General features: G+C 71.3%; 49 protein-coding genes and 1 pseudogene (2 of these 50 running past the window's edge). 30 read left to right on the forward strand and 20 right to left on the reverse strand.

Annotated elements, in window-relative coordinates:
* Together ACGFJ7_RS28215 and ACGFJ7_RS28220 are read left to right on the forward strand one after the other, a co-directional pair.
* Positions 1–29: the end of a SigB/SigF/SigG family RNA polymerase sigma factor gene (locus tag ACGFJ7_RS28215; protein WP_360255304.1), read on the forward strand. It extends 760 nt beyond the left edge of the window; only the last 29 of its 789 coding nucleotides appear in the window; the start codon falls outside the window, past its left edge; its stop codon occupies positions 27–29.
* Positions 30–43: 14 nt separating this feature from the next.
* Positions 44–283, forward strand: coding sequence for a hypothetical protein (locus ACGFJ7_RS28220; protein ID WP_392644664.1), 240 nt, complete (start codon positions 44–46; stop codon positions 281–283).
* Here the strand turns inward: ACGFJ7_RS28220 and ACGFJ7_RS28225 are convergent.
* Positions 264–1,106 (reverse strand): polysaccharide deacetylase family protein, encoded by an 843-nt coding sequence (locus tag ACGFJ7_RS28225; RefSeq protein WP_392644666.1) that lies wholly within the window; start codon positions 1,104–1,106, stop codon positions 264–266. The two genes, ACGFJ7_RS28220 and ACGFJ7_RS28225, sit on opposite strands and share 20 nt — an antisense overlap.
* Positions 1,107–1,110: 4 nt before the next feature.
* Entirely contained in the window at positions 1,111–1,842 is a 732-nt protein-coding gene (locus ACGFJ7_RS28230) for a S1 family peptidase (RefSeq protein ID WP_392644668.1), read from the reverse strand.
* Positions 1,843–2,430: 588 nt separating this feature from the next.
* On the opposite strand from ACGFJ7_RS28230, the gene ACGFJ7_RS28235 reads away from it, so the two are divergent.
* The 5 genes from ACGFJ7_RS28235 to ACGFJ7_RS28255 are packed head-to-tail and all read left to right on the forward strand — an operon-like array spanning position 2,431 to position 5,305.
* On the forward strand, positions 2,431–2,913 hold the full coding sequence (locus tag ACGFJ7_RS28235; protein ID WP_392644669.1) for a hypothetical protein: 483 nt from the start codon (positions 2,431–2,433) through the stop codon (positions 2,911–2,913).
* Between the two features lie 59 nt (positions 2,914–2,972).
* Positions 2,973–3,359, forward strand: coding sequence for a YbaB/EbfC family nucleoid-associated protein (locus ACGFJ7_RS28240; protein WP_392644670.1), 387 nt, complete (start codon positions 2,973–2,975; stop codon positions 3,357–3,359).
* Positions 3,356–3,661, forward strand: a complete 306-nt coding sequence (locus ACGFJ7_RS28245) for a type VII secretion target (protein WP_392644671.1) — start codon at positions 3,356–3,358, stop codon at positions 3,659–3,661. Before ACGFJ7_RS28240 ends, ACGFJ7_RS28245 begins: the two co-directional genes overlap by 4 nt.
* Positions 3,661–4,680 (forward strand): hypothetical protein, encoded by a 1,020-nt coding sequence (locus ACGFJ7_RS28250; RefSeq protein WP_360255286.1) that lies wholly within the window; start codon positions 3,661–3,663, stop codon positions 4,678–4,680. The genes ACGFJ7_RS28245 and ACGFJ7_RS28250 overlap by 1 nt, the downstream gene beginning before the upstream one ends.
* A 22-nt stretch (positions 4,681–4,702) precedes the next feature.
* The gene (locus tag ACGFJ7_RS28255) at positions 4,703–5,305 is read left to right on the forward strand and encodes a DUF6346 domain-containing protein (RefSeq protein WP_392644673.1); all 603 of its coding nucleotides are present in this window, start codon (positions 4,703–4,705) and stop codon (positions 5,303–5,305) included.
* Here the strand turns inward: ACGFJ7_RS28255 and ACGFJ7_RS28260 are convergent.
* The gene (locus tag ACGFJ7_RS28260) at positions 5,247–6,185 is read right to left on the reverse strand and encodes a LysR family transcriptional regulator (protein ID WP_360255281.1); all 939 of its coding nucleotides are present in this window, start codon (positions 6,183–6,185) and stop codon (positions 5,247–5,249) included. The genes ACGFJ7_RS28255 and ACGFJ7_RS28260 overlap by 59 nt on opposite strands.
* A 72-nt stretch (positions 6,186–6,257) precedes the next feature.
* On the opposite strand from ACGFJ7_RS28260, the gene ACGFJ7_RS28265 reads away from it, so the two are divergent.
* The gene (locus ACGFJ7_RS28265; protein WP_392644675.1) at positions 6,258–7,178 is read left to right on the forward strand and encodes a DMT family transporter; all 921 of its coding nucleotides are present in this window, start codon (positions 6,258–6,260) and stop codon (positions 7,176–7,178) included.
* 84 nt (positions 7,179–7,262) lie between these two features.
* Here ACGFJ7_RS28265 and ACGFJ7_RS28270 read toward each other — a convergent pair whose 3' ends face one another.
* Positions 7,263–9,245: an ABC1 kinase family protein gene (locus tag ACGFJ7_RS28270; protein ID WP_392644676.1), complete on the reverse strand. Its 1,983-nt coding sequence runs from the start codon at positions 9,243–9,245 to the stop codon at positions 7,263–7,265.
* 31 nt (positions 9,246–9,276) lie between these two features.
* Here ACGFJ7_RS28270 and ACGFJ7_RS28275 point away from each other — a divergent pair, with 31 nt between their 5' ends.
* The 5 genes from ACGFJ7_RS28275 to ACGFJ7_RS28295 all read left to right on the forward strand — a co-directional run bounded on the left by ACGFJ7_RS28275 (position 9,277) and on the right by ACGFJ7_RS28295 (position 18,053).
* A complete protein-coding gene (locus tag ACGFJ7_RS28275) occupies positions 9,277–9,735 on the forward strand; it encodes an SUKH-3 domain-containing protein (protein WP_392644678.1) in 459 nt (152 codons plus the stop codon).
* A 222-nt stretch (positions 9,736–9,957) separates the two neighbouring features.
* Positions 9,958–12,786 carry a PQQ-dependent sugar dehydrogenase gene (locus tag ACGFJ7_RS28280; protein WP_392644680.1) on the forward strand — a complete coding sequence of 943 codons (2,829 nt, stop codon included), beginning with the start codon at positions 9,958–9,960 and terminating at the stop codon, positions 12,784–12,786.
* A gap of 14 nt (positions 12,787–12,800) precedes the next feature.
* The gene (locus tag ACGFJ7_RS28285; protein ID WP_392644682.1) at positions 12,801–14,498 is read left to right on the forward strand and encodes a ThuA domain-containing protein; all 1,698 of its coding nucleotides are present in this window, start codon (positions 12,801–12,803) and stop codon (positions 14,496–14,498) included.
* Positions 14,499–14,519: 21 nt separating this feature from the next.
* Positions 14,520–17,375 carry a glycoside hydrolase N-terminal domain-containing protein gene (locus tag ACGFJ7_RS28290; protein WP_360255263.1) on the forward strand — a complete coding sequence of 952 codons (2,856 nt, stop codon included), beginning with the start codon at positions 14,520–14,522 and terminating at the stop codon, positions 17,373–17,375.
* Between the two features lie 99 nt (positions 17,376–17,474).
* Positions 17,475–18,053 carry a hypothetical protein gene (locus tag ACGFJ7_RS28295; protein WP_392644683.1) on the forward strand — a complete coding sequence of 193 codons (579 nt, stop codon included), beginning with the start codon at positions 17,475–17,477 and terminating at the stop codon, positions 18,051–18,053.
* A 61-nt stretch (positions 18,054–18,114) separates the two neighbouring features.
* On the opposite strand, the gene ACGFJ7_RS28300 is transcribed toward ACGFJ7_RS28295, so the two are convergent.
* A complete protein-coding gene (locus ACGFJ7_RS28300; protein ID WP_392644685.1) occupies positions 18,115–18,945 on the reverse strand; it encodes a hypothetical protein in 831 nt (276 codons plus the stop codon).
* 88 nt (positions 18,946–19,033) lie between these two features.
* Here ACGFJ7_RS28300 and ACGFJ7_RS28305 point away from each other — a divergent pair, with 88 nt between their 5' ends.
* Complete coding sequence (locus ACGFJ7_RS28305) at positions 19,034–22,579, forward strand: hypothetical protein (protein ID WP_392644687.1); 3,546 nt, start codon at positions 19,034–19,036, stop codon at positions 22,577–22,579.
* A 26-nt stretch (positions 22,580–22,605) separates the two neighbouring features.
* Here the strand turns inward: ACGFJ7_RS28305 and ACGFJ7_RS28310 are convergent, their stop codons facing one another.
* From ACGFJ7_RS28310 to ACGFJ7_RS28320, 3 genes are read right to left on the reverse strand one after another with little or no spacing between them, the layout of a single operon-like run.
* Complete coding sequence (locus ACGFJ7_RS28310) at positions 22,606–23,766, reverse strand: ABC transporter permease (protein WP_392644688.1); 1,161 nt, start codon at positions 23,764–23,766, stop codon at positions 22,606–22,608.
* Positions 23,763–24,434, reverse strand: coding sequence for an ABC transporter ATP-binding protein (locus tag ACGFJ7_RS28315; protein ID WP_392644690.1), 672 nt, complete (start codon positions 24,432–24,434; stop codon positions 23,763–23,765). The genes ACGFJ7_RS28310 and ACGFJ7_RS28315 overlap by 4 nt, the downstream gene beginning before the upstream one ends.
* Positions 24,431–25,504: a peptidoglycan-binding protein gene (locus ACGFJ7_RS28320; protein WP_392644692.1), complete on the reverse strand. Its 1,074-nt coding sequence runs from the start codon at positions 25,502–25,504 to the stop codon at positions 24,431–24,433. The genes ACGFJ7_RS28315 and ACGFJ7_RS28320 overlap by 4 nt, the downstream gene beginning before the upstream one ends.
* A gap of 90 nt (positions 25,505–25,594) precedes the next feature.
* On the opposite strand from ACGFJ7_RS28320, the gene ACGFJ7_RS28325 reads away from it, so the two are divergent.
* The 4 genes from ACGFJ7_RS28325 (at position 25,595) to ACGFJ7_RS28340 (ending at position 31,946) form a co-directional block, all read left to right on the forward strand.
* Positions 25,595–26,290 carry a response regulator transcription factor gene (locus ACGFJ7_RS28325; RefSeq protein ID WP_360255245.1) on the forward strand — a complete coding sequence of 232 codons (696 nt, stop codon included), beginning with the start codon at positions 25,595–25,597 and terminating at the stop codon, positions 26,288–26,290.
* Positions 26,287–28,062: a sensor histidine kinase gene (locus tag ACGFJ7_RS28330; protein WP_392644694.1), complete on the forward strand. Its 1,776-nt coding sequence runs from the start codon at positions 26,287–26,289 to the stop codon at positions 28,060–28,062. Before ACGFJ7_RS28325 ends, ACGFJ7_RS28330 begins: the two co-directional genes overlap by 4 nt.
* A gap of 2 nt (positions 28,063–28,064) precedes the next feature.
* Complete coding sequence (locus ACGFJ7_RS28335; protein ID WP_360255240.1) at positions 28,065–28,334, forward strand: hypothetical protein; 270 nt, start codon at positions 28,065–28,067, stop codon at positions 28,332–28,334.
* Between the two features lie 72 nt (positions 28,335–28,406).
* The gene (locus ACGFJ7_RS28340) at positions 28,407–31,946 is read left to right on the forward strand and encodes an NACHT domain-containing protein (RefSeq protein ID WP_392644696.1); all 3,540 of its coding nucleotides are present in this window, start codon (positions 28,407–28,409) and stop codon (positions 31,944–31,946) included.
* Positions 31,947–32,044: 98 nt separating this feature from the next.
* Here the strand turns inward: ACGFJ7_RS28340 and ACGFJ7_RS28345 are convergent, their stop codons facing one another.
* Entirely contained in the window at positions 32,045–32,632 is a 588-nt protein-coding gene (locus ACGFJ7_RS28345) for a phosphoesterase PA-phosphatase (protein ID WP_392644698.1), read from the reverse strand.
* On the reverse strand, positions 32,625–32,942 hold the full coding sequence (locus ACGFJ7_RS28350) for a hypothetical protein (RefSeq protein WP_360255233.1): 318 nt from the start codon (positions 32,940–32,942) through the stop codon (positions 32,625–32,627). Before ACGFJ7_RS28350 ends, ACGFJ7_RS28345 begins: the two co-directional genes overlap by 8 nt.
* A gap of 132 nt (positions 32,943–33,074) precedes the next feature.
* On the opposite strand from ACGFJ7_RS28350, the gene bla reads away from it, so the two are divergent.
* Positions 33,075–33,986: a class A beta-lactamase gene (bla, locus tag ACGFJ7_RS28355; protein WP_392644700.1), complete on the forward strand. Its 912-nt coding sequence runs from the start codon at positions 33,075–33,077 to the stop codon at positions 33,984–33,986.
* 17 nt (positions 33,987–34,003) lie between these two features.
* Here bla and ACGFJ7_RS28360 read toward each other — a convergent pair whose 3' ends face one another.
* Positions 34,004–34,411: a YhjD/YihY/BrkB family envelope integrity protein gene (locus ACGFJ7_RS28360; protein ID WP_392644702.1), complete on the reverse strand. Its 408-nt coding sequence runs from the start codon at positions 34,409–34,411 to the stop codon at positions 34,004–34,006.
* A gap of 639 nt (positions 34,412–35,050) precedes the next feature.
* Here ACGFJ7_RS28360 and ACGFJ7_RS28365 point away from each other — a divergent pair.
* Positions 35,051–36,385 carry an aromatic acid exporter family protein gene (locus ACGFJ7_RS28365; protein ID WP_392644704.1) on the forward strand — a complete coding sequence of 445 codons (1,335 nt, stop codon included), beginning with the start codon at positions 35,051–35,053 and terminating at the stop codon, positions 36,383–36,385.
* A gap of 25 nt (positions 36,386–36,410) precedes the next feature.
* Positions 36,411–37,214 carry an SAM-dependent methyltransferase gene (locus ACGFJ7_RS28370; RefSeq protein WP_360255223.1) on the forward strand — a complete coding sequence of 268 codons (804 nt, stop codon included), beginning with the start codon at positions 36,411–36,413 and terminating at the stop codon, positions 37,212–37,214.
* A 100-nt stretch (positions 37,215–37,314) separates the two neighbouring features.
* On the opposite strand, the gene ACGFJ7_RS28375 is transcribed toward ACGFJ7_RS28370, so the two are convergent.
* Complete coding sequence (locus ACGFJ7_RS28375; RefSeq protein WP_360255221.1) at positions 37,315–38,175, reverse strand: tetratricopeptide repeat protein; 861 nt, start codon at positions 38,173–38,175, stop codon at positions 37,315–37,317.
* A 114-nt stretch (positions 38,176–38,289) separates the two neighbouring features.
* Here ACGFJ7_RS28375 and ACGFJ7_RS28380 point away from each other — a divergent pair, with 114 nt between their 5' ends.
* The 3 genes and pseudogenes from ACGFJ7_RS28380 to ACGFJ7_RS28390 all read left to right on the forward strand — a co-directional run bounded on the left by ACGFJ7_RS28380 (position 38,290) and on the right by ACGFJ7_RS28390 (position 42,189).
* Complete coding sequence (locus tag ACGFJ7_RS28380) at positions 38,290–39,576, forward strand: serine hydrolase domain-containing protein (protein WP_392644706.1); 1,287 nt, start codon at positions 38,290–38,292, stop codon at positions 39,574–39,576.
* Between the two features lie 254 nt (positions 39,577–39,830).
* Positions 39,831–40,479 (forward strand): annotated as a pseudogene (locus ACGFJ7_RS28385) (transposase); the annotation flags it as partial.
* A gap of 108 nt (positions 40,480–40,587) precedes the next feature.
* Positions 40,588–42,189, forward strand: coding sequence for a DHA2 family efflux MFS transporter permease subunit (locus ACGFJ7_RS28390; RefSeq protein ID WP_392644708.1), 1,602 nt, complete (start codon positions 40,588–40,590; stop codon positions 42,187–42,189).
* A 37-nt stretch (positions 42,190–42,226) separates the two neighbouring features.
* Here ACGFJ7_RS28390 and ACGFJ7_RS28395 read toward each other — a convergent pair whose 3' ends face one another.
* Positions 42,227–43,423 (reverse strand): pectate lyase, encoded by a 1,197-nt coding sequence (locus ACGFJ7_RS28395; protein WP_360255214.1) that lies wholly within the window; start codon positions 43,421–43,423, stop codon positions 42,227–42,229.
* 132 nt (positions 43,424–43,555) lie between these two features.
* Between ACGFJ7_RS28395 and ACGFJ7_RS28400 the strand changes: the two genes are divergently transcribed.
* The gene (locus tag ACGFJ7_RS28400; RefSeq protein ID WP_360255211.1) at positions 43,556–44,194 is read left to right on the forward strand and encodes a tetratricopeptide repeat protein; all 639 of its coding nucleotides are present in this window, start codon (positions 43,556–43,558) and stop codon (positions 44,192–44,194) included.
* A gap of 55 nt (positions 44,195–44,249) precedes the next feature.
* Here ACGFJ7_RS28400 and ACGFJ7_RS28405 read toward each other — a convergent pair whose 3' ends face one another.
* From ACGFJ7_RS28405 to ACGFJ7_RS28435, 7 genes are all read right to left on the reverse strand, one after another.
* Positions 44,250–45,482, reverse strand: a complete 1,233-nt coding sequence (locus tag ACGFJ7_RS28405) for a ricin-type beta-trefoil lectin domain protein (RefSeq protein ID WP_360255209.1) — start codon at positions 45,480–45,482, stop codon at positions 44,250–44,252.
* Between the two features lie 63 nt (positions 45,483–45,545).
* Entirely contained in the window at positions 45,546–45,986 is a 441-nt protein-coding gene (locus ACGFJ7_RS28410; protein ID WP_360255207.1) for an SMI1/KNR4 family protein, read from the reverse strand.
* 70 nt (positions 45,987–46,056) lie between these two features.
* The gene (locus ACGFJ7_RS28415) at positions 46,057–47,271 is read right to left on the reverse strand and encodes a hypothetical protein (protein WP_392644711.1); all 1,215 of its coding nucleotides are present in this window, start codon (positions 47,269–47,271) and stop codon (positions 46,057–46,059) included.
* 90 nt (positions 47,272–47,361) lie between these two features.
* Positions 47,362–47,826, reverse strand: coding sequence for an anthrone oxygenase family protein (locus ACGFJ7_RS28420; protein ID WP_360255203.1), 465 nt, complete (start codon positions 47,824–47,826; stop codon positions 47,362–47,364).
* Between the two features lie 66 nt (positions 47,827–47,892).
* On the reverse strand, positions 47,893–48,309 hold the full coding sequence (locus ACGFJ7_RS28425; RefSeq protein WP_360255200.1) for a hypothetical protein: 417 nt from the start codon (positions 48,307–48,309) through the stop codon (positions 47,893–47,895).
* Between the two features lie 11 nt (positions 48,310–48,320).
* Entirely contained in the window at positions 48,321–50,501 is a 2,181-nt protein-coding gene (locus ACGFJ7_RS28430; protein WP_392644712.1) for a GDSL-type esterase/lipase family protein, read from the reverse strand.
* Positions 50,502–50,629: 128 nt separating this feature from the next.
* Positions 50,630–51,727 carry a hypothetical protein gene (locus tag ACGFJ7_RS28435; protein ID WP_392644714.1) on the reverse strand — a complete coding sequence of 366 codons (1,098 nt, stop codon included), beginning with the start codon at positions 51,725–51,727 and terminating at the stop codon, positions 50,630–50,632.
* Positions 51,728–51,975: 248 nt separating this feature from the next.
* On the opposite strand from ACGFJ7_RS28435, the gene ACGFJ7_RS28440 reads away from it, so the two are divergent.
* The 5 genes in view from ACGFJ7_RS28440 to ACGFJ7_RS28460 are tightly spaced (at most 54 nt apart) and all read left to right on the forward strand, a layout consistent with a single transcriptional unit that may run on beyond the window.
* Positions 51,976–53,655: an ABC transporter substrate-binding protein gene (locus tag ACGFJ7_RS28440; RefSeq protein WP_392644715.1), complete on the forward strand. Its 1,680-nt coding sequence runs from the start codon at positions 51,976–51,978 to the stop codon at positions 53,653–53,655.
* Between the two features lie 54 nt (positions 53,656–53,709).
* Complete coding sequence (locus tag ACGFJ7_RS28445; RefSeq protein ID WP_360255192.1) at positions 53,710–54,714, forward strand: ABC transporter permease; 1,005 nt, start codon at positions 53,710–53,712, stop codon at positions 54,712–54,714.
* Positions 54,714–55,655: an ABC transporter permease gene (locus ACGFJ7_RS28450; protein ID WP_392644854.1), complete on the forward strand. Its 942-nt coding sequence runs from the start codon at positions 54,714–54,716 to the stop codon at positions 55,653–55,655. Before ACGFJ7_RS28445 ends, ACGFJ7_RS28450 begins: the two co-directional genes overlap by 1 nt.
* 6 nt (positions 55,656–55,661) lie before the next feature.
* Positions 55,662–56,642, forward strand: coding sequence for an ABC transporter ATP-binding protein (locus ACGFJ7_RS28455; RefSeq protein ID WP_392644716.1), 981 nt, complete (start codon positions 55,662–55,664; stop codon positions 56,640–56,642).
* Positions 56,639–56,830, forward strand: the start of a protein-coding gene (locus ACGFJ7_RS28460) for an ABC transporter ATP-binding protein (RefSeq protein ID WP_392644717.1). It continues 912 nt past the right edge of the window; only the first 192 of its 1,104 coding nucleotides appear in the window; the start codon lies at positions 56,639–56,641; the stop codon falls past the right edge of the window. The genes ACGFJ7_RS28455 and ACGFJ7_RS28460 overlap by 4 nt, the downstream gene beginning before the upstream one ends.

The raw sequence follows: 56,830 nt of genomic DNA on the forward strand, positions 1-56,830 counted from the left end.
CCAAGCTGCGCCTGCTGCTCGACGGCTGAGCCACACTCGACCGGTGAGTGATCGTGGCTTCGCCCGGCCGCGCGAGGTGCCGGTACCCGGCCACTTCGCGGGTGCGGCTCGACCAGGCGGTGGCCGGCAACGACCTGGACGCCGACGGTCCGGCGCCGACGACCGCGACCGGTTTCCCGCGCTGTTCCTGCGGGCCGGGCGCGACCGCTCGCACGAGGCCGGCCCCGAGGCGGCCGGCCACGGCGCCAACCTCTGGCACCGCGTCACAGGGCCACGAAATTAAGCCCTCTCTTCTTCAGCGCGGGGATGATCGTGCGGTACGCCGCGATCGTGTCGGGCTGGTTGAAGTCGTGCGAGAGGACGATCGCGCCGCGGTGGGTGCGGTGGAGCACGATGTCGATCACCCGCTGCTGATGCTGCTGGTGTGTCTCGCCGCGCGGGTGGCTCCAGTCGCGGGGATCGACCTTCCAGTAGAGGGAGGTCATCCCCATCCGGGCGGCGACGCCGACCAGCCGGGGGGTGAAGTTGCCGCCCGGGGCGCGGAAATACTTCAGTTCCGCGTTCGGCGCGGCGGCGTGGATGGCGTCGGCGGTGCGCCGCAGGTCCGACTCGATCACCGCCGCCGGCTGCTTGCCGATGGTGAGGCTGTGGCTCCAGGTGTGGTCACACAGGGTGTGCCCGGCGGCGACGATCCGCCGTACCAACTCGGGATTTCGGCGTACGTTCTCGCCGATCAGGCAGAACGTCGCCTTGATGTGGTACTGGGCCAGCAGGGCGAGCATCTTCGGCGTCTGCACCGGGTCCGGCCCGTCGTCGAAGGTGAGGGCGACAGCGGCCGAGCCGGTCGTCATGAGGCTGCCGGCCGGGCCGGAGCCTCGCGCGGTCGCGCTCGGGCTCGCGCTCGCGGTCGGGCTCGCGGTCGCGCTCGGGCTCGGTGAGACCGGGGCCGACGACGGCGGCGGCGCCGGCGTGCTGGGGGCCGCCGTGGCTGAGGACGGGCTCGGCGCGGGGGTCTCGCCGGGGGCTCGCGTCTCGCCGTGCGAACAGGCGGACAGGGTGAGAGCGCTGATCAGGAGCAGGGGAACGGCTTTGCGGAGGATCGCCATCGGTCTACTTCGCGCCGATCGTCTTGGCGACCCAGGCCCGCGCCTTGGTGATGTCGGCGACGGCGACGACAGCCTCCCGGTCGGAGGCGGTGAAGACACCGGCCAAGACGGCGCGGCCCTTCTTGGTGTACGTCAGCGCGGGCGCCCCGGAGTCGCCGCCCACCGGAAGGCCGGACCGCTTCTCGGCGCAGTAGTCGGCCGTGCCGGCGAGCAGATCACAGCGCTTGTCGGTGTGCGCGATCACGCGGACGGTTGCCTGCCGAAGCAGGTTCGACTGGCACGAACTCTCGTTCGGTTCGCAGGTGGCGCCCCAGCCCTGAACGGTCAGCGGCGTCCCCCGCTTGGCCGGCGTGGCCGTCTTGGCGGGAAGGGGGATCGGGGTGACCTTGACCGGCGGGATCTCCACCAGTGCCACGTCGGCGTTCGGCGCGAACACGGTGTGCCCCGGGATCCGTTTCACCACCTGCCCCCGGCGCTGGTCGAGCCGGCCGACCCGGAAGCTGATGTCGGAGTTGTCGAACCGAACGCAGTGCCCGGCCGTGATGATCCACCGCGGCGCCACCACCGCGCCGGTGCAGATGGGCTGACCGTCCTCGTAGACCCGGACGGCCCAGGGCGCGCTCGTCGCGAGCTTGCCACCCACGATCGCCTGAGCCGGGGTGACCGGCGACACGGCCAGGGCAGCCCCACCCGCCACGGCGGCGACAAGGGCGGCGAACGATCGTCGAGAGAACATGGCACGGTTCCTTCACATCGGCGGAGCAGGCCCGCCCGACGCTAATCCGAGTTGATCAAGACGATCTCCCCGATTCGTGCCACCCCCTGACCCGCCCGGCACCGAACAAAATGGTGAGCGTTTCCCGAGCTGCTGACCGATCATGGGGTCGTGGCAGGCAGACCTGGGGAAGCGCTCGTCCTCGACATCGATCAGCCGGCTGTTCCCGCGCTGAGAGTGGAAGCCGCGGGCCGGGGGTGCCTCGCGCTTCGTCAGAACGACGCCGTCGCCCTCTTGGCCCATGTCGACCGTGACCGCTCCGGCGTGGAGTACGCGGTGACCGGTCATTTCCGGTCACCGATCCCCCCTGTCCGCGCCGCGCGAGCGGCGGCCGTCGGGTCCGAGGAGTCAAGCGTCGTCCGGCATGGCCGGTGGGCATACCATTTCGCCCGAGCGCTGGCCGCTACCGCTGGTGGACCACTGCACGCCGGCCGCTGGGCGCTGAGTCCCGAGGCCACCCACCTGCGGCCGGTCGGCCGGGCATCCACCCCGGCGGAAAGATGGCGAGAGCTCCTCGTGCCGGAAAGCCAGGGCTATATCGACTGGTTCGTGGACAACGGAGCCTGGCGGGTCCTGCCGCTGCGCCCGCTGAGCGGCCCGAACGCGGGGCGGGTCAAGTCGTACCGTAAGCAGGTCGAAGCCGGAGTCCTCGCACCGATCCTGCTCTGGTGGATCAGCGGGCTCGACTGCTACGTCATCCTGGACGGCCACGACCGGCTTGTCGCCGCGCTCGCCGAGGACACGGAACCCCCGCTGCTGGCGCTGTCGTCGGTGAACGCCGAGCAGATCGCCCGGGATACAGAAACCGCGCTGAACAACTACAGCGCGTCGGCCGAGGCCATCGAACGTCAGGTGGCCCGGCACACGCCGGGAGCAGCGGAGGCGCTGGCCGGCGTCAACCGCCGTCTCGCCGAGAACCTCCGTACCATCGAGACCCGCTACGGCGCCACGCGCGCGTGGCCGTTGCGGGGCGGCACAGCCGGTTGGAACGTTCTGGCCGCAGCTCAAGCACCGACCTGGGACTTGCCCTAGTCGTACGTCCAGTTTCGCAACCCTGCGACAGTGGTCGATGGCCGGGGGGAGACGACAGGATGACGACGCCGGATGACTGGGTACGTTCGTTCGAGCTACAGGCGGAAGCGCAGGTGGCGCGGTCGCTCGAGTTGAGCCGCCGTCTGGAGGCGAACGTCGTCTCGGCGTCCTCGCCGGACGGTGAGGTGCGGCTGACCGTGGACTCGTCCGGTGGTCTGGCCAGCCTCGCGTTCGGGGCCGCGGCTCGTGATCTTCCGCTGGACGAGCTCGCGTCGCTGGTGCTGCGGACGTCGCGCCGGGCCCAAGCCCAGCTCGCCGCGTCCATGAGCGAGGTGGCCTCGGAGATCTACGGGGGCGGCTCGGAAACCGCCTCGTTCCTGAGCAGCACGTACGCCGAGCGGTTCCCCGAGCCGGTCGAGGACGACGACGAGGGGCGCCGGACATGACTCAGCCCGACATTCAGATCAACTCCGAGGCGATGCGCCGGCACGCCGGCGTGGTCGACGAGACCGGGGCGATGATCGACAAGGGTGCGCAGGCCGGCGCGTGGGTGCGGGCCAGCAACGACGCGTACGGGGTGATGTTCGGCTGGTTCGCCGGGAAGCTGAACCCGGTCCAGGACGATCTGGTCGGCGGCATCAAAGAGGCCGCCACCGCGGCGCAGACGCTGGCCGATCTGATCCGGGCCACGGCCGACGACATGGACCTCACCGACGCCAACGCGGCCCACCGGCTCGGGGGCAAGTGATGGCCGACAACCGGCCCGAGCTGGCCGCCCCGGACGCGGACCGCAAGTGGTACGAGGGCGCCGGTCTGGTGGAGTCCTCGGTCGGCACGATCGACTCGGCCCTCGGTGGCGAGTGGGGCGGCGCCGCCGGCAACGCGGGGGCGACCGCGCTCGGGGCGCTGGGCGCGGTCATGGACCCGTTGCAGGCGATCTTCGCGGCCGGTGTCGGCTGGCTGATCGAGCACGTGGAGGTGCTGCGTAAGCCGCTGGACGACCTGTGCGGCAACCCGAAGGAGATCGAGGCGCACGCGATCACCTGGCGCAACGTCCAGACCGAGCTGTTCAAGTCGGTCGAGACCTTCGTCGACGACGTCAAGTCCAGCACCGCGGAGTGGACGGCGCAGTCGGCGGACGCCTACCGGCACCGGGCGGCCGAGCACGCGACGAACGTCGCCGCCCTGGGCGAGGCGTGCGAGGCGCTGTCCAACCGCACCATCACCGCCGGCGCGATCATCGGCGTCGTCCGCAACACCCTCCGCGACATCATCGCCGAGATCATCGGGGCCATCATCTCGAAAGCCCTGCAATCACTCCTCGTCGTGACGATCCCGAAGATCGTCGCCGAGGTCGCCGTGCTGGTGGCCGAGTGCACCTCGAAGATCGTCAGCGTGCTGCAGAAGCTGACCACGGTCATCAGGCGCCTCGCCCAGCAGGTCGGCAGGCTCGGCGGCCTGATGGAGACCCTGGCCGTGAAGATGCGGGAAGCCGCGCACGGCGCCAGTATTGTTGGCGCCTACCGACTGGAAGCCGCGGGCACCCGGATGGTAAACCCGACCAGTGGCCTGGCGGAGTGGGGAAAGGCGTACCAGACGGCGTTCTCGAAGATCAGCGATGGGCACACCGCCATCCACGGCACGGTGGGCACGGTGATCAAGGAGACCATCGTCAACTCCGCCCGGGCCAACGGGTCGCAGAACGCGGGGTCGACCCTGGACAAGATGACACCGAAGGATCCACCGGCGATCGATCTTCCGCTCTGACCGAGACAGGAGTGCCGCTTCCGTGGCTGAAGAATCCGAGCGCATGCGCGAGCTCCGCGAGCGGATGGACAGGCTCCAGCGGGCGACGGCCCCGGAGCCGCCGCCGGCGGCCGACGCCACGACGGTGTCCCCGGTCCAGCCGGGCATTTCGGGGCGGCTGAAGGCCGTACTCAAGCTCGCCGGTCTTGTCCTTTCTCTGGTGGTGATCTTCCAGACGGCGTTCACGCTGATGTCGCTGAACGGCAAGGACTTCGACGACGCCCGCCGGGTCGGCCAGGCCAAGGTCGAGTCGTGCGAGCGGCGCGGCCCGGTCGGCGTGATCTACGGATACTGGGACGAGTGCCTGGTCTCGGTCGAGTGGAACGACGGCGTCCACCAGCGCTCCTACTTCGACAAGCCCCACCTGTTCCACGCCGGTGAGGTGGGCACGACAGTCGAGCTGGGCAACAACGGCTACGGCCGCAGCGGTCCCACCTACTCCCGCCCCGACTTCGAGCCGCGGCCTCTGCTGGCCACGCTCGGCATCATCCTGTTCGTCGTGGCCGCGATCCCGGGCGTCATCACGATCATCGCCCTGTGGTCCCTGGCCCAGGGAGCCCTCCAGCGCCTGTTCCGGCGCCGGTGAGAACGGCCGCTGTCTCGCGCAACGCGCCCAGGACCGTGCGGACCGCGAGCCGGTGCAGGCTTTCGGGCCGGGTGAGCACGTCGATGTGCCGCGCGGCGGGCAGGTCGGACAGCGGGCGCAGCACCACGCCCGGCTCGGGCCGGCTGGTGTAGCCCGGCAGCAGGGCGAGCCCGCCACCCGCCGCCACGATCGCGGCCACCACAGTGAACTCGTTGACCCGGTGGACGATGTCGAGGGGACGGCCGGCGGCGGCCGCGATCGCCGTCAGGACGCCCTCCAGCGGGAAGCCCTCGCGGACGCAGATCCACGGTTCGGTGCTGACGTCGGCCGCCGTGAGCGTGGTCGTCGCCGCCAGCCGATGGTTCGCGGGCATCGCGACGTACAGCGGCTCGTGGACCAGCGGCACGACGGTGAGCCGGTCCGCCGGCCAGGGCGGGCTGTGCGCCAGCCGGTGCGCCAGCACCAGGTCGTAGTCGGCGACCAGGGCCGGGAAGCCGGCCTGGGCCACGTCCTCGTCCGAGAACCGCACCGGAGGCAGGCCGGTCCGGGCCAGCAGCGGCCCGAAGTAGGTCAGCCCGGCGCTGTGGAAGGCGGCCACCGTGACCGGCGCGGCCGGGTCGTCGAGGTAGGCGCCGACCGCCCGGCCGGCCCGGTCGAGCGCGGTGGCGACGTCGATCGCCGCGGCGGCGAGAGCCCGGCCCGCCTCGGTCAGCACCAGGCGGCGGCCGCTGCGCTCGGTGAGCGGCACCCGGGCCGAGCGTTGCAGCGACCGCAGCTGCTGGGAGACGGCCGAGGGGGTGATGTGCATCGCCCGGGCCACGGCGGCCACGCTGCCCCGGTCGCCGAGTTCCCGGAGCAGCCGCAGGTGATGCAGATCCATTAGGTCTCACTACATCGTTGGTTCAAAGGGACGCGTCTTGTCTTCACGATAACCCGGCGGCAGGCTGCGACCATGTCGATGAGCCGCACCGATCTGTTGCTGCTGGCCGTGGCGGTGGTGTGGGGCAGCAGCTACCTGGCCGCGCAGACCCTCGTCCTGGCCGGCGGGGTCCTGGCCGTGCTGGCCCTGCGCTTCGCCGCCTCGGCGCTCACGCTGGCGCCGGCCATGGCCGGGCGGCGGCCGAGTCGCCCGGAGCTGCGCGTCGGTGCGCTGCTGGGCGTCACCCAGGCGACGGTGCTGGTGCTGGAGACGTACGGGGTGTCGATGACCAGCGCCACCAACGCCGGAGTGCTGATCAGCCTGACGATCCTGCTGACCCCGGTGCTGGAGGGCGCCGTGCGCCGGCGGTGGCTGCCGCACCGGTTCTTCGCCGGCGCGGCGGTCGCGGTGGCCGGCGTGGTCCTGCTCGTGGCCGGCCCGGGTCTGCGCGCGCCGACGGCCGGCGACGCCCTGATGCTCGCCGCCGCCGTCGTGCGCGCGGCCCACGTCACGCTCTCCGGACGGCTGACGGACGGCCGGCGGTACGACACGGTGACGCTCACCTGGGTGCAGATGGTGGTCGGGGCCGTCCTGTTCACGCTGCTCGCGGCGCCCGCCCTGCCGGCGGCGGTGCGGGCCTTCGGGCCGGGGCAGTGGCTCGGCGTGCTCTATCTCGCGGTGGGGTGCAGCGTCTTCGCGTTCCTGGTGCAACTCTGGGCGATCCGCCGTACGTCGGCGGCCCGCGCCAGCCTGCTGCTGGGCACCGAGCCGGTGTGGGCGGTGCTGATCGGTGTGGGCGTCGCCGGCGAACGCCTGACCCCGGTCGCGGTCGCCGGCATCGCCCTGGTCCTCGCCGGCACCTACTACGGCCAGCGCGTCGAGGCCGACTACCGGAGCGGCGCGGTGAGCCGCCGCCGCGCCTCGGCGACGGCCGGGCGCCCGGCGGCCTCGTAGCGGAACTCGGCGGCGTCGGTCACATGGATCCGCGCGAACCCGCCAGTCGGCCCGCGTACCGGAGTGGACATCAGGGCGGCACCATCATCGATCACCCGCCCCGCGGAAGACCGTGACGAGCACGCGCAGCATGAGGACGGCCGAGACGACCAGCAGGCCGTAGCCCAGCAGGGGGAACAGGGCGACGCCGGTGCTGACCCGGGGGCCGCCGTCGGTGCCGAGCAGGAGGGCGGCCATCACGCCCGCGGTGGCGCCGATGACGGTCAGCAGCACCTGATGGAGCAGGCCGGTGACCAGGCGCCGGTCCTGGTCGTCGGCGAACAGCCGGACGTTGAGGCGCAGCCGGCCGTGTTCGATCGCGTCGCCGATCCGGTCGACGCGGCGGGGGAGTCCGCGCAGCATCGGCAGGATGGTGCTCAGCTCCTGTTCCAGGGCGTCGCGCAGGTTGTCCGGGGTGAGGGTGTCGGCGATCCGGCGGCCGGCCGACGAGCGCGCCTGTCCGACCAGATCGAATTGCGGATGTACGAGGGACAGCGTGCCCTCCAGGGTGGTGACCGCCCGGAACACGGCCGCGACCGACGGCGGCACACCGAGTCCGTGGGCGGCGAAGGTGGTCAGCAGCGCGGTGACCGCCGTGACGCCGACCGTGCTGCCCGGTGCCGCGTACCGCACGATGAGCGCGCCGACCACCCGCTGCAGTTCCCGCTCGTCGACGTCGCCGGGCCGGTCGAGCAGTTCCAGCAGCGCGTCGGTGACCGCGACCGAGTCGCCGCGGCCGACGGCCAGCAGCAGCCGGCCGATCGCGGTCCGGGTCACCGCGTCGATCCGGCCGACCGAGCCCAGGTCGAGCATGCCGAGCGCGCCGTCGGCGGTCAGCAGCAGATTTCCCGGGTGCAGGTCGACGTGGAAGATCCCGTGCACCAGGATCTGGTCGAGCATGCTGTCGAGCAGGCCGGACGCGATCTCCGCGCGCCGCCGCTCGTCGAGACGGTTCAGGTCCGGCGCGGCCGCGCCGAGCGGCGTGCCCGGCAGGCGGTCCATCACCAGGACCCTTTCGGAGCTCAATCGCGGGTACGGGGTGGGCACCCGCACGCCACGTTCGGGCGATCCGGCCAGCGCGGCGGCCATCGCCTGAAGGTTGTCGCGCTCGACGGTGAAGTCCAGCTCCTCGCGCAGGGCCGCCGCGAATCCTCGGGCCAGACCGCGTACGCCGAACGCCCGGCCCCAGGCCGTCCGTTCCTCCAGCATGTCGCCCAGCCGGAGCAGGATGTCCAGGTCGCGTTCGACGATCCGGGCGATGCCGGGCCGCCGCACTTTCACGACGGCCTCGGTGCCGTCGGCCAGCCGGGCCGTGTGCACCTGGGCCACCGACGCGGCGGCCAGCGGTTCCGGGTCGATCTCGCGGAAGACCTCGGCGGCCGGCCGGCCCAGTTCGGCGGCGAGGACCGCCTCGATCTGCGGCCAGGGGACCGGGGTGGCCCGGTCCTGCAGCGCGGTCAACTCCTCGATGAACTCGGCCGGCAGCAGGTCACGCCGGGTGGACAGCAGCTGCCCGATCTTGACGAAGGTCACGCCGCCCTCGTCGAGGGCGGCCCGCAGCGAGCGGGCCAGTCGCCGCCGCGCCGCCGCCGACGTGGGGCCCGGCTGCGGCCGCCCCCGCAGGAACCGGCCCAGGCCGTGCCGCAGCACGATCCGGACGATCGTCGAGTAGCGCCGGGTGCGTTCGATCCGGCGCCGCAGGCCCCGCGCGGCCTCGACCGGCCCCGGCAGCGACCCCGTGGGCAGCAGCACCTCGAGAACGACCAGCGCGGCCATGGCGAGCAGGGCGGCGATGATGAGCGACGCGGTGGCCAGCAGGAAAGCCTCGCCGCCGCTGACCGTCCCGGGGTCGGCCGGGGCGAAGGCGGACAGGATCGGCGCCGTCACGATCATGGCGAGCACGGCGGCCAGCAGGGCGCGGACGAAACCGACCCGGACACCGAGGAGCCGGCGAATGACCGCGGCGAACGCCAGCACGGTCACGACGACGATGGGGACGAACAACAGTATCGACAGGGCTCGTTCCACGAGGAGTGACGATAACGGCAGGATCTGCGGTATGGGTGACAGGTTTCCGCGCGGGGTCGACAGGGCTCTGCTCCGGGCCGGCTGGTTTCCCGGCCGGCGGGTCGACACCACGCCGTGGCGGGACGCCGTCGACGGCATCACCATGCATCCGGCGGCCCGGGCGTTCCTGGCCGAGTTCGGTGGTCTGGCGGTGGACGTCCACGGCTTCGGCCGGACCGCCGCCAAGGAGCCGTTCGAGGTGGATCCGGCCCTGTGCGCGGGCGAGGCGGACCGGTTCCGGGAGTGGAGCGAGATCCTCGGCCGGTCCCTCTACCCGCTGGGCGAGCTCGACCACGGCCGGTTCTTCCTCGGTATCGACGACCGGGGATCGCTCTATCTGGTCGTCGATTGGCTGGCCGTGTTCGACGGTCCGGCCGATGCCGGGCTGATCGCCCTGTGCCGCGGTGTCATGCCTCGGCCGGTACGACAGCAGCGGTGCAGTGGCTGTTAAAAATCGCAATGGTAAAAGTGTTACGCCGGTATCGCCGTAACAGTCTTTAGCGATTTCCGGAATGTGAATAGCGTGTCAAGTATTGACTCACTTCTATTCCATGCTTAGCGTTTGACGGCACAGGTTGTTAACGTTCACCATTCGCGGCCCTGAGTGTGGGTTCTTTCCTGAGGGCAGCGTTCACCGGCCACATCCGAAGCCGACGACGAAGGTGATCAGCTCATGAGAGCACGCGCTTCAGTGGCGGCAGCAACCGCCGTTCTCACCGCCGCCGGCATGGTGGCGACCGTTATCGGTACCGCGTCCCCGGCCGCCTCGCACCCGGTGAACGCGGCCGACTTCCAGCAGGTCGAACTCGCCCGCGGGGTGGGCGAACTGGGCGAGCCGATGTCGATGGCGGTGCTGCCGGACCGCTCGGTGCTGCACACGGCCCGCAACGGCGTCCTGCGCCGCACCACCGCGACCGGGGTCACCAGCACGATCGGCACCCTGCCCGTCTACACGCATGACGAGGAAGGGCTGCAGGGCGTCGGGGTGGATCCGGGCTTCTCCAGCAACCGGTTCATCTACCTCTTCTACGCGCCGCCCCTCTCCACGCCCAGTGGAGACGCCCCGGCCACCGGCACGGACTTCTCCGTGTGGAACGGCGTGAACCGGCTGTCCCGGTTCACGCTCAACGCCGACTTCACCCTGAACACCGGCAGCCAGGTGACCGTCCTGGAGGTTCCCACCAACCGGGGCATGTGCTGCCACGTCGGCGGCGACATCGACTTCGACGCCGCCGGCAACCTCTACCTGTCCACCGGCGACGACTCGAACCCGTTCGACTCCGGCGGCTACGCGCCCCTCGACGAGCGCGGCGACCGCAACCCGGTCTACGACGCGCAGCGCAGCGCCGGCAACACCAACGACCTTCGCGGCAAGGTTCTCCGGATCAAGGTGAACGCCGACGGGTCGTACTCGATCCCCTCGGGCAACCTGTTCCCGCCCGGCACCGCCCGGACCCGGCCCGAGATCTACGCGATGGGCCTGCGCAACCCGTTCCGGATCGGCGTCGACAAGGCGACCGGCGTGCTGTACGTCGGCGACTACGGACCCGACGCCGGCACGGCCAGTTCGGCGCGCGGGCCGGCGGGCCAGGTGGAGTTCAACCGCATCACCTCCGCCGGCAACTACGGCTGGCCCTACTGCACCGGCTCGAACACCACGAACGAGACCTACGTGGACTACACGTTCCCGTCGGGTCCCTCGGGAAGCCGGTTCAACTGCGCCGCACCGGTGAACAACTCGCCGCGCAACACCGGCCTGACCAACCTGCCGGCCGCCCGCGCCGCGTGGATCAAGTACGACAACTGCTCGCTGGCCGCGTTCGGCTGCGGATCGGAGTCGCCGATGGGCGGCGCCGTCTACCGGTACGACGCGTCCAACCCGTCCACGGTCAAGTTCCCGGCGACCCTGGACGGGCACTTCTTCGCGATGGAGTTCGGCCGTCGCTGGATCAAGACCATCGACGTCAACGCCGACGGGTCGGCCGGGCAGATCAGCGACTTCCCGTGGCGCGGAACGCAGGTCATGGACAGCGCCTTCGGCCCCGACGGAGCCCTGTACGTGCTGGACTACGGCACCGGCTGGGGCAACGGCGACGCCAGCTCGGCCCTGTACCGCATCGAGTACAACGGGGCCGGCAACAACCAGGCGCCGATCGCCCGCGTCGCGGCCAACCCGTCGTCCGGCGCGGCCCCGCTGACCGTCAACTTCTCCTCGAGCGGTTCGTCGGACCCCGAAGGCGGTGCGCTGACCTACGCCTGGAACTTCGGGGACGGCGGCACGTCCTCGGCGGCCAACCCCAGCCACACCTACACCACCGCCGGCGAGCGTACGGTGACCCTCACCGTGACCGATCCCGCCGGCCTCACCGCCAGCGCCTCGATGACGGTCACGGTGGGCAACACCGCGCCCACGGTCGTGCTGAACACGCCGGCCGACGGCGCCCTGTTCAGCTTCGGTGACAACGTGCCGTACACGATCACGGTGTCGGATCCCGAGGACGGCGCCGTCGACTGCAACCGGGTCAAGCTGAGTTACCTGCTCGGTCACGACGACCACGCGCACCCGATCAGCTCGGCCACCGGATGTTCGGGAACGCTGCGGATCCCGGTGGACGGCGAGCACGACACCGCGGCCAACCTGTTCGCGGTCCTCGACGCGGAATACACCGATCTGGGCGCCAACGGCCAGCCCGCGCTGACCACCCGCGCACAGAAGATCCTCCAGCCGCGGCACCGGCAGGCCGAGCACCGCGGCACCCAGTCCGGCACCTCGTTGTACAGCAAGACGACCGCCGAGGGCGGCCAAACCGTCGGTGACATCCAGAACGGCGACTGGATCGCGTTCTCGCGGTACTCCCTCGCGGGCGAGAACCGGTTCACGGCCCGGGTGTCGTCCGGCGGCGCCGGCGGCACGATCTCGGTCCGCGCCGGATCGGCCACCGGCACCGTGCTCGGCTCGGTCACCGTGCCGGTCACCGGCAGCTATGAGACCTTCACCGACGTGTCGACGACTCTGTCCAACGTCCCGTCCGGCACCACCACTCTGTATCTGACCTTCCAGGGCGGATCCGGGACGCTGTTCGACGTCGACGCCTTCACGTTCGGTGCCACCTCCACCGGTGGCGGTACGGGCCGGATCGTCGGCGCGAGCGGGTCGTGCGTCGACGTCAACGGCTCGGCGACCACCGACGGCACCAAGATCCAGCTGTGGACCTGCAACAACGGGGCCAACCAGCAGTGGACCCGCACCGGCAGCACCTGGCGCGCGCTGGGCAAGTGCATGGGCGTGGCCGGCGGCGCCACGGCCGACGGCAGCCTGGTGCAGCTGTCGGCCTGCACCGGCTCGGCCGCCCAGAACTGGACCGCCGGGACCAACGGATCCCTGGTCAACGGCCAGTCGAACAAGTGCCTCGACGCCAACGGCGGCAGCTCCGCCAACGGCACCCAGCTGATCATCTGGACCTGCCACGGCGGCACCAACCAGCGCTGGACCCTGCCATGAGAGGAATCCCGGCCATGCGCCCACTCACTTCCAAAATCCTCGGCGTGGCGGCGGCGGTGCTGCTGACCCTCGCGGGCACCGGCGGCCCGGCCCGCGCGGCCGACGCACCGTACGACGTGCTGGTGTTCTCCAAGACCGCCGCTTTCCGGCACGACGCGATCCCGGCCGGCATCCAGTTGATCCGGGAGCTGGGCGCGGCCAACAGCTTCACGGTGACCGCCACCGAGGACGCCGGCCAGTTCACCGCGGCCAACCTGGCCCAGTTCGAGGCCGTCGTCTTCCTCAACACCACCGGCGACGTGCTCAACTCCACGCAGCAGACCGCCTTCGAGAATTACATCCGGGCCGGCGGCGGATACGTCGGTGTGCACGCCGCCTCGGACACCGAATACGACTGGCCGTTCTACGGCGAGCTGGTCGGGGCGTACTTCGCCTCGCACCCGGCGATCCAGCCGGCCACCGTGCGGACGGAGAACCGGGCCCACGCCGCCACCGCCGGGCTGGCTCCGGCGGCGACCCGGACCGACGAGTGGTACAACTTCCGGACCAACCCCCGGTCGTCGGCCCGGGTGCTGTCCACACTGGACGAATCGACCTATTCGGGCGGCACGATGGGCGGCGACCACCCGCACACCTGGTGCAAGACCTACCAGGGTGGTCGCTCCTTCTACGCCGGTGGCGGGCACACGCAGGCCAGTTACAGCGAGGCCGGCTTCCGGGCGCTGATCCTCGGCGGCATCAGGTACGCGGCGAACCGCACCAAGGCCGACTGCCGGCCGGAGACCGGCTACACCACCCTCTACAACGGTTCCACCACCGGCTGGTCGCAGGCCGGGCCGGGGAGTTTCGCCAACAGCAACGCGACGCTCACCTCGTCCGGTGGGCTGGGCATGCTGTGGTACAGCGCCAAGGAGTTCCGCTCGTACTCGCTCAAGCTCGACTGGATGACGCCGGGCGATGACAACTCCGGCGTGCTGCTCGGATTCCCGGCCGGCAGCACCCCCGACTCGGCCCAGACCACCGGCTACGAGGTGCAGATCGACGCCACCGACTCGGCCGACCGGACCACCGGCTCGGTGTACGGGTCCCAGTCGGCCGACATCGCCGCCCGCGACGCGGCCCTGAACCCGCCGGGCGAGTGGAACACCTACGAGCTGCTGGTCGAGGGCGAACGTCTCCAGGTCCTGCTGAACGGCGTCCTGATCAACGACTTCACCAACACGGACCCGGCCCGGTCGCTGACCTCCGGCTACATCGGCCTCCAGAACCACGGAACCGGTGACGACGTGTCGTTCCGCAACGTCCGGATCAAGGAATTGGGCGGCACGACGCCTCGGACGGGCCCGATCACCAGCGCCGGCGGCAAGTGCGTCGACGTCAGCGGCGCCAGCTCGGCCGACGGCACGAAGATCCAGCTCTGGCGCTGCACGGGCGGCGCCAACCAGCAGTGGACGGTCAACGGAAGCACCCTGCGCTCGCTCGGCAAGTGCATGGGCGTCGCCGGCGGCAGCACCGCGAACGCCGCGCCGGTCCAGCTGTCGACGTGCAACGGCTCCGGCGGCCAGAACTGGGCCCCCGGAACCAACGGCTCGCTGGTGAACCCCCAGTCGGGCAAATGCCTGGACGCCAACGGCGCCGGCACCGCGGACGGGACCCAGCTCATCATCTGGACCTGCCACGGCGCCGCCAATCAGCGCTGGACCCTTCCGTGACGCGACGCGGGGAGACCTCACATGGGTGACGTGACACGCAGGAAGCTCCTGGCCGCGGGCGTGGCCGGGGCCGGGGCGGCGCTGATGCCGGCCGGGTGGACCGCGGCGGCCAAGGCCGGTGCGGCGCCGCCGGCGGGTGTGCTGGCCGCCGGGGATCTGGCGCTCTGGTACGACGAGCCGGCCGGAACGGACTGGCTGCGGGCCCTGCCCGTCGGCAACGGGCGCCTCGGGGCCATGGTGTTCGGCAACATCGACACCGAACGGCTCCAGCTCAACGAGGACACCGTGTGGGCGGGTGGCCCCTACGACTCGGCGAACACGCGCGGCGCGGCCAACCTGGCCGAGATCCGCCGGCGGGTGTTCGCCGACCAGTGGGTCGCGGCCCAGGATCTGATCAACCAGACGATGCTCGGCAACCCCGTCGGGCAGCTGGCCTACCAGCCCGTCGGTAACCTGCGGCTCGCCGTCGGCAGCGCCTCCGGCGCGTCGCAGTACGACCGCACGCTCGACCTGACCACGGCCACGGTGACCACCACGTACGTGCAGAACGGCGTGCGCTATCAGCGGGAGGTGTTCGCGAGCGCGCCGGACCAGGTGGTGGCGGTCCGCTTGACGGCCGACCGGGCCAACGCGATCACCTTCAGCGCCACGTTCGACAGCCCGCAACGGACGACCACGTCCAGCCCGGACTCCGCGACGATCGCCCTCGACGGCATCTCCGGCGACATGGAGGGCCTCGCCGGCTCGGTCCGGTTCCTCGCCCTGGCCGGCGCGAGCGTCACCGGGGGCACGGTCAGCAGCTCGGGCGGCACGCTCCGGGTCTCCGGCGCCACGAGCGTCACCGTGCTGGTGTCCATCGGCTCCAGCTACGTCAACTACCGCACGGTCAACGGCGACTACCAGGGCATCGCGCGGGGACACCTCGCCGCCGCCCGCACCGTCGGCTTCGACCAGCTGCGCGCCCGGCACGTGGCCGACCACCAGGCGCTGTTCAGCCGGGTGACGATCGACCTGGGCCGTACCTCGGCGGCCGACCAGACCACCGACGTGCGCATCGCCCAGCACGCGAGCGTCAACGACCCGCAGCTGTCGGCCCTGCTGTTCCAGTACGGCCGTTACCTGCTGATCGCCTCCTCCCGGCCGGGGTCCCAGCCGGCCAACCTGCAGGGCATCTGGAATCAGGAGATGGCCCCGTCCTGGGATTCCAAGTACACCGTCAACGCGAACCTGCCGATGAACTACTGGCCGGCCGACACCACGAACCTGTCCGAATGCTTCCTGCCGGTCTTCGACATGATCAAGGATCTGGCGGTGACCGGTGCCCGCACCGCACAGGTCCAGTACGGCGCGGGCGGATGGGTGACCCACCACAACACCGACGCCTGGCGCGGGTCGTCGGTCGTCGACGGCGCGTTCTGGGGCATGTGGCAGACCGGCGGCGCCTGGCTGGCCACGATGATCTGGGACCACCACCTGTTCACCGGTGACGTCGCGTTCCTCCGGGCCAACTACCCGGCGATGAAGGGCGCCGCGCAGTTCTTCCTGGACTCGCTGGTGGCCCACCCCACCCTCGGGTATCTGGTCACCAACCCCGCGAATTCCCCGGAGCTGGCCCACCACGCGAACGCCAGCGTCTGCGCGGGGCCGACGATGGACAACCAGATCCTGCGCGACCTGTTCACCGGTGTCGCCCGCGCCACCGAGGTCCTTGGCGTGGACGCGGCCTTCCGCACCCAGGTGCTGGCGGCCCGGGACCGGCTGGCGCCGACCCGGGTCGGTTCGCGCGGCAACATCCAGGAGTGGCTCGCCGACTGGGTGGAGACCGAACGCACCCACCGGCACGTCTCCCACCTGTACGGCCTGCACCCGAGCAACCAGATCACCCGGCGCGGCACACCCCAGCTCTACCAGGCCGCACGCCAGACGCTGGAACTGCGCGGCGACGACGGGACGGGCTGGTCACTGGCGTGGAAGATCAATTTCTGGGCGCGGCTGGAGGACGGGGCGCGCGCCCACAAACTCCTGCGCGATCTGGTGCGGACGGACCGGCTCGCGCCGAACATGTTCGACCTGCATCCCCCGTTCCAGATCGACGGCAACTTCGGCGCCACCTCCGGCATCGCCGAGATGCTGCTGCACAGCCACAACGGCGAGCTGCATGTGCTGCCCGCGCTGCCGTCGGCCTGGCCGGCCGGCAGCGTCAGCGGGCTGCGCGGCCGCGGCGGACACACGGTCGGCGCCACCTGGAGCACCACCCGGACCGAGTTCTCCATCACGCCCGACCGCGCCGGCCCGGTCCGGGTCCGCGGCCGGGTCTTCACCGGCACGTTCGAGATCCGCGACGAGACGAGCGGCGCGGTGGTACAGGCGACTCGGCTGGAGACCGATCTGGTCGAGTTCGCCGGCCAGGCCGGCCACACCTACCGCGCGTCGGCCACCCGGTCGGGGCCGGTGGAGACCGGCGTGTACTACCGGCTGGTGGCCCAGCACAGTCAGAAGGCGGCCGACATCAACGGCGCGTCGGCCACCGCCGGCGCGCAGCTGATCCAGTGGCAGCCCACCACCGCCCTCAACCAGCAGTTCGATTTCCTGGCCTCGGACGGCGGCTACCACCGGATCCGGGCCCGGCACAGCGGGCTGGTGCTGCAGGTCGCCGGGAACGGCACCGGCGCCGACATCACCCAGCAGCCGGACACGAACGCCACCAGCCAGCAGTGGCGGGTGGAGGACCAGGGCGGGGGAGTGGTCCGGCTGCTCAACCGCCAGAGCGGGCTGGCCATGGACGTGTGGCAGGCCGCCACCGCCGACGGCGCCCGGATCTCGCAGTGGACACCGGGCGCCGGCGCCAACCAGCGTTTCCAGCTCCAGCGCCTGTGACCCCGACGGCACGGAGAACCTGATCACTTCCTGACGTCCGCTGGTCAGGCTGGCTCCCGGCCGGGAGCCAGCCCGGCCACGGAGACAGGGAGTCAGATCATGCGGAGACTGGTGGTGGCGGTCGTGGCGCTGAGCGCGCTGACCGCCTGCGACAAGCCGGCCGAGGACACGAGCACGGCGAAGGTGGCGACCCTGGTCAGCCCGTCGGCCTCGGCCTCGGCCCCGGCGTCGGCCTCGCCGAAGGCTCAGCGGCCCCGGGAGCGGCTGGACACGACACCGGAGGAGTTCGAGGCGCTGCTCGGGCCGTACAACAAATGCCTGTCCGACCACGGCGGCATGGTCAAGGGCAGCACGATCGAGCAGGAGCGGAAGAAGGCACAGACCGGGCCGGTCGGCGTATCGGGGAAGCAGACCGAGAAGTTCGAGGCGGCCAACAAGATCTGTGAGCCGCAGTTCTACCCGCTGCCGCCGTGGGAGAAGGATCCGGCCAACCCGGAGGCCAAGGACTTCGCGCGGGAGACGGTGAAGTGCCTCAAACAGAAGGGCGTCCGGTACGTCGAGATCAGCGACGACGGGCTCAGCATCGCGCTGGGCGGTGACCAGAACGACGCGAAGTCCATTTCGATGGGCCTCGACCTGATCCCCGGTTGCGAGCGCGACATCGCCGCCCGGAAGTAGCTCAGGAGACGGCCGCCCGTGGGGTGAGGCGGGCGGCCCTCGGACAGGATGTCCACGGTGTTCAGGCGTACGGTGCGATCGCCGCCGCCGTCAGGCCGCACGACAGGTAGCCGTCGAGGGTGTGGAAGTCGACCGCGCCGAGGTGCGCTTCGTCGTGCCGGTCGACGGGGAAGCGGTCGCCGAGGCGAGCCGGAACGGCCACCAGGTCGCCCGGGTCGGCGATGTTCACCCAGCGCGCCACTCCGGCCGGGCGGGCGCCGCGGCCGTCGCGCGGTTCCGGCACCAGACCCTCGAAGACGACACCGGGCAGGGCCAGCGGGGAACCGACGGTGACGAGGAGATCGACGTCGTGGCCGGGGTTGGCGCACAGCGCCTCGTAGGTCACCACGGAGCCCAGCGAGTGGGCCACCACGATCCGGGCGCCGCTGCCCACGATCGCCTCCATGACGATGTCGCGGCAGCGCTCCCGGACTCCGGGCCGGGTCATGTACACGTAAACCTCACGCAGGAAGGCCGACATGAGACGGCCGACGATCTCGGCGCTCCGGCGGTGCCGGCGGGCCACCCAGTCGAGCCCCTGCCGCAGCGGATAGGTGACCGGCCCTTGCGCGGCCTCGTCCGGTGCGCCCAAGGCTTCGATCCACGACCAGGCCCAGCGCTGTTCGTCCGGAGTGAGCCGGTCGAGATCCGGGACGGCGCCCTGCGCCCCGTCGTTCAGCAGATGCGCGTAGTAGGTCCCGGCGACCGACGGTGGCGCCGTGGTGAGGCCCGCGGCCCGATATCCGGCGGCAAGACTCAGGCTCCACTTCGACGCCAGCGCCGCCGCCGCGGCCTCGGGCGCCGCGCGCCGGCGGTTCCAGATACCGTGGACGGCGACTACGGGCGAGCTCATGGTGGCGGGTTCCTTCCGCATCTTGACTCGATGAGGGTTTCTTCGAGACGCTAGCGAACCGGTCATACGGACTTCGGTAAGGAGTGGCGTGCCCGAGACGGCCCAGGCGCGCGAGGTGATCTGCGCGGGATTCGGGCGGTTCGGTGCCGACACGTCCCCGGCCGAGGGCCTGGCCGACCTCCCGGACGCCCCCGGCCAGATCGCCGCCCTGGCCGGTTCCTTCGCCGACCTCGGCTATGCGCGCACCACCCTCGAACCGGACAGCTCCGCCGAGGACCTGGGTCACGCCGTGCTCGAGGCCATCGACCGCCTGGGTCCCTCCGACATCCTGGTGGTGCATGTCCTCAGCCATGGGTGGATCACCCGTACCGGGGCGCTGCGTGTGGTCGCGGCCGACGGCCGGCACACCGAACTGACCGCCGTGGAGACCTGGCTGCGTGCGGTGGTGGACGCCGGCCCGTACGCGCCGCTGACGCTTTTCCTGCTCGACATCTGCTTCGCCGGGGACGCCGCCCGCCTGAGCTGGCAGCCGCAGTTCAGCGACGAGGACGCGCGGGCCTGGGTGATCGCCGCGTGCGGGCCGTCGGAACGGGCGTACGGCGGCCGGTTCACCCGCGCGGTCACCCAGGTGAACCGCGATCTGCTCGAAGGCGTCCTCGACATCGACGAGTCCCGCCGGTACGCACCGATCACCACCATCGCCCAGCGAATCCGGCGCGCGGTGACGTGGGAGGCGGATCGCCGCTCGGCGTTCTCCCAGCGGGTGACCGCGAGTCTGGTGGACATCAGCGCGATGCCGTCCGCGCTGCCGTTCTTCCCGAACCCGCGTCATGCCGGCCACGCCGGGCGCCGGGCGGCCGATCCCTACGCGCGCCTCGCACCGGTCGTCGACCAGCTGGACGACGGCCTCGATCCGGCGCACTTCATCGGCCGGGCCGCGGCGCACGGTCCCGTCGCGACCGCCACGACGACCGGTTTCTTCCGCGGCCGGGACCGGGAGCTGCGTCATCTGGCACCGTGGGCCAACCTCGAAGGTGACGTGACTCTGCGGGTGGTGACGGGCAGCCCCGGCGCCGGCAAATCGGCCCTGATCGGCATCCTGGTCTGCGCCGCCCACCCCGACCTTCACGAGCACACCCGGCCGCTGTGGGAACACCTCGACCACATCCTGCGGCCCTGCCCGCGCTTCGCCGCCGTGCACGCCCACGAACGGGGCCCCCACCAGGTGATCGAGTCGATCGAGCATCAGCTGTTCGGCACCAGGACCGCCGATCTGACAGCGCCGGAGCTGATCGACCGCATCGCCGAACTCGACCAGCCGCCCGTCGTGGTGATCGACGCGCTGGACGAGGCGGTCGACGGGGAAAAGATCATGGAGGATCTGCTCCTGCCGCTGCTCAGGACCACCTGTGCCGACGGACGCGCGGTTCGTCTCCTGGTCGGCATGCGGCCGTGGCGGCGTTTCCGCCCGCTCGTGGCCGAGGCCGAGCGGGCCGGTGGTCTGCTCGACCTCGACCGGGCCGAGCCGGCGCAACTGCGGGAGGACATCCGGCAGTACGTCCTCCAGCTCCTGCTGACCGATCGGCGCTGGAACCGGCGCGATGTGGTCGGTCCCGCCATGACCGTGGCCAACGAGGTGGCGACCCGGCTGACCGGGGACGAGGCGCACCGGGAGACGGGCGCCTTCCTGGTCGCCGGCCTGTTCGCCGGCCATGTGCTGAGCGCGTACGACGAACCGGTCGCCGACAACCGCTGGGCGCTGGACCTCGGCGCGACGGTGCCGCTGTCGCTGCCCGGCCTGCTCGAGCTCGACCTGCGGACGCGCGAGTGCGACGACCGTGTCCGCGACACGCTCACCGTGCTGGCGCACGCGCGCGGCGACGGCATGCCGGCGGAGACGTTGCGCCGGGCCCAGGACCCCTCGAGCGACGTCCGTGCCGTCCTCGGCGCGCTGGACGAGGCGCGCTTCTACCTGCGGGCCGGCCCCGACCAGCGGGACGGAACGATCCTCTATCAGCTCTACCATCAGAGCCTCGCCGACCACCTGAAGCCTTCGGCGGACCCCGGGCGCGTGCTCGACGGGCTGCTTTCCGAGGTCGCGCCGCCGGGCGAGGAGCCGGGCCGCCGCTGGGACCTGGCCTCGCCGTACACGCTCCGGCACATCGCCGAGCACGCCGACCAGGCGGGACGGCTCGGTGAGATCGTGCTGGACGAGGGATGGCTGGTGGCGGCCGACCCGGCGGTCGTGCGCGAGGCGATGGCACGCAGCGAGGACGCCCGGCACCAGGCGGTCGCCGAGGTCTACCGGTCCGCCCTGGACGGTGCCGAACCACCGCCGGCCGGCCGCCGGCTGCGGACCGCTCTCGCCCTGGCCGCCGCCCGCGCCGGCCACTCGGCGATGGTGCGGCGTCTCGTCGATCTGCCCGGTCACGAGGCGCTGTCCTGGCGGCCGCGCTGGTCGCTGTCGTTCGGAGACCGTCGCTGCACCGCCCTGGCGCTCGGCTCGACCGGCAGCGGCTCGATCGTGGCGGTCGGCGAACAGGACGGTTCGGTCTCGGCGCGGGACTTCGCGACCGGCAAGGAGCTGATGCGGGTCCCGGACCGGCACGACGGCGCGGTGACCGCGGTGGCGTTCGGCGCCGCCTTCGGGCGGACTCTGGCGGTGTCCGCGGACGCGGAAGGTGTCGTGCGGATCCTCGACGCCGAGACGGGGGAGCGCTACGGACGCACGGTCGACGTCGACCGGCCGCCCCGGCGCCTCATCGTGGAGCGGACCGCGGGCCGCCCAACCGTGCTGGTGGTGGACACCTCCGGAGCGGCGACGATCATCGACCTGCCCACCGGCCGGCTCCTGGGCTCTCTCACCGAGCCGCTCATGCCGCAGGACGCCATCTGGATCGACGAGCGGGTGGTCTGCCTGGCCCGGGCCACCACCGACGCGGTGGTGATGGTCGACGGTACGGCCGAGCGCTCCCTCACCCACGACGCACCCGTGACAGCGGTGGCTGTCGGATTCGACGAGGCGATCCCCCTGGGCCTCACCGGCGACCAGAACGGCCAGGTCCGGGTGTGGTCGCTGCTCACCGGCACCGAGCTGGACAGCATCCACGTGGGCGTGCCGGTCACCGGCCTGCGCCTGGGCGACCGCGGCCAGGTCCTGGTGGCCACGGCCGGAGAACTGATCGCCCTCGAGATCCACATCGGCCGGCCGGTACCGGCTGCCTCGGCCACCGGCACCGGCTTGCTCCCGTTCCGTCCTCACCCGGCGGGCGTGCGCACCCCGGACACCGCGGACACCACCATCGCGATACCGGACGGCACCCTGGACGACGGCCTCGTGGTCTACGAGGCGGTCCTGTCGGCCTGGTTCAGCGACCGCGGCGCCCGCTTGACGGAATTGGACTGGGCCGGTCCCAGCGACGTCAGCTGGCGCGCGGTCCGCCACGCCGAGCCGAGGATCGGCGGGTTCCTCGGTGGAAGCGGTCTTCCCCAGCGTGTGCCGATGGCTAACCTGGTCCCTCTCCCTCGGGCCGCCCCACAGCCGCCCCCGGTGCGTGATCCCGCCCGGATGGCTCGTTTCCTCACCGGATACTTCCACGGCGTTCGGCGGGTCTGGACCCTGGACGGCGACTAGCTCCCGGGACGTTCAGGGCGGGTGGTTCAGGAGATGGCGGCCCGTGGGGTGAGGCGGGCGGCCCGGACGCACGGGTAGACGCCGGCCAGGACGCCGATGACCACGGCGCCGGCCGCGCCCAGGCCGGCCGGTCCGGCCGGGATGACGAGGGGCCAGTTCTGCCAGGCGGCGTAGCCGACCGTGGCGGCCAGGCCCAGGCCGGCTCCGGCCACGCCGCCGGCGCCGGCCAGGATGACCGACTCGGTGAGGAACTGGCCGCGGATCTGGCCCCGGGTGGCGCCCAGGGCCCGGCGCAGGCCGATCTCGGAGCGGCGTTCGAGCACCGAGACGACCATCGTGTTGGCCACGCCGAGGCCGCCGATGACCAGGGCCACCCCGGCCAGGGCCAGGAACAGCACCGAGAAGCTGCTCTCGGTGGCCCGCTTGGCGGCGAGCGCGTCCGACGGGCGGGTGACGGTCACGGCGCCGGGGCGTTCCGGGGAGATGGTCTCGGCCAGCACGTCGCGTACCGCTTCCAGTTGCGCCTCCTCACCGCGTACGTAAAGAACCGTGGGGTGACCGTCGAAGCCGAGCTCGGACTTCGCGGCGGGCCAGCCGACCAGCACCGACCGGTCGATGTCGGGCGTGAGCGGCGTGGGGCCGAGGATCCCGACCACGGTGAAGCGGCGGTCGCCGATCACCACCTGCGGCGCGGCGCCCCGGGGCAGATCGGTGACGCCCAGCCGGGCCGCCGCCACCGAGCCGAGGACGACGGCCGGGAACCTCTCGGTGGCCGCGGTCAGCCAGGCCCCCGAACGGATCCGGGCCTGGATCGTGGCGGGCAGGTCGAGGCGGGCGGCCAGGGCGGTCAGGCCGCTGGACGCGGTGCGCTCGTTACGGCGTACGGCCGCGTGGGTGTTCGCCACGGCCGACGCGCCGGTCACCGGGCCGATGCGCCGGACCATCTCGACCGCCGACTCGGGCAGCGGCGCGGGCGGCTGGACGTCGGGCTGGGCCGTCGCCTGCAGGGTGTTCGTGCCGAGCGCGCTGAGCCGTTCCACCAGGGCGGCCTGACCCGACGCGGGCAGGCCGGTCACCACGATCATCGTGGCGATCCCGATGGCGATGCCGAGCCCGGACAGCGCCGCCCGGCCCGGGCGGGTGCGCACACCCAGCAGGCCGAGCCCGAGCAGGTCGACGGGGCTCATCGGCGTACGTCCGAGACGATCCGGCCGTCGCGGATCTCGACCCGCCGGGGCAGCGCGGCCGCGATGTCACGGTCGTGGGTGATCAGCACGATGGTGGTGCCCTCCTCGTTGAGCCGGCGCAGCAGGTCGAGGACCGTGCGGCCGGTGGCGGTGTCCAGGGCGCCGGTCGGCTCGTCGGCCAGCACCAGCGACGGGCCGTTGGCCAGCGCGCGGGCGATCGCCACCCGCTGCTTCTCGCCGCCGGACAGCTCACTCGGCCGGTGCCGGGCGCGGTGCGCGAGACCGACCCGCTCCAGGGCGTGCAGGGCCCGTTCGCGGCGGTGGCGGCGGGGCACGCCGGCGTAGAGCAGGCCGGTGGCGACGTTCTCGGCCGCGCTCAGCCCGTCGGTCAGGTGGAACTGCTGGAAGACGAAGCCGATCTCCCGGGCCCGCAGCGCCGACAGCCGGCGGTCACGCAGGGCCGCCACGTCCCGGTCTCCGATGCGGACGGTGCCGCTGGTCGGGCGGTCCAGAGTGCCGATGATGTTGAGCAGCGTCGACTTGCCGGAACCGGACGGGCCGACGATGGCGGCCAGCTCGCCGCGGTCGACGGCGAGGCTCACGTCGTCGAGGGCGGTCACCCCGCCGGGGTAGCGCACGCTCGCGTGGCCGACCGACACGAGCGTCACGAGGCGACCACCACGTCCATGCCCTCGGCCAGGCCGGGCCCGCTGACCTGCACCCAGCCGTCGGCGAACATGCCGGTCGTGACGCCGACCAGGCCGTCCGGGCCCTGCACGGCGTAGCCGCCCTCGGTCAGCGCCACCAGCGCCTCGACGGGCGCGGCGAGAACGTCCTCGGCCACCTTGCCGGCCACGTTGACCTGCACCCCGGCCGAGTCGAGCCGGGCCAGGTCGGCCGGCTTGTCGGCGGTGACCAGGACGGTCAGCTTGGCCGCGCCGTCGGCCACGCCGCCCTCGGGTGAGGCGAGGGCGCGGCCGACGGAGAGGATCCGGGCTTTGACCGTACGGTCGTCGGGCAGCGTGACGGTCACGTGGTCACCTCGGCCGAGCCCGGCGGCCGTGTCGAGCTCGGCCGAAACGGTGATCACCTTGCGGGTGGAGGTGACCGTCATGAGCTCCGTGTTGGCCGGGGAGCCGGGTTGGACGGTGATCGAGTCGACCCGTACGGCACCGGACTGAACCTCGACGTCGCCGACCGCGATCGTGCCGGTGGGCGGGAGCCCGTTGTCCTCCTGCCAGCGTTTGACGGCCTTGATGAGATCGGCGGTGAGCACGCCTTCCCCGTCCCGGACCGTCGAGGGCTGGTGGCCGATCCGGTAGCCCAGCGCGCGCAGGTTCTTGGCGACGATTCCCACGTCCCGGCCCACCAGGTTCGGCCCGGCGATCGGGCGGTAGAGCGGCATGCCGCCGTAGAAGAGGATCACCGGCTTGTCATCGGCCCGGAAGAGCTGCTTTCCCCGTACGATCGTCGCGCCCGCGACCGGCAACCAGGTCACGGTGGCGCCGGTGTGGCCGGAGAGCGGCCGGGCCGCGCCGAAGCCGACGCTGCCGTCGAGCTTCTTCGTCGTCGACAGGGTGCGGCGCTGAAGCTTCGCCGTCGCGACTTTCTCCTGGGGCACGGGCACGGGCACCGGCTCCGGGGCCGCCCGGTGCCGGGAGACGGCGACCACTCCGCCGGCCCCGAGCGCCCCGGCCAGCACGATCCCGCCCAGCCAGGCCACGATCTTCGGTTGCATGGCGACGAGCGTCGCCGGAGATCGTTAGAAAGCTGTCAGGTGTCCCGCGAAGATCTCCGGTCCTCGCGCCGCCGACCTACCATCGCCGCCATGTCTGCTCAGGTCCTGCTCGCCGAGGACGATCCCCGCCAGGCCGAGGTGGTACGGCGCTATCTCGTCGCCGAGGGTCACGAGGTCCGTGTCGTGCACGACGGGCGCGCGGCGCTCGAGGCGGCCCGCCGGTGGCGGCCCGGCCTGCTGGTGCTCGACGTGATGATGCCCGGCCTCGACGGCCTGCACGTGTGCCGCACGCTGCGGGCCGAGTCCGACGTGCTGGTGCTGATGCTGACCGCCCGGGCCACCGAGGAGGACATGCTGCTCGGGCTGGAGCTGGGCGCCGACGACTACCTGACGAAGCCGTACAGCCCGAGGGAACTCATGGCCCGGGTCCGGACCCTGCTGCGGCGGGCCGGCCGGGGAGCGCCGCCCGAAGCCGGCGAGCTGCGGCGCGTCGGGCGGCTCGGCATCGACCCGGTACGCCACCACGTCACCGTCGGCGACGAGCGGGTCGAGTGCACCCGCGGCGAGTTCGCCATCCTGGCCGCCCTGTCCGAGCAGCCGGGCCGCGTCCTGAGCCGGGCCCAGCTGCTGCACCACACGCGCGGCATCGACCGCAGCTCCACCGAGCGGACCATCGACGTGCACGTGATGAACCTGCGCCGCAAGATCGAGGCCGATCCGCAGAATCCGGCCCATCTGCTCACCGTGTACGGGGTCGGCTACAAGCTGACCGCGGAGACGCCGTGAGCCGGGTTCCGCTGCGGCACAGCCTGGTCACCCGCCTGCTGGTCACGTCGGTGCTGATCGCCGTCGCCGCCATCGCGGCGACCGCCTGGCTGGCCACCGCCACCGCCACCCGGGCCCTGCGCCAGGAACAGGGCCGCTCGCTGACCGAGGACAAGGGCGTCTACGACCTGCTGGTCGGCTACGCGGCCGGGCACCCCGACTGGTCCGGCGCCCCCGAGCTGATCCGCGACCGGGCGGCCAAGCTCGGCCGCCGCATCACCCTGATGACCGCCGACCGGGCGGTGATCGCCGATTCGGGCCCCGGCCCCTCGCTGGCCGGCGCCCGCGCCTCGGCCACCGTCGACCCGCTCAACCTGGATCTGGCGCTCAGCGGCGGCACGGAACGCATCGACCCGCGCGCGACCGGCCCGTTCCTGGTCCCACCGGCCCAGCGCGGCCGGCTCGACAAGCTGGCGGCCGACACACTGACCTGCATCCGCGAGGGTGGCGGCGACGGCGAGGTGGTAAGGCTGCCCAACGGGCGCCCGTCGGTCGTCCCGACCGGACCGGGCATCGACAGCAACGCCGCGGCCTGCAACGACCGGCTGCCCACGGCGACGACGCCGGCCGAGCAGGGCCCGCTGCGCGAGCTCGGGCGACTGGTCACCACCTGTGCCCGGCTGCCTCGGGAGCTCCGGCTCGGCGTACGGCCGGACTTCTCGACGTACTTCCTGATCGCCGACCGTCCGGAACCGGTGGCCGTGCCCGACAGCACCAGCGCGGCCGCGCCGCCGGCCCGGGTCCGCGGCTGTGTGGAGAAGTCCCGACGGGCCATGCTTCAGTCGTACGTCGCCCCGCCCGCCCTGCTGTTCGTCACCGACCCCGCCGCGGGCGCCGACCAGACCCGGTTCACGCTGTCCGAGCAGAACACGATCCGGATCGTCGCCACCACCGGCGGCGTCCTGCTGGCCACCATCGGGGTCACCGTGCTGGTCGGCCGCCGCCTGGTCCGCCCGCTGCGGGTGCTCACGGAGGCCGCCGGCCAGGGCCTGGTGCCGGTGTCGACCCGCGACGAGATCGGCCGGCTGGCCCGCGCCCTCAACGACTCGACCGAACGCCGTGACCGCGCCGAGGCGCAGCGCCGGGCCATGGTCAGCGACGTGGCGCACGAGCTGCGCACCCCGCTCACGAACATCCGCAGCTGGCTCGAGGCGGCCCAGGACGACCTGGCGCCCACCGACGCCCAGCTCGTCGGCCTCCTGCACGAGGAGGCCCTGCTGCTCCAGCACATCATCGACGACCTGAGCGACCTGGCCGGGCCGCTACGGCTGGACCTGCGGCCGGCGCCGCTGCGCGAGGTGCTGGCCCAGGTGGTCGACAGTCACCGGGCTCCGGCCCACGCGGCCGGGGTCCGCCTGACCATGGAGGTGACGGGCCAGCCGGTGGTGAAGGCCGACGCCGTCCGGCTGCGGCAGCTGATCGGAAACCTGGTCTCCAACGGCATCCGCTACACCCCGCGCGGCGGCTCGGTCACGGTGACCGCGACGGACACGACCATCACGGTCCGGGACACCGGCGTCGGCATCGCCCCGGAGAACCTCCCGAAGATCTTCGACCGCTTCTGGCGAGCCGACGAGTCCCGCAGCCGCGCCACCGGCGGCAGCGGCCTGGGCCTGGCCATCGCCCGCAAACTGACCGAGGCCCACGGCGGCGGCATCGAGGTACGGAGCGTCCCCGGCGAGGGAACCACCTTCACGGTTCGGCTCAAGGCCCCCGATCCGGAAGAATGGTGAGCATGCGGGGCTGGGTGCGGGTACGGGACTGGGTCGAGCCCGACGAGGCAGCCGCGTGGACCGGCGACTGGCTGGTCCAGTGGTGCGGCGCCGCCCCGGTCGCCGGCGGCGGGGACAAAAGGCAGCTGGTCGCCCGCATGTGGACCCGCCGCAAGGCACAACGAAGCCCGAAGCAGCGAACCGTCATCACCGCCGAACTCTGGCGCGAACAGAACGGCCTCCACGAGCTGCTGCTCTTCCTGGAGGGCCCGGCGGCGCCCCGGCGCCTCTGACGTCAGTGTCACCGCGTACCACCACCCGGATGAGCACTACCGCTTGCAACTGTGGCCGGGCATAGTTTCTGCGTGCCGTTGCTGAACCTGCTGCGCCCGCTGTTCACCATGCTCGGTGGGGTGGCCCTGAAACGGGCCATGCGCGATCGCCGGGTCATCCGGGGGCTCAAGAAGGTGCGGGCGCTGCCGCGGACGGAGACCGACCCCGGCGCCGTCTACGCGCGGGCCGTCGTCGCCTTCGCCGAAGGCCGGTCGGAGGCGGTCGAGCTGCTGCTCAGTGACCGGTACATGCAGGAGTCGTTCCTCGCCGGCTTCGAGAGCGGCGACTGGAAGGGCTGGCGGGTCGAGCTGGTGAACACGGTCGACCGCGGTCGCGAGAGCGGCGAGTTCGGCCACCTGACCCACCAGGACGTGCGCGCGGTCGACGACAGGTTCATCGAGGCGTTCCTGAAGACGGTCGCGGCCGGTCGTACGCCGCACGAGACGGAGCTCGTGCACAAGGTGGACGCGGTGGCCGAGCAGGTCCGGGCCGTGCGCGAGGCCGAGGAGGCCCGGCGCCAGCGGATCGAACCGGCCCGCGCCGCCCTGACCCCGCTCGACCGGCTGAGCCGCGACGTCGGAGCCTGGCTGGCCGCCAAGCGGTACGGAACCGTCTTCGAGCTGCCGGAAGAGGCCGGGACGCGGGGCTGGATCGTCCGCATGCCCGCGGCGACCGGCGGGCCCGGCCACGTGGCGGTCCTCGCGGTCGACGGCGAGATGCGGGCCAAGCACGTGCAGCGGGCGCAGCGGATCGTCGCCGACGGCCGGGCCGACAGTGCGTGGACGGTGGCCGCCCAGCGCATCAGCCCGGCTGCCCGGAGCGCGGCCCGCGACACCGGCGTGACCTGCCTGACGCTCGCCGGGCTGGTCGACATGTCGGCCGACTTCACGCCGTACCTCGACTGGCTCGAGGCCGAGGCCGCCCGGCTGCGCCTGGACACCGCGTACGTCACGCTGTCCGGCGTCCGGGAGGAGCTCGACCTCGACGGGGTGCGCCAGGCCGACAGCGAGTACAGCTGGCGAGACGGTGGGCTCGAGACGGTCGTACGGCAGTGGCTGGACGACCCGGACGGCGACCACCTGTCGGTGCTGGGCGAGTTCGGCACCGGCAAGAGCTGGTTCAGCCTCCACCTGGCCTGGACGATGGGCCGGGCCTGGTCGGCGGCCCGCGCGGCCGATCATCCGGAACGGCCACGGCTGCCGTTGCTCGTGCCGCTGCGTGACTACGCGAACGTCTCCGACGTCGAGGCGGTCGCGGCCAAGTTCTTCGCCGACCACGACATCCCGATGACCACCGAGCTGTTCCGGTACCTCAACCGCACCGGCCGCCTGCTGCTCATCCTGGACGGTTTCGACGAGATGGCGGCGCGCGTCGACCGGCACACGATGGCGTTCAACTTCGAACAGCTCGCCAAGATCGCGGTGCCCGGCTCGAAGGTCCTGCTGAGCAGCCGAACCGAGTACTTCCCGGACGCCGAGCGGGTGCGGGCGCTGTTCGCCGGTCAGGAACTGGCCCCGGCCGAGGGCCGCACGAGATTCGACGTCATCGAGATCGCGCCGCTGGACGACGAACAGATCGGCCGGATGCTACGCGGGCGTACCGATGACGACGCCCTCGTGGAACGGGTCACCCGCAACTCGTACCTGCTCGACCTGCTCCGCCGCCCGGTGATGTCGGACCTGGTGATGACGGCGATCCCGTCGATCAGCGCGGACCAGCCGATCGACATCGCCCAGGTGTACCTGCACGCCCTGCGGGCCAAGATGGACAACGACATCGGCATGGCCCGCACCTTCACCGACCGGGTCGACAAGGTCTTTTTCCTGTGCGAGCTCTCCTGGCAGATGCTGTCGGAGAACGCGATGACGCTCAACTACCGCGAGTTCCCGGACAAGCTGCGCACTTTCCTCGGGTCGGCGGTCAGCAAGGCCCGCGACATCGACCACTGGGAGCAGGACATGCGGGCCCAGACGCTGCTGGTCCGCAACGCGGCGGGCGACTACCGGCCGGCCCACCGGTCGCTGCTGGAGTTCTTCGTCGCCTACAAGTTCGCGGCCGAGCTGGGCCTGCTCGGCGGCCCGTTCCTCGACCTCATCGGCGGGATCGCCGGCGCAGTCGACGCGACCTGGTCGCAACACATGCGCAGCGACCGGGTCGACGGCCGCCTGAAGCCGCTGGGGCGGCTCCGCCCGGAGCCGACGTCCACGCTGGCCGAGACGTTCGGCGCCCTGGCCCTCGATCACACCTTGCTGACGTTCCTGCGCCCGATGCTGGCCGGCGTCACCGATGAACAGCTACTGGCGATCGCCCACACCACGCGCGACGAGCCGGCCGGCCTGGTCGCCGCCAACTGCGTCAAGCTTCTGAGCCAGTACGACGGTGTCGACCTGTCCGATCTGGCCTTGCCCGGCTTGAAGATCGCCCAGCCGTACGGCCTGCGGGCCGGCGAGAGACGCACGACCATGCGCCACGCGGATCTGCGCCGGGCCGACCTGAGCGACTCGGATGTCATCACGGTCGACCTCACCGGCACGGATCTGACCGGCGCACAACTGACCGGGGCATCGGCGGTGCGGTCGGACCGGCGGATCCACGCCGTTGCCGTCACACCCTCCGGCGCGATCGTGGCCGAGATGGCCCACGAGTGCGGTGTCTGGACCGACGGCGATCTGACAAGCGAGTTCCGTACGCTGGCCACCTCGTCGGGCCTGGCATTGACGAAGTCGATGTCCCTGTTGGTTCTCGACGACCGGCGCGTCTACAGCTACACGGCCGGGCCGGCTGTCATCGACATGGTGACCGGCCAGCGCTCCAAGGTTCGCAACCTCCGATGGGCGGTGCCACTCACCTGGCAGGGCGAATCAGCGGTGCTGACCGAGAGTCGCGAGGAAGGCCGGCTCGACGTGTTGGCCCGCGCGACGCTGGAAAAAATCGGCACTTGTGAGGACCCTAGCCCGCGCCGCCGGACTGGGCGGCGGTCGGCCATCCACGAGATACCAGGCGGCGGTCTGAGTTGCACCCGCTACTCCGAAGGCAGGCTCCACGTCAGTCGCCTCGACGAGGCAACCGGTCGATGGTTGTCGATGGCCGACACGGTCCTCGGCCCGGGCGCGATGTCATTCATCGATGGTGGTTATCTCCTGTACGTATCGCTGGAAGACGGCCCGACGATGATCGGGCCGGACGGACAGATGCTGGCCGGTCCCGAAGACCTCCACGGCGCGCCGTGGCCGGACTTCGCCGGCGAACTGCGCTATTACCCCGATCAGCGGATGCTGCTCCGTGCGGACGGCGGGAAGCTGACCGCGTGGCCTTTGGCCGGCAGCAACGCGGCGTGGTCGGCGCGGATTTCAGGATTGCACGCAGGTACCGACGCCCATCCCGATGGGGAGACGTTCCTGTACGCGGCGGCCACCGGTGAAGTAGGCCGCCGCCGGATCGACACCGGGGCCCTGGTGGCACGCACCTCGCTTCACGAAGGGCTACGGGGCGCCCGGATCTCCCGATCATGCGGCTTGAAGGCGGAGCTGCTGGACGCGTTCGCCCTCGCCGGCGCGGTCCTGGTCGATTGAATGCCTCGAGCGGATCACCGCGCCGACCCGGCCCCACCCGCCGGCCACCGCCCTCGGCCCGCCCAGTCGGCCGACCCATGCCACACCCCGGCGCGGCCTCACAGCAGCAGCGGGAACATGATGCCGGTGGCGGTGGCGCCGACCGCGGCGCCGGCGAGGACCTGGGCCGGTGTGTGTTCTTTCAGCCGGACCCGGGCCCAGCCGACCGCGGCGACGAGGAGCCAGCCCGGTGACACCGCGGGGCCGTGGACGACGGTCAGGGCGGCCACGGTGCCGGCCGCGACCAGGGCGTGCAGCGAGATGCCCCACCGCGCGAAGACGGTGACCGGCACGGCGATCAGCAGGGCGGCCACCATCGAGGCGATCAGGGCCAGCAGCTCCCTCGGCGCCCCGGCCAGGGCGAGCGCGGCGGTTCCGAGCGCCGTCGAGAGCAGGATGATCAGCAGGGGCACCCGTCGTTGGGAGTGCACCACGACGTGTTTGTCGCTGAGCCTTCCCTTTCGTACGCCGTGGAGGATGTACAGCACCGGCAGCACGCTCGCCGCCGCGGTCGCGACCAGGCCGTAGACCACCGCCTGCAGCGCGGTGTCCGACGAGTGCCACGCCACCAGCAGGAGCAGCGCGGCGACCAGGATGCCCGGCGTGAACACCTCGGTGATCAACCGCGCCGGCCGGGAGCTAGTCATCGAGGGCCGGGTCGAACCAGGCGCGTGCGGAGGGGAGCGCCAGCAGGACGGCGATGCCGCCACCGATCAGGGCCCGGAGGACACTGCCGGCCGAGACCGAATGCTGGTAGAACCACTCGGCCGGCGCGGCCAGCACCTGAACGCCGGCGATCACCATGACGAAGCGGGCGATTCCGCGGGCCCGCCGCAGGAGCTTGTAGGCGAACGAGGCCCCGACCGCCGTGCAGACGATCAGCGAGCCGATCACCCACTCGGCGCCGCTGACCTTGTCGTTGCCGCCGTCGTGGACCATGACCACGAAGAACGACAAGCATCCGATCCCGATGAGCACGCAGGCCGCGACAACGGCGTACGGCGGGCCTAAGCGCCCTGGGAACATCGCACTCATCGGCCTGAGACTATCTGAGACGGGCGTTGACTGAGCCGACCATGCTCTTCGGGTATGACCCGTGCGCTTCTTCCTCTCCTGCTCCTCGGCGCGCTGCTGAGCGGTTGCGACGGCCCGAAGGAGCCGCCGGCGACACCGTCCAGCTCGGCCTCACCCGCCGCTGCGGCGCCGCCGGTCGTGGACACCCGCGCGTTCGGTGAGCTCGAGCGCCGGTTCGGGGCGCGGCTCGGGGTGTACGCCGTCGACACGGGCACCGGGCGCACGGTCGCCCACCGCGCCGACGAGCGTTTCGCGTACGCGTCGACCTTCAAGGCCCTGCTGGCCGGCGTGCTGCTGCGGGATCTGTCCGGCGCCGAGCTGCGGCGTACCGTCACGTACACCGAAGCGGACCTTCTGGAATGGGCGCCCGTCACCTCCCGGCACGTGGCCACCGGCCTGCCGGTCGAGGCCCTGATCGCCGCCGCGGTCCAGCACAGCGACAACACGGCCGCCAATCTGCTGTTCCGGCTGGTCGGCGGCCCACCGGGGTTGCAGCGCGAACTGCGGAGGATCAACGACGGCACGACGTACGTCACCCGGACCGAACCCGCGCTCAACGAGGCCGTTCCGGGCGACCGGCGGGACACGAGCACGCCCCGGGCGCTCGGCGCCGATCTGCGGCGGTTCGTGCTCGGTGACGACCTGCCCGCGCCCCGCCGGCAGAAGCTGATCGACCTGCTGGTGGGCAACACGACCGGCGACACCCTCATCCGGGCCGGCGTGCCGGCCGGCTGGAAGGTGGGTGACAAGACCGGCAGCGGCGGCCACGGCACCCGCAACGACATCGCCGTCGTCTGGCCGCCCACTGGCGGCCCGCTGGTCATCGCCATTCAGTCGGACCGCCGTACGCCCGGCGCGTCCTCGGACGACACCCTGATCGCCGAGGCGGCCCGGGCGGTAGTAGCCCAGCTGCCGGCCACCGGATGACCCTGCGGACGCCGCCCTCACCGCTCAACCGGTGTCGCGTCCGGGCCGGGCACGGGGCGGCCGCCGTGTTCGGCGAGGTCGGCGGGGCGGCCGGTGGTGCCGGTCGCCGTGAGCGCGGCGGCGAACAGGAACATCTGGTTGATGGCGTTGAGGAAGACCAGCAGACCGACCGCTCCGGCGACCAGCTGATAGACGGGGTTGGCCTCGGTCAGCCGTACGTACACACCGCCGATCGTCTTGAGCAACTCCATGGCCACCGCCACCAGCAGCGCCGGCCCGATCAGCCGGCGCCACGGCATGCGCACCCGCGGCAACCCGGTCAGGGCACCGCAGGCCAGGACCAGGTTCACCGCGACGCCCAGCAGGAACCCCAGGGCGGTGAGCCACCGATGCGGCAAGCCGGCGGGCGGTGGCCCGCGCGTCACGCAGCGCCTCCACATCCATCGTCGGCAGGTCCTTCGCGACGTAGTGCTGGATCGAACGGAGCACCCCCGGGTCGTCCAGCACCGGCCCGAAGACAGCGAACGCCACCAGTTGAAGCGCGAAGGTCGCGAAGAACGCGTAGTACGTCACCGCGGCGGACAGCCGGCCGCCGTCGGCCTGGTCGTACCGGACGCCGGCCCGGATGAGTGGTCGATCCAGCCGAACCGTCGGCCGGCGGCACGAGGCACGCGAGAGGACGCCGAGCCATCCGGCCCGACTACCCCGGCCGGCCCGGCTCAGTCGTACCGCCGCCCGGCTGGTTTGCCGGCCGGAGCCGGGGTGGCCGGTCGCGGCCGGTGACGGTCCCCGTGCCGGGCCGGCGCGGTGAGCTGCCGGACGAGCCGCGGCGGCGAGTGCTCGCGGCCGACGCGGTCGAGCAGGCCGTGCCGCTGGCGCAGATCGACGACATCGACGCCGAGGCGGGTGTTGCGCGACGCCAGGGGCTCGGCGGGACTGCACGTGATCTGACGTCAGGCGGCGGCGCGGGCTCCGTCACAATTCCCGTATTCGGCACATTTGCCATCGCGTCTGCGGATACTTTTTGCGACCGGATCAACCGCTCGTCAAGAGGAAGCCGCAGCGTGAACCCGATCACGATCGTCGCCGGGAGCCTCACGCTCTGCGCGCTGGTCGTGCTGATCCTGCGCCGCAAGGTCAAACCGGTGGTCGAGGCCGCCGGCCGGGACCTGCTGGCGCGGGTGGAACCGCAGCTGCCGCCGGGTCTGTGCCGGGTGGCGCGCCGGTGGTACGAGCGGGTCGACCCGGCCACGGCCCGTTCCATCCTGGTGGCCGCGATCGCCGCGGGGGTCGCCTGGTCGGCGGCCACCACCCTGCAGATCGTCGGCGCGGTCACCGCCTCCATCTCGGCGATCCTCTCGGTGCACCTCAGCTCGCACGCCTCGCTCCGGGACGGCACGAAACGCCTGGTCGGCACCCTGGCCGGGATCGGCGTGGCGGTGGGGGTGTGGGGTGTGTTCGGCCCGAGCCCGGTGTCCATCGCCGTGATCGCCGGGTGCGGGCTCATCGTGGGCCGGGTGCTGCGCCTGGGCGACGGCTCGGTCACCGTGCCCGCGACCTCGCTGGGCGTGCTGGTCGCCGGCAGCGCCGTCACCGAGACCTTCGTGTGGGAACGGGTCGGCGCGACCGGCCTGGGCATCGTGGTCGGCATCATCCTGTCGCCGCTCGTCGGCGGGATGACCCCGCTGGAACGGGCGCATTGCAAGCTGGCCCGTCTGTCGACCGAGATCGCGAGCCTGCTCGGCGACCTCGGGGCCGGCGCCGCCCGCGGGTACGGCCGGGACCAGGCCGCGCAGTGGCTGGCGCGGTCCCGCGAGCTCGGCGAGACGCTGGGTGAGGCGGTCGACGCGGTCGAGGACCTGGACCGGCAGGCCCGCTGGTCGCTGACCACACCGTTGACCGAGGTGGCGCCGGTGCACCACACGTTCCGGGTCCTCGAGCACGGGGTGCACCAGGTGAACTCGGTGGCCCGGACGCTGTTCGACGCGGCCGCGACACCACACTGCCCCGGCGTGCCGGACGACATCGGCCCGCTGCTCACGGCCGCCTCGGAGGCGTTCGCCGCGCACGCCACGCTGGAGACCGACCCGGACGCCGACACCACGCAGGACGCCGGCAACCTGGAAGACCTGCTCGACGGCTTGCGCGAGGCCCGCCGGCAGACCTTGCACAAGGTGCGTACGGGCATCGAGGACACCGGGGTGCTGGTGCTCACCGGCTCGATCATCACCGACATCGACCGGATGGCCGGATCGCTGGAGCGTTCGGCCCCGGCCCTCGCCGTCGGCGAACGGGAGAAGGGCCCGGGCATCCCGGCGGTGTCCGAGGTCGTACCCGTCGTCCGCAGCTTCTGGGAGAAGGCGGTGACCCCGAAGAGCGGCGGCGGGGCGGACGGCTGACAGATCGACGTGCGATGATCGGTCAATGGCCGAGCACGACGACCTGCACACCGACCGTCCTCACCCGGCGCGGGTCTACGACTACCTGCTCGGCGGCAAGGACAACTTCGCGGCCGATCGCGAGGCGGCACACCGGGGCCTGAAGGCCAACCCGGACAGCCGGATCCCGCCACGCGAGAACCGGCTGTTCCTGCGCCGGGCGGTGCGGTTCCTGGCCGAGCGGGGCATAGACCAGTTCCTCGACATCGGTACGGGCATTCCCAGCGCTCCGAACGTGCACCATGTCGCCCAGGCGGTCGAGCCCCGGTCCCGGATCGTCTACGTCGACAACGACCCGATCGTGCTGGCCCACGCCCGGGCCCTGCTGACCGGCGATCCCCGCGGGCGGACCGAGTACGTCGACGCCGACCTGCGCGACGTCGACGCCATCCTCCGCGCGGCGACCCGCACCGGCGCCCTCGACCTCGACCGCCCGGTCGGCCTGCTGCTCATCGCCATCCTGCACTTCATCGGCGACGAGGACGAGCCGGGAAAGATCGTGGAACGGCTGCTGGCCGCGCTGCCGCCCGGCAGCTACCTGGCGCTGTCCCACCTGACCGGCGACTTCCGCCCGGAGGCGTGGGCCCAGGTCGCCGAGATCTACCGCCGGCAGGGCGTCACCATGCGGGTCCGCTCCAAGCCGGAGATCGAACGGTTCTTCACCGGCCTGGAGATGGTCGACCCGGGCCTGCGGGTCGTCCCGGCGTGGCGGCCCGACCTCGGCGAGCCCACGGAGCCCGCGCCGTCCGACGACCAGGTGTCCGTCTACGGCGCGGTCGCGCGTAAGTAGACCCGCTCAGTGGGGCCGGGCCGGGCGTACCAGGCCCGCGTCGTAGGCGGCGATGACCAGCTGGGCGCAGTCGCGGGCTCGACCATGCTGAACCGCGTGCTCAGTTCCCGAGCAGGTCGTGCAGCGCCGCCGCGGCCAGGGTGTCTCCGCCCTCCGCGGCCAGGCGGAAATGTCGCTCGGCTCCGGCCAGATCGCCGTGGCTCTGGAGCAGGTTCGCCAGGTTGTGATGGGCGTGGGTGTCGCCGAGCTCGGCGCCGGCCCGGTAGGCGGCTTCCGCGGCGCCGGCGTCGCCGAGGACATCGGCGTAGAGGTTCCCCAGCGGAACCATGCTGTCCGTCTCGCCCAGCTCCATGCCGCGCAGCAGCACCAGCCGGCCCTCTTCGATCCGGCCCGTGGTCACCAGCAGGTCGCCGAGGTCCGCGCGGGTGGAGGGGTAGAGCTCCGCTCCGGCGCGCAGGGCCGGCTCGAGCGAAGGGTCGAGGCTTTCGTCCCAGCGCCAGCAGGCCAGCACCGCCGCGGCCAGTTCGTTGCCCGCGGCAGCGGCGCGTTCCATCGCCCCCATGGCCGCGTGGCGCTCGCCCTGCTCCCGCAGACAGAAGGCCAGCCCCAGGGCGCCGCCGCTGTCGCCGGCCCGTTCGGCCCGCTCGTAGGCGCGCATCTCGCCGGCCAGGTCGCCCAGTTCGTGCAACACCAGACCGAGGTTCAGCCACGCGCCGGTCTCGCCACGCTCGAGGGCGACCTCGTAGGCGTCCACCGCTTCCGGGAAGCGCCTCTGGCCGGCCAGGGTGTTGCCGAGGTTGAAGGCGCCGGCGGCGTCACCCAGCTCCGAGGCCCGCCGAAAGCAGCACTCCGCGCCGTCAGCCTCGCCGCTGTCCGCGAGATCGCACCCGATGTCGATCAGCTCGTCGACGTCGGAGGTCGCGTGCGCCCGGCGCAGCAACTGAGCTGAGGTCGTCTCCACGATCGTGATCGTGCCTCACGGGCCGGGCCGTGCGCGAACGGAAATGCCGGCTTCGGCGACATGGTGGGCGGCGGGGTACAGCAAACGAAGCGCGCGGATGGCATGATCTCGGCCATGTCGCTGAGTCGCCGCCATGTCCTGGGTGCCGGAGCCGCCGCGCTGACCGCCGCCGTCGCCGGCTGTGGCCGGGACAAGAACGACTGGGTCAAAGGACAGGACAGCGGCGGTACGGGTGGTGGAGTCGCCGCCGCGGCCGCCCCGGCGTATGTGGCGCCGCTCAAGGCCGTACTCACCAAGTATCTGAAAGCGACCCCGGCCAACCCGAAGCACCCGACCTATGCCGGGGCCGCGCTGGTCGTGATGGTGAACAACTCGACGACCGTGAACCTCGCCGTCGGGCACGCGCTGCGCTACGGCGCCGGGCCGGTCGAGCTGGCCGCGGCCAAGCGGGTGGCCATGCGAACCGACTCGATCTTCGATCTCGCCTCGCTGACCAAGGTGTACGTGGCGATCGCCCTGCTTCAGCAGGTCGACAAGGGCAAGGTCGATCTGAACGCCCCGGTCGCCCGCTATCTGCCCGGGTTCACCGGCACGAACAAGGCCAAGGTGACCGTACGGATGTTGCTCGCGCACACGAGCGGGCTACCGGTCGGCGTCACCGGTGTGAAGGGCCTGTCGGCCGCCGCCCAGCGGGCCCGGGTGCTGGCCACGCCGCTGGTCAGCGGGGCCGTGCCCGGCCGGACGTTCCGCTACTCGAGCGCCGGCCTGATGGTCGCCGGCCAGATCGTCGAGAAAGTCACCGGCACCACCCTCGACGTGGCCGTCCGCAACGGCATCACCACCCCGATGGGCCTGCGGTACATGGGCTTCAACCCGCGCAAGTGGCTCTCCGCGGCCGACCAGGCGGCGCGGCTGGTGGCGACCGACGCCCGGACGTCCCGCGGTCTGCTGCGCGGGGTCGTGCACGACGACATCGCGGCCCAGATGGGCGGGGTGATCGGCAGCGCCGGGCTGTTCGGCACGGCCCGCGACGTCGCCCTGACCGGTCAGATGCTGCTGGCCGGGGGCGTCTACGGCGGCAAGCGCCTGCTGTCGGCGGCCATCGTCAAGCAGATGCTCACCAACCAGAACGCCGGCCTGCCCGCCGTCGACCCGGAGCGGCCCGGCCGCCCGTCCGACCACGGTCTCGGCGTGACCCTGCGCCAGCCCTGGTTCATGGGCAACCTGTCGTCGCCCACGACGTTCGGCCACACCGGATTCACCGGCACCTCGCTGCTGGTCGACCCGCGGCGCAAGCTGGTGGTGTCGCTGATGACCAACCGGGCCCACCCGAACTGGAGCTGGGCCAACCCGGACCCGATGCGGGCCGAGGTCGCTTCCACGCTGGCCCGGTACTTGTAGACCCTCAGCGCCCGTTACCTTTTTGATCGTCCCCAGCCGGGGCTGCTCGGTCGCTCGGTCCGGTATGACTTACTGCTTCTGTCGCACGCATGATCCGGGGGGTGTTGTCGCCGGACTGGGTGGCGTCGGCGAGACCGCTGATAGGGACCCGGCCACCCGCATTCTGGGTCGGTCTCTTCGTAACGTGGCTGCCGGCAGTCCGACGCTCAGATACGGCGGCCGAGCCCATGATGGACATCGTGGAAGACGAAGACGTGAGCGACGAGTACGGCGTATTCCTCGGCTTGGACGTCGGCAAGAGCGATCACCATGCGGTCGCGCTGGACCCAACAGGTAAACGGCTGCGTGATTCGCCGCTGGGCATCAGATCGCTTACCTGCCGGTCTGGTCATGCGCCGGCTCGCCGATCCGCACCCGGGCACGGCGAAAACCGACGCCCGTGACGCCTATGTGATCGCGGACGCCGCTCGCACGTTGCCGCACACGCTGCGTCGGGTCGATGCCGGTGATGACACTCTGGCCGAGTTGGAGATGCTGGTCTTACCGAGATCGTCAAGCCGCGGGCACCGTGCATGGGTGCCCGCCTTGTCGAGCAGATCTTTACCGCCTTGGACGCCCAGACGGTGGTCGTTCCCGGCACAACCGCGACAGAGACCATCCTGCCGAAGCTGGCCGACAGCCTGCGGGAGCTGCTGAAACAGCGTGAAGAGCTCGCCGGGCGGATCGAGGGGATGCTCGATGCCCGCCGTTCGAACACCAGCATCTGCGGGGAACACCCGCCCAAGGGCGGCAACAAGCAGCTCAAACGCGCGTTGTTCCGGTCTGCGTTCGCGGCCCTGTCCGACCCGCTCAGCCGGGCCCTACGACCGCAAACGCGCTGAGGGCAAGAGACACAAACCGGCGGAAAAGCTCGCCCTCGCCGCTTGACAGAACCCATAGGGACACCCCTCCGCACGGGTTCATAAGATCTTCAGGTAGCTAGATGGTCGAGATACTTGTATAAAAAGATTCATGACGACAGAGATATCTGGCCGACGGCGGTGGCTGGGCCTGATCGTGGTCAGCCTCGGTGTCGCGATGATCATCGTGGACGCGACGATCGTGAACGTCGCGGTGCCGTCGATCATCGACGACATCGGCGCCACCTCGAGCGACGCGCAGTGGATCCAGGAGTCGTACACCCTGGTCCTGGCCTCGCTCCTGCTGGTCGCCGGCCGTACGGCCGACCGGGCCGGCCGGCGCCGGCTGTTCATGGCCGGCATCGGCGTCTTCGTCCTCGGCAGTGTCGGATGCGCCCTGGCCCCCACGCCACCCGTGCTGATCGCCTGCCGGCTGGTGCAGGGCATCGGCGGAGCGATGATCCTGCCCACGTCCCTGTCGCTGCTCAACGCCAACTTCACCGGGCGGGAGCGCGGTATCGCGTTCGCCGTGTGGGGCTCCACCATCGGCGGCACGGCAGCGCTCGGGCCACTGCTCGGTGGCTGGCTCACCACCGAGTTCAGTTGGCGGTGGGCGTTCGGGATCAACGTCCCGCTCGGGCTGCTGTTGCTGATCGGCGCGCCGCTGCTGCTGCCCGAGTCGCGCGAGCCGCGCCGCCGTGGCGGCAACGACTGGGCCGGCACCGTCCTGTCCGTGGTGAGCCTGGCCGCGCTCGTCTTCGCGCTCATCGAGGGCCGCGAGTACGGCTGGTTCGAGCGCACCGGTCCGGTGGACGTGGCCGGCCTGAGCTGGACGGCGCGATTGTCGCCGGTGCCGTTCGCCTTCGCGCTGGCCGTGGCCGGCCTGCTGGCTTTCGTGCTGGTGGAGCGGCGCCGCAACGCGGCCGGCCGGCCCGTCCTGCTCGACTTGAGGCTGTTCGCCATCTCCTCGTTCCGCAACGGCAACGTGGTGGCCGGTGTGGTCAGCCTGGGCGAGTTCGGCCTGCTCTTCGCGCTGCCGCTGTGGCTGCAGAACGTGCGGGGCTACAGCGCGTTCGAGACCGGGCTGGTCCTGCTGCCGCTGGCGGCCGGAAGTTTTGTGGCCAGCGGCTTGGCCGTCCCGCTCACGGCCGCCCGGGGCGCCGTCTTCTCCGTACGGCTCGGGATTCTGCTGGAGCTCGCCGGGGTCGTCGGCGTCGGGCTGGTCGCCGCGCCCGGCGCCGCCTGGTGGCAGGTCGCGCCGATGCTGTTCGTCTACGGCGTCGGCGTCGGCCTGGCCACCGCCCAGATCACCGGGGTGGTGCTGGCCGACGTGCCGGTGGAGATGAGCGGCCAGGCCTCCGGCACTCAGAGCACGACCCGGCAGCTCGGCTCGGCCCTGGGTATCGCGGTGCTGGGCACCGTCCTGTTCAGCGTCCTCGCCGGGCAGCTGAGCACCGCGCTTCAGGACCGCGGCCTGCCGGAGCGGCAGCGCTCGGCGATCGTGTCGGCGGTCAAGGACAGCGGGGGCGCGGCGATACCCGGCCTGGCCGCCGCCCCGCCGACGGCACCCCTGGCCGCCGACGCCGAGCGGGCGTTGTCGACGGCCACCCGATGGACGGCGTTCACGGCGGCCGGGTTCCTGCTGATCGGCCTCATCGCCTCGGTCCGGCTGACCCGTCCCTCTCGCCGAGACCGCTCCGAACGCGGGTCTTGACCCGTCGCGGCCGGAGCGGCCCCGGCTGGGGGCATCGCTACCCGTACGTGATGTCGCTGCGGTTGACCTTGCAGTTGGCGTCGTTCCAGCCCTCGCCGAGGTACTTGGGCTCGCTGCCCTTGGCCACGCCCTGGTACTTGCCGCAGACCGTGGCGCTGGAGCTGTTGCGCAGGGTGACGCGGGTGATGGTGGCCGTGTCGCCCCAGTTGCTGTTGATGCCGGCGACCATGTCGATGTCGTTCAGCAGCACGTTGTCGATTTTGACATGGCGCTGGTACGAGCTGGAGCAGTTGCCGCAGGCGCGGTAGAGCTTGCCGGAGCCGCTCAGGTAGAAGCCGGAGATGCTGACCGTGCCGTTGCCGTTGTGCTGGAACGTCTTGTCGCTGCCGGACCGGGCGCCGCCGCCGATGACGTAGCTGGTGCCGCCGCCGGTGCCCTTGAAGGTGGCAGCGTCCTCGCCGATGTCGTTCCACCACACGTTGCGGATCGTGCAGGTGCCCTCGCAGTGCACGCCGTCGCCGGCCGGGGAGCCGATGATGACGTTCTGCAGGGTGCCGCCGTTCGCGATCTTGAACATCGGGTCCTGGGATTCGTTCTGCGAGCCGTCACCGATGCAGCAGTACGTCTTCATGCCCCCGTCGAAGGTGCCCGAGACGTTGATCGTGCCCGAGACGCTGGCCGAGCCGGCCGAGGACGGCCAGGAGCCGGTCGGCGTGCCGGGGTTCGTGGGCGGGGTGGTCGGTGGTGTGGTGGGTGGCGTCGTCGGCGTCGTGCCGCCGCCACCGCCGTACGTCTCGAACTCGGCGATCCGCGGCGCGCCGGACGCGCTGGTGATGTCGAGGGTCAGCTTCTTCAGCGACGTCGAGGCGAACGAGATGGTGCTCGGGCTGCCGCTGCCGCTGGCCAGGACGGCGCCGCTGTCGGCGTTGAGCACCCGCCAGGCGCCGATCGAGCCGCCGCCGGAGGCCTGCCGGACGACGGCCGAGGACACCGTGGTGGCGCTGCCCCACTTGACCGAGACGTATCCGGTCGAGCCGTTGGGCGACCAGTAGGTGCCGGTGTTCCCGTCCTTGACGTTGCCGTAGCTGGTGCCACTGGCCTTGCTGGACCCGTCGGCGCCGGCCCCGAGGCTCAGGTTGTCGGCGGCCAGGGCCGGGCCGGCCGGCAGGGTCAGCATGATGGTGGCGGCCGCGACGGCGGTGGCCCCCACGCTGAGGGCGATCGATCGTTTCATCCTCGTCTCGCTTTCGTCGGTTCGGGTGCGTCGCGCTACCGCCCACGAAGGAAAGCGCTTACCTCGGGACGATAGATATGCGTCGATGCCGAAACAAGGAGTTGCAGGATTTGCAGTGAAAGACTGTTCGCCATGATCACGGAAGATCGGCTCGAACAGGCCAGGGAAGCGTACGAGCGGGCCGTGTACGGCGGTGACCCCGGCCCGCTGACGGACGCCGAGCGGGCGCTGGACGCGCTCGAGGCGGACACGGCCCTGGCGCGGGGGAAGATCCGGCACGCGCGGTTCCAGAGCGGTGACGGGCCGGCCGCCGAGGATCCGGCCGAGCTGCCGTTGTTCGAGCGGGCGCTCGAGCTGTACCGGGCTCTGAACGACGCGCGCGGTGAGGCCGAGGCGCTGTTCTGGATCGGCTGTGTCCACCAGTTCATCCGGCGCGACAACGAGACCGCGACGCCGTACCTGGAGCTCGCCGCGGAGGCCGGGGACAAGCACACCCGATCCGAGGCTCTGCGGCACCTGGGCATCGCGGCCCACGCCGCCGGCCGGCTGGACGAGGCTCGCCAGTACCTGGAGGAGTCGTCCCGGCTGCGCCGCGAGACCGGGTCACTGGCCGGTGTGGCCTCCAACATGGTCGGCCTGGCCTACATCGCGGCCGCGCAGGATCGCCGCCCGGACGCGCTCGCCATACTCGACGAGGCCCAGGCCATCGCCCGCGATCACGGTGCGCACGCCATCACGCGGCACCTCGAGCAGGCCCGAAGCCGGATCTGACCCGGGCGGTGGCGATCGGCGGGCCGGAGCGCGCCGATCGCCACCGGTCCTGCGGTCAGGCGCGGGACCACTTCTGGTTGGGGGTGCCGGCGCAGTCCCAGAGCTGGAGCTGGGCGCCGTTGGCGGTGTTGCGGTCCTTGACGTCGACGCACCGGTTGGCCGAGACGTTCACCAGGTCACCCGCGGCCGACAGGGTGAACCGCTGCACCGGGTTGCCGTTGCAGGTGACCAGCTGGATCGGGGTGCCGTTGGCGAGGGCGCCGCCGGCCGGGTCCATGCACTTGCCCATGGCCCGCATCGTGCCGTCGCCGTTCGCCGTCCACTGCTGAGCCGCCGAGCCGTTGCAGTCCCACGTCTGCAGGCGCGCCCCGTCGGCCGGGTTGGCGTTCGGGATGTCGATGCAGCGGCCGCTCAGGCTGGACTTGAGGGCGGTGCCGTTACCGGTCGGCGGCGGGGTGGTGGTCGAGGTGCTGACGTGGACGTAATCGACCAGCATCCGGCTCTCGTTGGGCAGGCCGGCCGGGTTGCCCTGACCGAAGTTCCCGCCGACCGCGAGGTTGAGGATGATGAAGAACGGGTGGTCGAACACCCAGTTCACGTTGCCCTTGGCCGCGCGCAGCGAGTCGGGCGTGGCCCGGAAGTACTCCTGGCCGTCGACCGTCCACACGATCAGATTGGGCGACCAGTCCACGGCGTACGTGTGGAAGGCCTGGTACCAGGGTGAGCCGGCGACCAGGGTGCCGCCGAACGAGCCGCCGCCGGAGTAGCCGGGTCCGTGCAGGGTGCCGAACAGCCGGTTGGGGTCCCGGCCGACGACCTCCATGATGTCGATCTCGCCGTCGGTGGGCCAGTTGCCGCCGCCGAGCATCCAGAAGGCGGGCCAGAGGCCGGAGCCGTTGGGGACCTGGATGCGGGCCTCGACGTGCCCGTACTGCTGGCTGAACTTGCCGGAGGTCTGAATGCGGCCGGAGGTGAACTGGCAGGTGCCGTTCCAGCAGTTGTTGCCGCCGCTGCCCTTGCGGGCGGTGATGACCAGGTGACCCTGGCCGTCCATGGCGACGTTGCTCGTGCCGCTGGTGTAGTACTGCAGCTCCTGGTTGCCCCAGCCGCTGCCGCCCACGTCGAAGTTCCACTTCGACGTGTCGACGCCGGTGCCGGCCGCGCCGTTGAAGTCCTCGTTCCAGACCACGGCCGCCTCGGCCGTGTCGCTCCTGGAGCCGACGGCCAGGCCGCCGCTCAGGGCCACCACCACGGCCGCGGCCGCGATGAAAAACCGTGACTTACGCATAGGGGATTCCTCGGGGGAGAGGGGGTTAATGTGTAACAGTCTTAAAAATTGCCCCCGGGGCAGTCAAGCGGACGGCGAGGTTCCGGAACTTACGGGCACGATCGTTGTCAGTCTGCGCTGCGTCCATCCGACCCAGAAGTCACCCAGGTCGTTCGCCAGCCAGTGCGGGGCCGCGCTCACCGGGTCCCACAGGAAAACACCGGGGTTCCCGTCCCGGGGTACGCAGATACGGGCCCCCGTGCCGTCGTCGCCGATCGCGACGAGCTCGCGCCGGGCCGGCGGCGCGTCACGCCACTCGCGTTCGTTGCGGGAGGTCAGGTCGGCCAGCGGCCAGAGGAAGAACCGCTGCCCGTCCTGCTCCAGGAAGCCGTCGGTGACCTCGTACAGCCTCCGGAGGTCGTGGGTGAGGCTCTCGCACGCGGCCAGCTGTTCGGCGGGAACACCCGGCTGGGCGAGATAACCGTCGGTCGCGCGCACCAGGTCGCGCCAGTCAACGAGGACCATTTGCGGATGATTCCACTGTATTCACCCGACTTTCCGTCACCGCCCCGCAGCTCAAGGTCACGGATCAGTCTCAGCCGGCACTGCCCAGGTACTCGGCCCACCCGCCGCGCGGAGCACGGCCCACGGGCAGCGCGCGCAGGCGCTTCAGGACGGCCTCGTTCTGCGCCTCGAGCCAGGCCACGAGCTGGCGGAACGACACGAAGCGGACGTGCGGGTGCTGGGCCATGGCCCGGGCCGCCTCGGTGATCGCGTCCATGTAGATGCCGCGGTTCCAGTTCTCGAAGTGGTTGCCGATGATCAGGGGCGCCCGGTTGCCGGTGTAGGCCCGCCGGAAACCGGCCAGGTAGGCGTCTCGGGCCTGCGCCTTCCAGGCCTGGTGCCGCGCCGGGTCGCCGTGTGGGGTCCGCGACTGGTTGAACATGATGTTGTAGTCCATCGAGATGACCTCGAAGCTGTGCCCCGGGAACGGGATGCTCTGCATGGGCACCTGCCAGAGGCCGTTCTTCCACTGCTTGGGCCAGACCTGGGTGCCGGTGCCGGAGCTGTCGTACTTCCACTGTTGGGCGCGGGACGCCTTCAGCAGGTTCTTCTGCCCCTCCAGGCAGGGGGTCCGGCCGCCGATCAGCTCCTTGCCGTAATCGAACGGCAGCGGGGGCAGGTCGGTGAAGCCGGTGTTGGTGCGCCAGTTCCGTACGAAGGAAAGGGCTTGATCGATCTCGCTGTCCCAGTCGGACGGCGACCAGCGCTCGACGCCGCCGGGCCCGCAGAAGTGACCGTTGAAGTGGGTGCCGATCTCGTTGCCGGCCAGCCAGGCCGGGCCGAGCTGGCCGATCGTGCCGTGCACCGACTTCTCGGAGAACCAGCCGATGGCGGAGGCGCCGGCCGGGTGCCGCGGCGGCCGGTAGAGCATGCGCTTCGACTTCGGCAGCGTGTAGAGGCCGGTCAGGAAGAACGTCATATTGCCGTGCAGTTCCCGCGCGAGCTCCCGGAACCGGGTGAACAGATCGGCCCGCCCGGAGCCGTCCCAGGAGAACACCACGAACTGCGGCGGCTCCTCGCCGGGCCGCAGCGGCCGGGCGACCGGCTGGTGCGGTTGCGGCCCGGTGTCGCTGGTGCTGCCGTCACCGATCAGCCGGACCTTCGGCGGCGGCGGCGGTGCCGAGGAGGCGGCGGCGGACGAGGGTGCGGGGGAGGCCGGCGGGGACGTGGCGTGATGCCGGGCCGGTCCGCAGCCGGCCAGGGTCCCCGCGGCCGCCGCGAGCAGCATTGCCCTTCTGCTGACCATCTGTGTTTCTCCCCGTGCGAGTGATCTTCGGTTCGCACTCACGCTACGGAGACGGCGACGGTCTCGAATCCCCGGAAAGTGCCACCCCGCTCACTGCCGGCGGAGCAGGCCGATCAGCAGGACAGCACAGCCGGCCAGGCAGAGGACGGTCCGGGCGTGGTTGGCCGGGTCCCAGCCGGCCAGGTACCGCGACCAGGTGATCGTGTCCGCGTCCAGGCGGTTGTTGAGCGGCACGTTGACCACGACGGTGACGCCGAGGGCCCCGGCCACGGTCAGGACCGCGCCCGTCAGCAGCCAGCCGGAGCCGGGCTGCGACCAGGTCGCCAGCGCCCGGACGGCCACCGCGACACACAGCGCCGACACCCCGAAGAGGGCGATCATGAGAGGCGGCCGCTCGGCGGTCACGTTGAGCGAGCGCATGGCGGCGGCGCCCGCCGGGTCGGGCAGGCGCCGCAGTCCACTCATGACAAAGGCGGAGAACGCGAAGAACACGCCGGCGAGCAGGCCGCCGCCGACGACGGTGGCCGCGGTGAGGACATCCCAGGTGCGAGTCATGGATCCATGTCACCGCGGCCCGGCGGGATACTCCATGCGGCAGCCGCTTGATCCCATAAGCGAGAGTCAGACGCAGTCGGGGCTGACGATCTCGTCCAGTTTGTTGTTGCCGCCGAGCAGGCTCGAGTAGCCCTTGTGGGGGGCCATCAGGCCCAGGCCCACGTCGGCCGAGTGGTTCGCCGACTTGTGGTCGAGCAGCAGGTACTTGCTGCTCGTGTTGTTGACCACCGAGTCGACGGCGTTACGCAGGTTGATGGGCCGGCCGAGGTCGATCATGCCGCAGCCGGCGAGCCAGTCCGGGGCGTACCACGAGGAGTCCGGGCCGCGGTTGCTGTTGAAGTTGACGTTCAGGTAGACGCAGACGTAGTTGGCCTGGCACCCGTGCAGGGGGCCGACCGCGGCCCGGGCCGGGGCGGGCGTGACGGCCAGGCCGGGGAACAGCAGGGCCAGGACCGCGGCCGTACGGAGTCGAAGCTTGGTCATGTCGGGTTTCCTCACTCGTCGGTGGTGTGTGGCTGGGCGGCATAGGACTGGAACGCGTTCAGGAAGGCCGTGGCGTAGCCGACCTGTCCACGGCGGTTGGGGTGGAACGACTCGACGACGTTGGTGTCGAGCACCCATTGGTGCAGCCATTCCTGGTTGGCCGGGTCGGCCGTGTTGCCGTTGCAGACGCCGTGCCCGCGGAACTCGTCCTCGACCTGCTGAGCGGCCGAGATGACACCGGCTTCGCGGGCGGCCCGTTCGATCATGTTGTTCATCCGGATCGTCAGGTCGCGGACCATGTCGCGCTCGGCGTTGCTGAAGTAGAGCTGGCCGCAACCACTGGCGCCGGGCTCGAGAATGATCGGATATCCGCCGGCCACCACGTCGCTGGCCGGCGAGGCCGCCTTGATCGCCTTGTAGAGGTCGACCAGGTTGTCCTCGATGTTGTCGATGTTGCTCTCGGCCCGGCCCCGCTGGTCGGTGCAGTCGCCGGCCGCGCACTCGAGCAGGATCTGGAACCATTCGACGTCGTTCCCGCCGGCCACCACGGTGACCAGGCGCGGTGAGGCGTTCGGCAGCCCGGCCAGCACCGGCACCTGGTCGGCCTTGACCTGGTGGATCAGCCGGCCGGCGCAGGCCAGCAGCCAGCGGCGGGCGATGAACGAGCCGAGGATCTGCCGTCCCCAGGCGTAGGCCGACCGCTTGCAGCCGGTGTTGTCCGGGTCGGCGTCGTAGGCGTCGGCGCCCAGGCCGGAGGCGTACGAGTCACCCATCGCCACCACCTCGCGGGTGCCGATGCCGGTGGTGCGGAACCCGACCGTCGAGGTGCCACCGGCCGACAGGTAGCCGTTGTAGGGCACGACGGTGTACTTGTACCAGGTGCCCGAGGTGAGCAGCCCGGCGGTGAAGGTGGGGCCGGCGATGTTCCACGGCAGCTTGTTCTGCACCCAGGTGCGCAGGTAGGTCTCGTGGATGGCGTAGCTGTCGGCGCCCGAGGCGGGCGTCCAGCTGATCTTCGCCGAGTTCTCCGCGATGTTCGAGACCTCGACCCGCGGGACCACGCCGGGCGGGCTGCCGCCGACCGTGCCGGTGGCCACGCTCGACGGGGTGTTCGCCCGCAGGTTGCCCTTGACCGCCCGGACCTGGTACTCGGCCCGCATCCCGGCCGGCAGCGGCCGTGACGTCCAGGAGTCGGCCCCGATGGGCAGCGGGAGCTGGGTGAAGGTCGTCTCGCCGGCGCTCACGTTGCGCTGGTAGAGCAGGTAGCCGCCGGCCCCGAACACGTGCGACCACGAGATCCGGAGCCCCTCGGTGATCGGTGTGACGGTCACCGCGGCCGGGAAGGCCAGATTGATCGGCGCGTCCACGGTCGCCGGCGGGTACGAGGCGGCGGCCCCGAAGGACCAGGCGGCGGCCAGGGTGTCGGCGTAGACGTCGGCGATCACGTACTCGCCGCGCACGCCGGGGTGCAGGTCGTCGTAGGAGTCGACCCGCCAGTCGTACCGGGCGGCGATGTCGGCCACGGCCAGGCTCAGGTTGGCGTAGTTCGCGCCGAGGGCGCCCAGGCTCGAGCGCACCTTCGCGTTGTAGGCGTCGATGGCCACGGGCAGGTCGGCCCGTCCCTCGATCGGGGACCGCTGCGGCACCGTACCCACCGCGACCTTGATCTGATGTCCGCGCCGGGCGGCGGCCCGGTCGACGCCGGCCAGGAAGGCGCCCAGGTCGGTCCAGAGGCCGTTGGCGTCGCTGACGAACCAGCCGAGATCGTTGAAGCCGAGCTCGAGGAGCAGATAGTCCGGGTTCGCGGCGAACGTCTCGGCCTCGATGACCGCCTTCGCCTTGTTCATCTGCCAGCCCCACTGGGCCAGGTTGGCCGAGTCGAAACTGATGCCGGGCCGGTACGCGCCGGTGTGCACCGCCGGAAGGGTCTGGCCCTCGGCCGGCAGCGCGGCCGGGATCACGTGGGTCCCGGCCCACGGGCCGACGAAGTCCACCGACTGCCCGACGGCGGCCAGATGCTGGGCCAGCCGGTAGCGCCAGGTGAAGTCGCCCTCCAGGCCCTGGCTGATCGAGTCGCCGACGACCAGCACCCGGCCGTGGGCCGCCGCCTCGGCCGGTGTCGCGGCCAGGAGGGGAATCAGGCACAGCAGGGCCGCGAACCATGCGCCCACCGTGCGTCGCGAAATCGCCATGCTCATGCTCCTCGAAGTTCGGGGCCGGTGGGAGCATCGGACGGCATCGATGGCCGCGGCAAGGCGGAACTGTCCGCCGGCCGGCGCCCGGGGACAGATAGGGCCGGCGGCCGACAGATGGAGGCGGCTCAGACGCCGGTGTCGACGAGCACGGCGTCGTCGACGGTGACGACGAGGGCGCCCACCCCGCCGAGCTGGAAGGTGACCTCGCCGATGTCCGTGACGGTCCGGCCGGCCGTGAAGGTGTAACTGTGCCGGCAGGGCACCCGGCTCAGGGGGAGGCTTTCCATCAGCGCCGGCTGGAACGCCGGCGGCCTCTTGTCCTGCACGCGCAGCAGGACGTCGACGGAGCGGTCGGCCGTGACGGTGAAATCGAGCCGGTAGCGATGTCCGGCGATGAGCGTGATGCCGCTGCGGATCACCATCTGCTCGTACGGCAGGGTGGATCCGGCGGGTACGGCGGCCACGAATCCGGCCGGCCGGGTGGTCAGCCCCATGTTGACGGCGTTGGACCACCAGTCGGGGCGGATCGACGGGACGGACGGCGTGCCGGGTGGGCCCATCACGAGCGCCCCGTCGGGCCGGGGTACGCCGGACGGCAGACAGCCCCATCCGGTGGCCGGCGTCGGCGCCGCGCCCGGTGTGGGTTCGGCCGATCCGGCGGCGAGCCGGGAGCCGGCCACGCCCGAGCCCACACCGGCGGCGAAGATCGCCAGTACGACGGCCCAGGGCAGCCACCGGCGCCGCCTCGGAAGCTCGGTTTCCTGTCTGACCAGCTCCGACGACGGGCGCGGGACAGGTAGCAGGTCCGGGGCGCGGCGGTCGGCCTCGCGGGCGGCGTCGATGAGTGTGCCGAGGTGGCCGACGGCGACGGCCAGCCGCCGGGCGTCGTCCGGGCCGAACGGCACGCCGGCGATGTGGTGCGAGGCCCGGGCGACCGCGACGACGGCGACCGGGTCGCTCAGGTACCGCCGGTCGCCGGCGAGCACACCGGCGACGACGTCCTTGTCGACGGCCAGGCCGGGCGCCATCCGGTGGGCCCTGATCACCTCGGCCAGGTGGCGCAGCGAGGCCGCGTGCCGCCGCCGGCGCGGCGCCGGCGTGCCGTCGGGCGGGACGTACACCCCGTCCCGGCGGGCCTGCGCCGCGGCCGCGTTCACCGTCGAGGCGATCAGTTCCGCCGCTTCGTCGACCCGCTGCCACCACGGCGCCGATGGTGTCGCCACGTCCCCTCCCCGCATCGACCCCGAACAATCTAACGCAACCGGGTGTCCTAACTCGACAGCTGTCGGCCGGGGACGGATGCGCCCGGGTGAGGGACAGCCGGTCATTGCCCGCTGAGTGGCCGGGCCCCGCCGAAGGACACGATCCGGTACCAACCCGGGATATTGATCTTCGTAAGTGGTTAGGGTCTCGCCAACGGTGACCAGCCCGTCACCGCGTTTGCCCGTACCCACAGGACGAGGTGAATATCATGCGTGCATCGGGGATGCAGGCACGGAGGCTCCGGACGGTCATCGCCGCCGGGGTCGTCGCGGCGCTGGCCATCGGCGGGGCCGGTTGCGCGAAAAGTGACCGCGACAGCGGTGGCGACGAGAACAAGGCGGCGACCGGCGGGACCTTCATCTTCGCGGGGGCCGGTGATCCGAAGAACTTCGACCCGATCTTCAACGACGACGGTGAGTCGTTCCGGCCCATCCGGCAGATGTACGACACTCTCGTCACCCACAAGCCCGGCACCGCCGAGCTGACCGGTGGCCTGGCCGAGAGCTGGTCGAACGACCCCACCGGCAAGGTGTGGACGTTCAAGCTGCGCCAGGGCGTCAAGTTCCACGACGGCTCGGCCCTGGACGCGGCGGCGGTCTGCGCGAACTTCGACCGCTGGTTCAATATGAAGGGCGAGGCCGCCCAGTCCCAGATGATCTACTACGCCGACGTGTTCGGCGGTTTCGCCGGCAGCCCGGACGCCGTCTACGACAACTGCAAGGCGCAGGACGCCTCCACCGCGGTCGTGACGATGAAGAAGTACAAGGGCGCCTTCCCGGGCGCGTTCGCGCTCACCGCGTTCTCGATCGCCAGCCCGACCGCGATGAAGCAGTACGACGCCGACAAGGTGACCCAGAACGGCGACTCGTTCGCGTACAGCGCCTTCGCCACCGAGCACCCGACCGGCACCGGCGCCTTCACCTACGGCGGCTGGAACAAGGCGACCGGCGAGATCACGCTGAACAAGAACCCCGACTACTGGGGTGACAAGGCCAAGGTCGACAAGATGATCATCAAGGTCATCAAGGACGAGAACACCCGCAAGCAGGAGCTGCGCGCCGGCACCGTGCAAGCGATCGACTTCCCGGCCCCGGCCGACCGCAAGGCGCTGGCCGACGAGGGCTACAAGGTCCTCAACCGGCCCGCCTTCAACATCCTCTACCTGGGCATCAACCAGAAGAACCCCAAGCTGAGAGACTTGCGGGTACGCCAGGCGATCGCGTACGCCCTGAACCGCGCCCAGCTCGTGCAGACCAAGGGACCGGGCGGCTCCACGGTGGCCGACGAGTTCCTGCCGAGCACGGTCATGGGCTATGCCCCGGACGTGCAGAAGTACGACTACAACCTGGACAAGGCCAAGCAGCTGCTGTCCGAGGCCGGCGCGACCGGGCTGACCCTGAACTTCTACTACCCGACCGAGGTGTCCCGGCCGTACATGCCGAACCCCCAGGAGATCTTCACCGTCCTGGCCAACGACCTGCAGGCCGCCGGCATCAAGATCAATGGCGTGCCGCGCCCGTGGAACGGCGGCTTCAAGGACGACGTGCAGCAGTTCGGCAAGCAGGACCTGCACATCCTCGGCTGGACCGGCGACTACAACGACCCCGGCAACTTCGTCGGCACGTTCTTCGGCCGGGAGAAGAAGGAGTTCGGCGACGGCGCCATGACCGACATGTTCACCGCCATCGGCAAGGCCGACGCCACCGTCGAGCAGAACGCCAAGAAAGCCGCGTGGGAGCAGGTCAACCGCGACATCGCCAGCAAGTGGCTGCCGGCCGTCCCGATCTGGCACGGCCCGCCCGCCCTGGTCACCACGAAGAACGTCGAAGGCCTGGTGCCGAGCCCGCTCACCGCCGAGCAGTTCAACACCGTCTCGATCACCAAGTAGGCCGCCGGCCCGGGCCGGACACGGCCCGGGCCGTCCGACGCGAATCGGAGAACGATGCTGAAAGTCGTTTCGCGCCGCCTGATCCAGCTGTTCATCACCCTGCTCGCCCTGATGACGCTGATCTTCTTCTGGCTGCGCAGCCTTCCCGGCGGGCCGGTCGACGCCCTGCTGGGTGAACGTGCCACCCCGGAGACCCGGGAGCGCCTGATCCGGGCCCTCGGCTACGACGAGCCGATCTGGGTCCAGTACGGCCACTTCCTCAAGAACGTGGTGACCGGCAACTTCGGCAACTCCATCCGGACCGGCGAACCGGTGATGGACGTGATCGGCCGGTCCTTCCCGGCCACCGTCGAGCTGGCCGTCGCGGCGATGATCATCGCGATCGGCCTGGGTGTGCCGCTCGGCTATCTCGCGGCCCGGCACCGGGGCCGGGCGCTCGACAACGCCACCATCATCCTCACCCTGGTCGGCATCTCGATCCCGATCTTCTTCCTGGGCTACCTGCTCAAGGACTGGCTGACCCAGAGCGTGCACGTCTTCCCGCCGTCGGGCCGGATCAGCACCGGCATGGACAACACCGACGTGACCGGCCTGTTCGTGCTGGACGGGCTGCTGACCCGGGAGTTCGACGCCTCGGCGGACGCGCTCTGGCATCTGGTGCTGCCCGCTTTCACGCTGGCCACGATCCCGCTGGCCATCATCATCCGGATCACGAGAGCGAGCGTGCTGGACGTCCTGGACGCGGACTACATCCGTACGGCCGAAGCCAAGGGTCTGCGAAACCCGACGGTCCGCAAGCGGCACGTGCTGCGCAACGCGCTGCTGCCGGTGGTCACCATCATCGGCCTGCAGACGGGCGCCCTGCTGGCCGGCGCCGTGCTGACCGAGAAGGTCTACAACTGGGGCGGGCTGGGCACGCTCATCACCGACTCGATCAGCGGCAGCCGCGACTATCCCGTGCTGCAAGCCCTGATCCTGCTCGCCGCCGTCGTCTTCATCGTGGTCAACCTGGTGGTCGACCTCTCGTACGCGGTCATCGACCCCCGGGTGCGTGTGTGATGAACAAGCTGGCCGAACACAAGCGCCAGAGGATCGACGAGCTGACCGCGCGCACGGCCGAGGGCGGCGGGGTCAGCCTGTTCCGCGACGCCGGCCGCCGGCTGCTGCGCAACCCGACCGCGATCGTCGGCGCCACGATCATCCTGCTGTTCCTGGTGATCGCGATCTTCGCGCCGCTGGTGGCGCCGCACGACCCGGTGCAGCGGTTCCCCGAGCTGACAAAGGATCTGACCGTCGACACCATCCCCGGCCCGACCGCCGGGCACCCGTTCGGCAGCGACCCGCTCGGCCGCGACTTCATGTCCCGGATGATCTACGGCGCCCGGCAGACGATGTTCGTCGGCGTCCTGGCCACCACGATCGGCCTGCTGCTGGGCGTGCTGCTCGGGGCGGTCGCGGGCGCCGCCGGCGGCTGGATCGACGTGGTGATCATGCGGTTCACCGACGTCATGCTGGCCCTGCCGAGCCTGCTGCTGGCGATCACCCTGGTCGCGCTGGCCAGCCAGTCCACGCAATGGACGGTGATCATGGCGGTGGCCATCGTGAACGTGCCCATCTTCGCCCGGCTGCTGCGCGGGTCGATGCTGGCCCAACGGGAGAGCGATCACGTGCTCGCCGCCCGCGCGCTGGGCGTGAAGAGGCGGCACATCGTCACCCGGCACATGCTGCCGAACTCGCTCACCGCGGTCATCGTGCAGGCCACGCTGACCTTCGCGGTGGCGATCCTGGACGCGGCCGCGCTGTCGTTCCTGGGCCTGGGTGACCCGGACATCAACCGGGCCGAGTGGGGCCTGATGCTGGGCGTCGACGGCGTGCGCTATTTCGAGGTACGCCCGGAGCTGGCCTACTTCCCGGCCCTGGCCATCATCCTCGTGGCCCTCGGCTTCACGCTGCTCGGCGAGGGCATGCGCGAGGCGCTCGACCCGAAGAACCGGCGGTGATCAGGCATGCCTCTGCTCGACGTTCGTGACCTGTCGGTGGTCTTCCGGCGCGACGGTACGCCGTTCACCGCCGTCGACGGGGTCAGTTTCACGGTGGAGCCGGGCCAGGCGGTCGGCCTGGTCGGCGAGTCCGGCTGCGGCAAGTCGGTCACCAGCCTGGCCATCATGGGCCTGCTCCCGCGCCGCGGCAACAAGGTGGGCGGCGAGGTCCTGTTCGACGACACCGACCTGCTCAAGCTGCGCCCGCAGGAGCTGCGCGACCGGCGCGGCCGGGACATCGGCATGATCTTCCAGGATCCGCTGTCGTCGCTGAACCCGGTGATCCCGCTCGGGCTTCAGGTGGCCGAGGTGCTGGAACGCCACCAGGGCAAGCGGCGGCAGGAGGCGCTGCGCGAGGCCCGGAAACTGCTCGACGCGGTCGGCATCCCCGACCCGGCGAGGCGGCTCAAGGAGTTCCCGCATCAGCTCTCCGGCGGCATGCGGCAGCGGGCGCTGATCGCCATCGCCCTGGCCTGCAAGCCGCGCCTGCTGATCGCCGACGAGCCGACCACGGCGCTCGACGTGACCATCCAGGCCCAGATCCTCACCCTGCTCAAGGAACTGGTCGAGGACTCCGGCACGGCTCTCATCATGATCACCCACGACCTGGGCGTGGTGGCCGGGCTCTGCGACACGGTCAACGTGCTGTACGCCGGCAAGGTGGTCGAACGGGCGGCCCGGCACGACCTGTTCGGGGCGCCGCGACATCCGTACACCCATGGTCTGTTGCAGTCGGTTCCCCGCCTCGACGTCGACCGGGGCGGGCGGCTGCACCAGATCCGGGGCTCGGTCAACGACAACATCCCCTGGCCGGAGGGGTGCGCGTTCGCCCCGCGCTGCGACCGGGTGAACGACGCCTGCGTCGGCGAGACGGTGCCGTTGGAACCGACCTTTCGCGGTGGCGCGCTGCGATGCACGAACCCCGTACCGCAGGAGGTGCCGGTGTGAGCGCCCTGGTCGAGATCGACGACCTCAAGGTCCACTTTCCGATCAAGAGCGGACTGCTTCTCAGCCGTACGGTCGGCTGGGTCTACGCCGTCGACGGTGTCTCCCTGGCAATCAAGCGGGGCGAGACGTACGGCCTGGTCGGCGAGTCCGGCTGCGGCAAGTCGACGCTGGGCCGCGGCCTGCTGCGC

It is taken from the genome of Actinoplanes sp. NPDC048988 (assembly GCF_043197815.1).
GTDB lineage: Bacteria > Actinomycetota > Actinomycetes > Mycobacteriales > Micromonosporaceae > Actinoplanes.

Excerpts from the sequence above, each read along its gene's own strand:
- ACGFJ7_RS28430 (WP_392644712.1), bottom strand. The coding sequence starts at position 50,501 with ATGGCGATTTCGCGACGCACGGTGGGCGCATGGTTCGCGGCCCTGCTG.
- ACGFJ7_RS28395 (WP_360255214.1), bottom strand. The coding sequence starts at position 43,423 with ATGAAACGATCGATCGCCCTCAGCGTGGGGGCCACCGCCGTCGCGGCC.
- ACGFJ7_RS28390 (WP_392644708.1), top strand. The coding sequence starts at position 40,588 with ATGACGACAGAGATATCTGGCCGACGGCGGTGGCTGGGCCTGATCGTG.
- ACGFJ7_RS28225 (WP_392644666.1), bottom strand. The coding sequence starts at position 1,106 with ATGGCGATCCTCCGCAAAGCCGTTCCCCTGCTCCTGATCAGCGCTCTC.
- ACGFJ7_RS28265 (WP_392644675.1), top strand. The coding sequence starts at position 6,258 with ATGTCGATGAGCCGCACCGATCTGTTGCTGCTGGCCGTGGCGGTGGTG.
- ACGFJ7_RS28285 (WP_392644682.1), top strand. The coding sequence starts at position 12,801 with ATGCGCCCACTCACTTCCAAAATCCTCGGCGTGGCGGCGGCGGTGCTG.
- ACGFJ7_RS28280 (WP_392644680.1), top strand. The coding sequence starts at position 9,958 with ATGAGAGCACGCGCTTCAGTGGCGGCAGCAACCGCCGTTCTCACCGCC.
- ACGFJ7_RS28445 (WP_360255192.1), top strand. The coding sequence starts at position 53,710 with ATGCTGAAAGTCGTTTCGCGCCGCCTGATCCAGCTGTTCATCACCCTG.
- ACGFJ7_RS28415 (WP_392644711.1), bottom strand. The coding sequence starts at position 47,271 with ATGGTCAGCAGAAGGGCAATGCTGCTCGCGGCGGCCGCGGGGACCCTG.
- ACGFJ7_RS28245 (WP_392644671.1), top strand. The coding sequence starts at position 3,356 with ATGACTCAGCCCGACATTCAGATCAACTCCGAGGCGATGCGCCGGCAC.
- ACGFJ7_RS28455 (WP_392644716.1), top strand. The coding sequence starts at position 55,662 with ATGCCTCTGCTCGACGTTCGTGACCTGTCGGTGGTCTTCCGGCGCGAC.
- ACGFJ7_RS28425 (WP_360255200.1), bottom strand. The coding sequence starts at position 48,309 with ATGACCAAGCTTCGACTCCGTACGGCCGCGGTCCTGGCCCTGCTGTTC.
- ACGFJ7_RS28325 (WP_360255245.1), top strand. The coding sequence starts at position 25,595 with ATGTCTGCTCAGGTCCTGCTCGCCGAGGACGATCCCCGCCAGGCCGAG.
- ACGFJ7_RS28320 (WP_392644692.1), bottom strand. The coding sequence starts at position 25,504 with ATGCAACCGAAGATCGTGGCCTGGCTGGGCGGGATCGTGCTGGCCGGG.
- ACGFJ7_RS28300 (WP_392644685.1), bottom strand. The coding sequence starts at position 18,945 with ATGAGCTCGCCCGTAGTCGCCGTCCACGGTATCTGGAACCGCCGGCGC.
- ACGFJ7_RS28335 (WP_360255240.1), top strand. The coding sequence starts at position 28,065 with ATGCGGGGCTGGGTGCGGGTACGGGACTGGGTCGAGCCCGACGAGGCA.
- ACGFJ7_RS28405 (WP_360255209.1), bottom strand. The coding sequence starts at position 45,482 with ATGCGTAAGTCACGGTTTTTCATCGCGGCCGCGGCCGTGGTGGTGGCC.
- ACGFJ7_RS28230 (WP_392644668.1), bottom strand. The coding sequence starts at position 1,842 with ATGTTCTCTCGACGATCGTTCGCCGCCCTTGTCGCCGCCGTGGCGGGT.
- ACGFJ7_RS28450 (WP_392644854.1), top strand. The coding sequence starts at position 54,714 with ATGAACAAGCTGGCCGAACACAAGCGCCAGAGGATCGACGAGCTGACC.
- ACGFJ7_RS28410 (WP_360255207.1), bottom strand. The coding sequence starts at position 45,986 with ATGGTCCTCGTTGACTGGCGCGACCTGGTGCGCGCGACCGACGGTTAT.
- ACGFJ7_RS28260 (WP_360255281.1), bottom strand. The coding sequence starts at position 6,185 with ATGGATCTGCATCACCTGCGGCTGCTCCGGGAACTCGGCGACCGGGGC.
- ACGFJ7_RS28380 (WP_392644706.1), top strand. The coding sequence starts at position 38,290 with ATGTCGCTGAGTCGCCGCCATGTCCTGGGTGCCGGAGCCGCCGCGCTG.
- ACGFJ7_RS28440 (WP_392644715.1), top strand. The coding sequence starts at position 51,976 with ATGCGTGCATCGGGGATGCAGGCACGGAGGCTCCGGACGGTCATCGCC.
- ACGFJ7_RS28400 (WP_360255211.1), top strand. The coding sequence starts at position 43,556 with ATGATCACGGAAGATCGGCTCGAACAGGCCAGGGAAGCGTACGAGCGG.
- ACGFJ7_RS28275 (WP_392644678.1), top strand. The coding sequence starts at position 9,277 with ATGGGTGACAGGTTTCCGCGCGGGGTCGACAGGGCTCTGCTCCGGGCC.
- ACGFJ7_RS28290 (WP_360255263.1), top strand. The coding sequence starts at position 14,520 with ATGGGTGACGTGACACGCAGGAAGCTCCTGGCCGCGGGCGTGGCCGGG.
- bla (WP_392644700.1), top strand. The coding sequence starts at position 33,075 with ATGACCCGTGCGCTTCTTCCTCTCCTGCTCCTCGGCGCGCTGCTGAGC.
- ACGFJ7_RS28310 (WP_392644688.1), bottom strand. The coding sequence starts at position 23,766 with ATGAGCCCCGTCGACCTGCTCGGGCTCGGCCTGCTGGGTGTGCGCACC.
- ACGFJ7_RS28420 (WP_360255203.1), bottom strand. The coding sequence starts at position 47,826 with ATGACTCGCACCTGGGATGTCCTCACCGCGGCCACCGTCGTCGGCGGC.
- ACGFJ7_RS28240 (WP_392644670.1), top strand. The coding sequence starts at position 2,973 with ATGACGACGCCGGATGACTGGGTACGTTCGTTCGAGCTACAGGCGGAA.
- ACGFJ7_RS28295 (WP_392644683.1), top strand. The coding sequence starts at position 17,475 with ATGCGGAGACTGGTGGTGGCGGTCGTGGCGCTGAGCGCGCTGACCGCC.
- ACGFJ7_RS28250 (WP_360255286.1), top strand. The coding sequence starts at position 3,661 with ATGGCCGACAACCGGCCCGAGCTGGCCGCCCCGGACGCGGACCGCAAG.
- ACGFJ7_RS28345 (WP_392644698.1), bottom strand. The coding sequence starts at position 32,632 with ATGACTAGCTCCCGGCCGGCGCGGTTGATCACCGAGGTGTTCACGCCG.
- ACGFJ7_RS28370 (WP_360255223.1), top strand. The coding sequence starts at position 36,411 with ATGGCCGAGCACGACGACCTGCACACCGACCGTCCTCACCCGGCGCGG.